This window comes from Sporosarcina sp. P18a, assembly GCF_002743135.1.
GTDB lineage: Bacteria > Bacillota > Bacilli > Bacillales_A > Planococcaceae > Sporosarcina.
Genome location: NZ_PDYQ01000002.1, coordinates 115344 through 173014 on the forward strand (window position 1 = coordinate 115344; position 57671 = coordinate 173014).

General features: G+C 41.2%; 43 protein-coding genes (2 of these 43 cut by a window edge). 8 read left to right on the forward strand and 35 right to left on the reverse strand.

Features of this window, described 5'->3' with window-relative positions; translation table 11 throughout:
• Positions 1-628, forward strand: the 3' portion of a protein-coding gene (locus CSV75_RS08165) for a LysR family transcriptional regulator (RefSeq protein ID WP_099675667.1). It extends 287 nt beyond the left edge of the window; the window shows 628 of its 915 coding nt (coding positions 288-915); the start codon falls outside the window, past its left edge; it ends in the stop codon at positions 626-628.
• A gap of 174 nt (positions 629-802) precedes the next feature.
• Here CSV75_RS08165 and CSV75_RS08170 read toward each other — a convergent pair whose 3' ends face one another.
• The 6 genes from CSV75_RS08170 to CSV75_RS16645 all read right to left on the reverse strand — a co-directional run bounded on the left by CSV75_RS08170 (position 803) and on the right by CSV75_RS16645 (position 9100).
• Positions 803-2905 (reverse strand): methyl-accepting chemotaxis protein, encoded by a 2103-nt coding sequence (locus CSV75_RS08170; RefSeq protein WP_099675439.1) that lies wholly within the window; start codon positions 2903-2905, stop codon positions 803-805.
• A 160-nt stretch (positions 2906-3065) separates the two neighbouring features.
• On the reverse strand, positions 3066-4187 hold the full coding sequence (locus tag CSV75_RS08175) for a virulence factor (RefSeq protein ID WP_099675440.1): 1122 nt from the start codon (positions 4185-4187) through the stop codon (positions 3066-3068).
• 21 nt (positions 4188-4208) lie between these two features.
• Entirely contained in the window at positions 4209-6089 is a 1881-nt protein-coding gene (locus CSV75_RS08180; protein ID WP_099675441.1) for an ABC-F family ATP-binding cassette domain-containing protein, read from the reverse strand.
• Between the two features lie 414 nt (positions 6090-6503).
• The gene (locus CSV75_RS08185) at positions 6504-8126 is read right to left on the reverse strand and encodes a M20/M25/M40 family metallo-hydrolase (protein WP_099675442.1); all 1623 of its coding nucleotides are present in this window, start codon (positions 8124-8126) and stop codon (positions 6504-6506) included.
• 95 nt (positions 8127-8221) lie between these two features.
• Positions 8222-8746, reverse strand: a complete 525-nt coding sequence (locus CSV75_RS08190) for a DinB family protein (RefSeq protein ID WP_099632217.1) — start codon at positions 8744-8746, stop codon at positions 8222-8224.
• 219 nt (positions 8747-8965) lie between these two features.
• The gene (locus tag CSV75_RS16645; RefSeq protein ID WP_255406636.1) at positions 8966-9100 is read right to left on the reverse strand and encodes a hypothetical protein; all 135 of its coding nucleotides are present in this window, start codon (positions 9098-9100) and stop codon (positions 8966-8968) included.
• A gap of 189 nt (positions 9101-9289) precedes the next feature.
• Between CSV75_RS16645 and CSV75_RS08195 the strand changes: the two genes are divergently transcribed.
• Positions 9290-10642 carry a YjiH family protein gene (locus CSV75_RS08195; protein WP_099675443.1) on the forward strand — a complete coding sequence of 451 codons (1353 nt, stop codon included), beginning with the start codon at positions 9290-9292 and terminating at the stop codon, positions 10640-10642.
• Positions 10643-11672: 1030 nt separating this feature from the next.
• Here the strand turns inward: CSV75_RS08195 and CSV75_RS08200 are convergent.
• The 4 genes from CSV75_RS08200 to CSV75_RS08215 form a co-directional block, all read right to left on the reverse strand.
• Positions 11673-12437, reverse strand: coding sequence for an ABC transporter permease (locus CSV75_RS08200; protein WP_099675444.1), 765 nt, complete (start codon positions 12435-12437; stop codon positions 11673-11675).
• Positions 12434-13180: an ABC transporter ATP-binding protein gene (locus tag CSV75_RS08205; protein ID WP_099675445.1), complete on the reverse strand. Its 747-nt coding sequence runs from the start codon at positions 13178-13180 to the stop codon at positions 12434-12436. The genes CSV75_RS08200 and CSV75_RS08205 overlap by 4 nt, the downstream gene beginning before the upstream one ends.
• A 23-nt stretch (positions 13181-13203) precedes the next feature.
• Positions 13204-13908, reverse strand: coding sequence for a CBS domain-containing protein (locus tag CSV75_RS08210; RefSeq protein WP_099675446.1), 705 nt, complete (start codon positions 13906-13908; stop codon positions 13204-13206).
• Between the two features lie 136 nt (positions 13909-14044).
• Positions 14045-15433 (reverse strand): trypsin-like peptidase domain-containing protein, encoded by a 1389-nt coding sequence (locus CSV75_RS08215; RefSeq protein ID WP_099675447.1) that lies wholly within the window; start codon positions 15431-15433, stop codon positions 14045-14047.
• Positions 15434-15693: 260 nt separating this feature from the next.
• On the opposite strand from CSV75_RS08215, the gene CSV75_RS08220 reads away from it, so the two are divergent.
• Complete coding sequence (locus tag CSV75_RS08220; RefSeq protein WP_099675448.1) at positions 15694-15978, forward strand: hypothetical protein; 285 nt, start codon at positions 15694-15696, stop codon at positions 15976-15978.
• A gap of 172 nt (positions 15979-16150) precedes the next feature.
• On the opposite strand, the gene CSV75_RS08225 is transcribed toward CSV75_RS08220, so the two are convergent.
• The 4 genes from CSV75_RS08225 to CSV75_RS08240 form a co-directional block, all read right to left on the reverse strand.
• Positions 16151-17086 (reverse strand): carbohydrate kinase family protein, encoded by a 936-nt coding sequence (locus CSV75_RS08225; RefSeq protein ID WP_099675449.1) that lies wholly within the window; start codon positions 17084-17086, stop codon positions 16151-16153.
• Between the two features lie 96 nt (positions 17087-17182).
• Positions 17183-18589 carry a putative Ig domain-containing protein gene (locus CSV75_RS08230; RefSeq protein WP_158231629.1) on the reverse strand — a complete coding sequence of 469 codons (1407 nt, stop codon included), beginning with the start codon at positions 18587-18589 and terminating at the stop codon, positions 17183-17185.
• A 22-nt stretch (positions 18590-18611) separates the two neighbouring features.
• Complete coding sequence (locus CSV75_RS08235) at positions 18612-19406, reverse strand: cohesin domain-containing protein (protein WP_144034773.1); 795 nt, start codon at positions 19404-19406, stop codon at positions 18612-18614.
• 17 nt (positions 19407-19423) lie between these two features.
• On the reverse strand, positions 19424-22294 hold the full coding sequence (locus CSV75_RS08240; protein WP_158231630.1) for a VWA domain-containing protein: 2871 nt from the start codon (positions 22292-22294) through the stop codon (positions 19424-19426).
• 94 nt (positions 22295-22388) lie between these two features.
• On the opposite strand from CSV75_RS08240, the gene CSV75_RS08245 reads away from it, so the two are divergent.
• Positions 22389-22994 (forward strand): Ig-like domain-containing domain, encoded by a 606-nt coding sequence (locus CSV75_RS08245; RefSeq protein ID WP_099675453.1) that lies wholly within the window; start codon positions 22389-22391, stop codon positions 22992-22994.
• A 16-nt stretch (positions 22995-23010) separates the two neighbouring features.
• On the forward strand, positions 23011-26910 hold the full coding sequence (locus tag CSV75_RS08250) for a DUF5011 domain-containing protein (RefSeq protein ID WP_158231631.1): 3900 nt from the start codon (positions 23011-23013) through the stop codon (positions 26908-26910).
• Between the two features lie 51 nt (positions 26911-26961).
• Here CSV75_RS08250 and CSV75_RS08255 read toward each other — a convergent pair whose 3' ends face one another.
• The gene (locus tag CSV75_RS08255; protein WP_158231632.1) at positions 26962-29355 is read right to left on the reverse strand and encodes an RCC1 domain-containing protein; all 2394 of its coding nucleotides are present in this window, start codon (positions 29353-29355) and stop codon (positions 26962-26964) included.
• A 45-nt stretch (positions 29356-29400) separates the two neighbouring features.
• A complete protein-coding gene (locus tag CSV75_RS08260) occupies positions 29401-31404 on the reverse strand; it encodes a hypothetical protein (protein WP_144034774.1) in 2004 nt (667 codons plus the stop codon).
• 368 nt (positions 31405-31772) lie between these two features.
• Between CSV75_RS08260 and CSV75_RS08265 the strand changes: the two genes are divergently transcribed.
• Positions 31773-32684, forward strand: a complete 912-nt coding sequence (locus CSV75_RS08265; RefSeq protein WP_233191624.1) for an NAD(P)/FAD-dependent oxidoreductase — start codon at positions 31773-31775, stop codon at positions 32682-32684.
• Positions 32685-32728: 44 nt separating this feature from the next.
• Here the strand turns inward: CSV75_RS08265 and CSV75_RS08270 are convergent, their stop codons facing one another.
• The 4 genes from CSV75_RS08270 to CSV75_RS08285 form a co-directional block, all read right to left on the reverse strand.
• Positions 32729-34402, reverse strand: coding sequence for a glucosaminidase domain-containing protein (locus CSV75_RS08270; RefSeq protein ID WP_233191637.1), 1674 nt, complete (start codon positions 34400-34402; stop codon positions 32729-32731).
• 197 nt (positions 34403-34599) lie between these two features.
• A complete protein-coding gene (gene ald, locus CSV75_RS08275) occupies positions 34600-35739 on the reverse strand; it encodes an alanine dehydrogenase (protein WP_099675459.1) in 1140 nt (379 codons plus the stop codon).
• 179 nt (positions 35740-35918) lie between these two features.
• Entirely contained in the window at positions 35919-37292 is a 1374-nt protein-coding gene (locus tag CSV75_RS08280; RefSeq protein ID WP_099675460.1) for an aspartate aminotransferase family protein, read from the reverse strand.
• A 19-nt stretch (positions 37293-37311) separates the two neighbouring features.
• Positions 37312-38781 (reverse strand): CoA-acylating methylmalonate-semialdehyde dehydrogenase, encoded by a 1470-nt coding sequence (locus tag CSV75_RS08285; RefSeq protein ID WP_099675461.1) that lies wholly within the window; start codon positions 38779-38781, stop codon positions 37312-37314.
• Positions 38782-38930: 149 nt separating this feature from the next.
• Here CSV75_RS08285 and CSV75_RS08290 point away from each other — a divergent pair, with 149 nt between their 5' ends.
• A complete protein-coding gene (locus CSV75_RS08290; RefSeq protein WP_099675462.1) occupies positions 38931-40547 on the forward strand; it encodes a PucR family transcriptional regulator in 1617 nt (538 codons plus the stop codon).
• 94 nt (positions 40548-40641) lie between these two features.
• Here CSV75_RS08290 and CSV75_RS08295 read toward each other — a convergent pair whose 3' ends face one another.
• From CSV75_RS08295 to CSV75_RS08350, 13 genes are all read right to left on the reverse strand, one after another.
• The gene (locus tag CSV75_RS08295; protein WP_099675463.1) at positions 40642-41127 is read right to left on the reverse strand and encodes a hypothetical protein; all 486 of its coding nucleotides are present in this window, start codon (positions 41125-41127) and stop codon (positions 40642-40644) included.
• A gap of 19 nt (positions 41128-41146) precedes the next feature.
• Positions 41147-42697, reverse strand: a complete 1551-nt coding sequence (locus CSV75_RS08300; protein ID WP_099675464.1) for a sodium/proline symporter — start codon at positions 42695-42697, stop codon at positions 41147-41149.
• Between the two features lie 20 nt (positions 42698-42717).
• Positions 42718-42864, reverse strand: coding sequence for a hypothetical protein (locus tag CSV75_RS16430; RefSeq protein WP_199171330.1), 147 nt, complete (start codon positions 42862-42864; stop codon positions 42718-42720).
• A 276-nt stretch (positions 42865-43140) separates the two neighbouring features.
• The gene (locus CSV75_RS08305; protein ID WP_099675465.1) at positions 43141-44766 is read right to left on the reverse strand and encodes an amidohydrolase; all 1626 of its coding nucleotides are present in this window, start codon (positions 44764-44766) and stop codon (positions 43141-43143) included.
• A 39-nt stretch (positions 44767-44805) separates the two neighbouring features.
• Positions 44806-46269 (reverse strand): sodium:solute symporter family protein, encoded by a 1464-nt coding sequence (locus tag CSV75_RS08310; RefSeq protein ID WP_099675668.1) that lies wholly within the window; start codon positions 46267-46269, stop codon positions 44806-44808.
• The gene (locus CSV75_RS08315; protein ID WP_099675466.1) at positions 46269-46493 is read right to left on the reverse strand and encodes a hypothetical protein; all 225 of its coding nucleotides are present in this window, start codon (positions 46491-46493) and stop codon (positions 46269-46271) included. The genes CSV75_RS08310 and CSV75_RS08315 overlap by 1 nt, the downstream gene beginning before the upstream one ends.
• A 35-nt stretch (positions 46494-46528) precedes the next feature.
• Entirely contained in the window at positions 46529-47782 is a 1254-nt protein-coding gene (locus tag CSV75_RS08320; RefSeq protein ID WP_099675467.1) for a M20 family metallo-hydrolase, read from the reverse strand.
• Between the two features lie 438 nt (positions 47783-48220).
• Complete coding sequence (gene rbsB / locus CSV75_RS08325; protein ID WP_099675468.1) at positions 48221-49156, reverse strand: ribose ABC transporter substrate-binding protein RbsB; 936 nt, start codon at positions 49154-49156, stop codon at positions 48221-48223.
• Between the two features lie 15 nt (positions 49157-49171).
• Positions 49172-50113, reverse strand: coding sequence for a ribose ABC transporter permease (gene rbsC, locus CSV75_RS08330; RefSeq protein WP_099632244.1), 942 nt, complete (start codon positions 50111-50113; stop codon positions 49172-49174).
• On the reverse strand, positions 50100-51596 hold the full coding sequence (locus CSV75_RS08335) for a sugar ABC transporter ATP-binding protein (RefSeq protein ID WP_099675469.1): 1497 nt from the start codon (positions 51594-51596) through the stop codon (positions 50100-50102). Before CSV75_RS08335 ends, rbsC begins: the two co-directional genes overlap by 14 nt.
• A 16-nt stretch (positions 51597-51612) precedes the next feature.
• Positions 51613-52002 (reverse strand): D-ribose pyranase, encoded by a 390-nt coding sequence (gene rbsD, locus CSV75_RS08340; protein WP_099675470.1) that lies wholly within the window; start codon positions 52000-52002, stop codon positions 51613-51615.
• Positions 51999-52877 carry a ribokinase gene (rbsK, locus tag CSV75_RS08345; RefSeq protein WP_099675471.1) on the reverse strand — a complete coding sequence of 293 codons (879 nt, stop codon included), beginning with the start codon at positions 52875-52877 and terminating at the stop codon, positions 51999-52001. The genes rbsD and rbsK overlap by 4 nt, the downstream gene beginning before the upstream one ends.
• Positions 52877-53854 (reverse strand): LacI family DNA-binding transcriptional regulator, encoded by a 978-nt coding sequence (locus tag CSV75_RS08350; RefSeq protein ID WP_099675472.1) that lies wholly within the window; start codon positions 53852-53854, stop codon positions 52877-52879. Before CSV75_RS08350 ends, rbsK begins: the two co-directional genes overlap by 1 nt.
• 289 nt (positions 53855-54143) lie before the next feature.
• Between CSV75_RS08350 and CSV75_RS08355 the strand changes: the two genes are divergently transcribed.
• On the forward strand, positions 54144-54464 hold the full coding sequence (locus tag CSV75_RS08355) for a GRAM domain-containing protein (RefSeq protein ID WP_099675473.1): 321 nt from the start codon (positions 54144-54146) through the stop codon (positions 54462-54464).
• A gap of 131 nt (positions 54465-54595) precedes the next feature.
• Here the strand turns inward: CSV75_RS08355 and CSV75_RS08360 are convergent, their stop codons facing one another.
• Positions 54596-55579: a nuclease-related domain-containing protein gene (locus CSV75_RS08360; RefSeq protein WP_099675474.1), complete on the reverse strand. Its 984-nt coding sequence runs from the start codon at positions 55577-55579 to the stop codon at positions 54596-54598.
• A 792-nt stretch (positions 55580-56371) separates the two neighbouring features.
• Positions 56372-57671: the 3' end of a YhgE/Pip domain-containing protein gene (locus CSV75_RS08370; protein WP_099675476.1), read on the reverse strand. 1757 nt of this gene lie beyond the right edge of the window; only the last 1300 of its 3057 coding nucleotides appear in the window; the start codon falls outside the window, past its right edge — the gene reads right to left on this strand; the stop codon is at positions 56372-56374.

A 57671-nucleotide genomic window follows, 5' to 3' on the forward strand; every position in this document is an offset into this window, starting at 1 on the left:
CAGCTATACTTTCGGTGAATACGTCTTGCCTCATATTCTGTCTAAACTTGTCGCAGACTATCCGGCGATTGAACCACAAGTCACAATTGGAAATACAGCAGACATCGCGGAGTTAGTCATTACTCACCAACTCGACATCGGTTTGATCGAAGGACATTTTAAGGAAGCCACACCGCTTCAAAATGAAGACTTTGCAGAAGATGAAATGTACATCGTCACGCCTAGTAATCATCCACTAACTCAGAAGAAAGGTAGGCAGTCGATTACGGCACTAGAAGATGAGATCTGGCTATTACGCGAAGAAGGTTCAGGTACACGGGAGGCGGCAGAATTATTCTTTTCCCAGTCTGGATTTTATCCAAAGCGTATTATGCAATTCAGCAGTACGCAACCGATTAAGGAATCTGTCGAAGCGGGGCTTGGCGTTAGTTTGCTGTCACAGTGGGCGATACAAAAGGAATTACGTTATGGTGATTTGACGACGCTATCGGTGAAAGGAACGCCATTCAAGCGGCACTTCTCTATCGTGACGAACTCGCCGTTTCAAACGAAGGCGTTGCAGGTGTTTATTGAGTTGTTAAAGAATAGTGAGGAGTTGACGGTTTTGAATATCGGGACCACATCGTGACATTCTTTTCCGAGTGAAGGGCTGGTGGATGTTTTACGTAAGTCGCTGCATATACTCACATGTTTTCATAGAAAAAAAACTGCAGACCCTTTTACATCATAAACTGTACTGTGTAAAACAGACCCCCAAAAAGCAGAAGTGGCCTACGCCACTTCTGCTGATTACACGATTGAATTACGATAATTTGAATCGATCGACTACACTTCGCAATTCCCCAGCGATCTCATTCACTTGATTTGTAGAATCTGCTACTTGTTCCAATTCACTCTGTTGTGCGGCAGCCGATGCACTCACTTGTTCAGAAGAGGCAGCCGTCTGCTCCGAAATGGCAGAAACGTTTTGGATGGCTAGAATGGCTTCATCTTTATATTCCATCATTTCGGCAAGCTTCTCGGATAGTTCCGTGATGGATTGGCGAATTTGATCAATGATGTCCGCGTTCTGTACGAATGATTCTTCCGTGTCTGTAACGGACTGATTTTGACCGTCCATGGATTTCATGTTCAATTCAATGACATCAACTGTCTGCTGTGATTCTGACAAGATTTCTTTCACGGTTTCTTGAATTACTTCAGTTTCTCTGCGGGACTGTTCCGCTAGCTGACGTACTTCATTCGCAACAACCGCAAATCCTTTACCACTTTCACCCGCTCGAGCCGCTTCAATGCTTGCATTAAGCGCTAGAAGATTCGTGCTTGCAGTAATACCATGCAATGTTTCAATGACTTGATTAATAGATGATATTTTAGTAGTCAATGTTTGTATTTGAAGCTGTACTTTTTTATTCATTTCATTTGCTGTCGTGTTATGAACACGTAACTTTTTCACTTCTGACATTCCACTTTCAGCAGAATGAGAAGCGTCTGTAGACAACTGATTCATTGTCATGAACATCGTGTGGATATGATCCATACGGTCCGCTAAATCAGAAATTCGTAGGCTTGTTACTTCTGTATCTTCGGATTGTTTAGAAGCGCCTTGTGCAATTTCATCCGTCGCTACTGATACTTCTTGATTCGCGGCAACTAGCTCTTCGAAGGCATGCGTAACTTGCGAGGATGAATCACTCAACTGACTCGAAGACAATTGCACGGTTTGTAAGGCCGCATTCGTCTGACGCAACATATCGTTATAAGCAAGTGCTACTAATCCTATCTCATCGTGACGAATTTTCTGTTCATCTACCATCATTGTCAAGTCACCTGCAGCAGCGGTTTGCATGGATTGCTGTAAGGTTTTCAACGGTTTCAACAGTCGATAAATGAAGATCGTGGATGCGCTTGACATCAGCAACACAATCACGATTGCAGATACAATTGTAATCCACAAAATAGCGGTGAATGTTTCCAAAATCTCAGATTTCGGTGTAACAGTTTGTACTGACCATCTCTCATCGATTCCTTTTAAGTTGATTGGAGAGAAGGCATTAAATGCTTGTTCACCTAGACTCTGAGAATCTACATACATACTTGCCAATTCACCTTGATCAATATTTACTTTAGCAGCATTCCAATCGATTGCATCTGCCATATTGCTATTGTTTAGTTCAGGCTTTAGACTGTTCGCCGTAATATATCCAGCGTCTGTAATAATAGAAGCATAGCCGCCTTTTGGTTGAATCGTCTTCACCATATCAGTCAAGAAATCTATTGATATATCTGTGGTTAACAAACCAAAATAATTTCCTGATGCATCGACCATCGGAACGGAAATAGTAGTCATGAGAATCGTTTTACCATTTGTTTCGTACGGGTAAGGTTCTGTTAATATCGCACGTGCTTCATTTTTTGGAACGGTATACCAACTATTCGCTGTAGAATCATCCATTCCACTTAATGGTTCTACATCGGTAGTATTGTCTTGCTTAAAGACATATGGAATGAATTGCTGATTTTCATCTAGCAAGTTCTTTGGTAGGACTTCTCCTTCAGCGAATGCCGACTGATTAATGACTGCCGCCATTCCGGTAGCATCCTCATTTTTCTTCAAATTGTTTTTGATGATCCGAATAATTTCCTCCGGTTTCATATCACCTGTCGCTTGTAATGTTTCCAATATGTGACTAGTTGTGCGTAACATATCATTTGTTTCATTGAATTTCGCACTAAGAACAAGTGAATTTTTATTTGCACTTTCCAATGCAAATTCCTCAGCATCTTTAATGCTTTGCTTATGTAACATGAAACTGGTAACAACTGAGTATACCAAAAATAGTGATAAAAATAATGCGATAATTAGTCCTGAGAGTTTCATCGCAATACTTGCAGACTTCTTCACTTCATGAGCCCTCCTAGTAAATTATGATCAGACTAACATTATACCTTTAGTCCTTACTAATTGTATACCTTTTTAGCTGAAAGTCATATAAAAAAACCTTGTCTGGTAGACAAGGTCAAGGATTTGAGATGTTTAACGTCTCTCTATGGGCTTTCATGAATTAGTTAGTTCTTTCGGTCATTTGACGCCAAATGGAGCCTTTTGCCTCTTCGCCTTCTTCAATTCTAGCGATCGCCATACGGACTTGCAGTTTCACTTCAAATTCATTATCGTTTTCTGCTTCGTGCAGTGCGGGTAATGCTCGTTCTGTTCCGGATTCATAGAGGAACATTGCGGCACGCCAACGAACCAACTTGTTTTTATCTTGTAATAAACGGATCGCAGCGGATTCGAAACCAACATAGCCAAGGTCACTCATACAGTCTGCGGCTGTACGACGAACCGCCCAACTTTTATCTTCGAGTGCTTTTTCGATAAACGGGATGACTGTTTCATCTTCAATCATACCGAGGTAAACTGTAGCCAATCTGCGGATGGACATCTTCTCATCTTCAAGTGCCAGTGTAAGTACTGGATAATCCGAAACGTCGGGATCTGGCATTTGATCCAATAAGCGAAAGCGCGTTTCCCATTCTGGAACAGTAAATTCCGCCAATGTCACTTTCTCTCCACGAACTTTTGCTTCTCCGTCTGCCTTTTCCGCTTTTTCCACAAGCTCATGCAAGCGTGCTTCAGGATACGCGGCTTCAAGTTCTTGTACAACTTGCTCGCCCACTTCCTGCAATTCTCCGTAACGAATTCCGTAATCTACCCATTTTCGCAGTAAGATATAGTTTTCAACTTCAGAATGGTGAACGGTTTCCATCGCTTGGATGAAACGTTCACTTAATCCAAACCGAGATTCCTCATCACTGTTGAACACTTTCACTTGCAGCGGGATCTCTTTATACGTCTGTACATGAACGTAGACTTCACCGAAATGCTCGTCTATCTTCTGTTCTTCAGCTTGTTCAAGCGATTCGCCGTCTTCATTTAAAACGGAACGTACTTCGGCCAGGATGGATTCCCACGCAACATTTCCAATTCTCTCTACTGCCATAAAATCTAATACGTGATAGATTCCTTTAATTCCTTGTATAGCCAAAAGAGAACGAACCGGCTCAGGTGCCTGTGCCTCATCTTTCTTCTTATAGTTATGGCTTACTCCATCGGGCAAAGGGGTATCTAAAATAATTTTCATGGAATTTGGACTCGGTGTCGGTTCAATCGATTTGATTTTCAAGAATAATCTCCTCCAATATAATTAATCGGCTAATTCCTGTAAATAAGACCAGCGCTCGACCAGTTCTTCGTATTGTTGATTCAGCGTTACGAGTTCTTCATCCAGTTGACGAAGCTGATCATAGTCTGAGCCCGTAATCGTCATTTTTTGTTGTACCGCGGCTATTTTTTCCTCTATTCCTTCTATATCCGTTTCAATGGTTTCCCACTGACGTTTTTCCGCGTATGTCATTTTCTTTTTAGGTTCTTTAACTTCTGGAGCCGGGGCAACAACCGCAACTTTAGCTTGGGGCTTCACGTCTTTTGTACTCTTTTCTTCAAGATAATCTGAATACAAACCAAGACGTACATCGATTTCTCCCGAACCATCTAGTATCCATAGCTTACGTGAGATTCGATCCAAGAAGAAACGGTCGTGGGAAATCGTCACGACTACTCCAGCGAACGTATCAATGAACGACTCCAAAACGGATAACGTTTCAAGATCCAAGTCATTCGTCGGCTCATCCAGTAGCAAAACATTCGGCTGTTCCATTAATAACTTCAATAGATATAGACGTTTACGTTCCCCACCTGATAATTTACCGATTGGCGTTCCGTGTGCAGAGGAAGGGAATAAGAATCTCTCCAACATTTGTGTCGCGGACAATCGCTCACCATCTCCTGATTCAATGTCATTGGATGTCTCACGAATATACTCAATAATCCGCTGGTTTTCATTCATTGGTGGCAAATGTTGATGGAAATGAGCAATCTTTACGGTAGAGCCTATATCGACTTCACCGGTGTCCGGCATCGTCGTCCCATCCAGCATTTGAAGAAGTGTCGTCTTCCCTACACCATTCGGTCCGATAATCGCAATACGTTCTTTCGCTTGTAGAATAGCAGAAAAACCATTCAATATCACTTTATCGTCAAATCTTTTTGTAATATTGTTGATTTCCAACACTTTTTTACCAAGACGTGTCGTTTGTAAATCCATTTCAAAGTCCAATGACTCATCAGTCTGCTTCACTTTCGATTGAAGTTCATCAAAGCGGTCAATTCGCGCTTTCTGTTTCGTCGACCGCGCTTTAGCACCGCGGCGAATCCATTTCAATTCACTACGGTAGCGATTACGGTCTTTTTGATCCGAAGCAGCTGACATCTCTTCACGCAGTGCTTTTGACTCCAAATAATCTGCGTAATTTCCGGTATGCGAATAAAGTGTTTTATCCGCTAACTCGTAAATATGTGTAGCAACTTGATCCAAGAAGTACCGATCGTGTGTAACAAATAATACTGCTCCTTGAACATTTTGTAAGAAGTCTTGCAACCACTGAATCGATGCGACATCCAGATGGTTCGTCGGCTCGTCCAACAACAATAGATCTGCCGGTTCAATTAATACTTTAGCGAGAGCCACACGCTTCAGTTGACCGCCGGATAATTCGCCCATCTTCTTATCGAATGTCTCGATACCTAGCTTCATTAATATAGTACGTGCTAATGCATTCAAATCCCAGCCGCCCGTTGAATCCATTTCATTTTGATAGAATGAGTACCGTTCCTGATACTCCTCATTTAAAGGATCTTCGGTTAGTAGTTGCAATGCATGCTCGTAATGTAGATTTGTACGAATAACAGGTGCATCACTTTCGAATACTGCTTCCATCACGGTTAAGTCCGGATTGACAATCGGTTCTTGAGGCAAGTATGCCACACGGAACTTATTTGGATGATCCATTGTCACCGTATCCGCACTTCCCTGCCCCGAAATTATGGAGAGTAACGTAGATTTTCCCGTGCCGTTAATCCCGATCAAACCGATCTTATCTCCACTTTTTAAATTAAATGCTACATCTTTAAAAAGTGTTTTTTCTCCAACTGTTTTAGTTAATTTTTCTACCACTAAATGACTCATCCTGGCACATCCTATTCTTAAATTGCTTCTAATCTTAGTATAGCTGAAATTCAAGCAAGTTGAAAACATGCACGTTTGCGTACTATGTATGGTGGTGTTTGATGGTGAATGAAAGTGAGTGGGGTGTGAAATGGGGAGGTTGTTTTGCGAGCCATTGTAAGTGGAGAATCCATTGGCCTAACTTTGGCTCAGGTAGATGACTTTCGCAAGAAGCTACAGACAGGATGTTAGCCTGTCTATGCCCATTGCTTTGCATAAAATTCGTTATCAGTACTATCAATACGTTGATTTTCATTCAGTTAGAGCCACGCACCAATGCAGGTCAAGAGTGCGACACTTTCAAATTCTAGTATCCAAACTACGTCGAACGCCGGTCCAACACTTCTACCCATTAGACCCAAATTGTTTGAAACCTCATCTAGACTTCGGCTGATTCATGCCCGCCAGCTTCTTCACCAACTGCTCCAACAACACCGGCATCTCTCTGAACGCACTATCGATATGCAGCCGCTCCGTCTTTTGATGCGCATCCTTACCAAACGGACCCACATTCAACACCGGTGCAGTTAGCTTGCGCATATCTTCAAACGGGATCGAATACGTCGCACCATAGACTGGCGTATTCTTTGCGAACGCCTTCCAATGATCCTCTTCATCCTTATAATGCACATAACTCAAATCGCAAATTCCATTGAAATAATGTACTTGTTCAATTGTTAAATCAAATACTTGCGCACGCTCTTGCACAAACGCAATTGATTCCTTCACAAGGGGATCGTCAGACGAGTTAACAGCCGGGTAATAAGGTGGCGCATAGAATAGGACGGTCGCTGGACCTAATTCCTGGCACGCCATCATGAGCGTATCGACAATACGTATGCATTGCTCACGGTCATCCCATTCTTCTTGCAACAGCACTTCCTGTTTCAATCTGTTTACTTCATTTTTTCCTAACTGATGTTCAGCGTATGTTAATAACTCTTCAAAACGCAGTACACGAATATCTCCTAGAGGCACTGCCGACTCACGTGCACATACCGCTTTATAATGTTCAGTACACTGTGCCATCGCTTCATTCGCCACTTGTTCAAATATATTCATGATTTCAGCAGCTGTCCGCTTGAATAGGAAGACATTATATAACGCAGCTGCTCGCTGTGGTGTTTGTGTAGAGTACTGAATTTTCAAATCTTTCTGGTGCAATGTGACAGGAAGAGGTGTTGATTCGTTCTGCTCTATTTCAAGGAATAGAGGATTCCATTCCATCTTTTGTGTCAAAAAAGACGCCATATAATCTGCAGTAATCCCTTTTAAAGGTTCACCCACATGCGTTTCTTTTCCATAAAATAATGCGGCTGGCATAATCTTTCCGATTGTCCCGGAGTAAATATATTCTTTCGTATCCGCAGGTCCTTGTGAAAATGAAGGCTCTCCGTTCAAGAATAACTTAAAGCGATGCCCTTCTTGTTCTTGCAGGCGTACAAGTTCCTTTACGGCAGCACGCATCCCCGCTGAGTTCACTTCTTCGTCCGGTACTGTACACAATAATAAATTAATAGGCCAATTCTCCATACTTGCTCGTTCGATCAACTGTATATGTAAAGCCAACCCCATCTTCATATCCATCGTACCTCGGCCGAATAGATATTTTCCTGATTCTAAGTCAAGGCGCGCAGCTTCAGGCAACATATCTTTATTTTCTAGCAACTTCTTAGTCAGCTCTTCCGGATGAAATGCAAGTGGTTCAAGTGCTCCGTATTCATCCGTTTGTACAGTATCAAAATGACTGATCAACACAATCGTATCTGTGGCATCAGGATGTTCATAAAGGGCATGCACGACTTGCCGCCCGAGACCCGCATCATGAAGTGTAATATTATCAGCATTCTCAGTGAAGTATTCCAGTTCGCTCAACTTATTTTGTAGCTTCCAGGAAAAGAAACGCTCTCCTTCCGTTAACGTACGACTATCCCAACTTACTAGTTCACAAAGCAATGCACGCAGCTTTTCAGGGGTATCAAAACGGTATCGATTCATTCCATCTCCTCCTTCACGGTTAAGTAAAGTATAGCTGATTCAAAGTAAAATGAGAAAAGAACTTGTGCCCTAGGAGGCAACAAGTTCTCTTTTTATTATTTAGACGTTGAAACTAGCGGTACCCGAGCCGACTTCACTTGCTCTACTGTACGTTTCAGCTGTCGTAGATGACGTTTTTCGTGGAATCCTACGAAACGGAACCATTGAATTAACGGCACATTTCCAAAAATCGGATGCTTTAGTGATTTACAGCGAAGTTCTGTAATAGTGGCAGATTCATAGATATCCAGTAAATAATTTCTGGATGCATGCAACTTCTCTTTAATCTCTGGAATGGAAAGATGCATATCTGTTGGTTGTGTATATTCCATGAAATATGCCTTTACTAAAGGACTCGCCGATACACTGATCGGTTTTTTGAAGACACGTAAACTCTCAGGATTTTTCAATTCTTGGGCGATGTTTGTAGCAACTCGACATTCCATTAATGCTAAATGTTCTACAATTTGTTTGGGTGACCAGCCGCCATGCGATGGTGTTCCGTTAAATTCCTCATCTGTTAAGCCATCAATCAACTGCAAGATGCGTTTACGGACCTTGATATTCTCTCCAAAAACCATCAACATCTACCTCCATTTTTCCTTGTAATCCATTCTATTGCCATAGCATACGCCTTTTGTTCAAAAATTTAAAGGGAGAACGGTTAGATTTTTAGTAATGCCTGTCAATGGTGACAGATGAGTGCCAATCAGGCCTGATACAAAAGGATTTCTACCCGTTTCTATTTGTAAGATTTTCTACCTTTTTTACTAGTTCTGAAGCAGTCGGCCAGCGAGCGCTCAGTTAAATTTATCTCCTGCGCCTGTCGTATCCATAACCTGTACAGGCACTTGGAGTATTTGATCCTTATCGTGATAACAAAAATCATCCTCGCCTTGTAAAGGAAACTTGTCCGCTTGTGCAATCAAATCCATTTTTGCGCTGCCGATTACTGTAATCCTACATAGATTTTATCGACCTTATGCCGTTACATATGCCATTTCCATATAGACTGCTTGCTGACTGAAAAGTTACACTTTGTGCTAAAGTATTTACATCGACTCGTTAAACAGTATAATGAATAAATATACATCAACAAGATTATGTGCAAGGAGAGAAATACCTTGAAAAAATATACAGCTAGCACTTGGCTAGTATTCTTAATCCCGTCTATACTCGGCGTTATATTGTTCATGATTCCACTACCTTTTACAGCGGGTTGGAAAGTACCGATAGCCAAATTGGCGGATTTATTGTCAGGTTCATTGGAACCGATTATTCCACAACTTATGATGTGTTTGATCATTGTGTCTGCACTCGGATCCATACTCTATCTATTTGTTAAAAAAGATCCAAACAGACCTTCATTCTTTACAAACTTATTCAAAGTTACACCGTTTTGGACAATTACTCGAATTATAGGGGCCATCTTCGCCATCATGGTCGTCTATAAATTAGGTCCTGAAGCGATTTGGAGTGAGAATACAGGCGGGCTACTACTTGCAGGTGATGGACTCGTTTCCTTCTTGTTCAGTATCTTCTTCTTCGCAGGTCTTCTGCTTCCTTTATTACTGAACTTCGGATTGCTCGAATTCTTCGGTACGTTAATGGTGAAGGTTATGCGACCTTTATTTAAATTACCTGGACGTTCTTCCATTGATGCACTGGCTTCATGGATTGGAGACGGAACAATTGGTGTCTTACTTACAAGTAAACAATACGAGGATGGTCACTATACACAGCGTGAAGCAGCGATTATTTCGACTACATTCTCTGTTGTGTCGATTACATTTACTCTCGTCATTATTGACAAAGTTGGTCTTGGAAACTACTTCTTACCATTTTATGCGACGGTTTTGTTCACAGGAGTGATTCTTGCCTTAATTATGCCAAGAATTTATCCATTGCGTTCTATTAAGAATACGTATATTGACGATCGTGAATATTCCGAAGAGGACGAAAAACTGCCTGCCGGAACAAGCGTCTTCAAACTAGGACTCACTAGCGCACTTGATACAGCTTCAAAACAACGCTCTGTTGTGAAGACAGTTCGCGCAGGAATGCAGAACGTGCTTGACATGTGGTTCGGCGTGGCGCCAGTCGTTATGGCTTTCGGGACGGTTGCTTTAGTAATGGCTGAGTATACGAGTATATTCCGTATTCTAGGTAAGCCGTTCGAATACATCTTGAATTTCTTGCAGATACCCGAGGCTGCAGAAGCCGCACAGACGATGGTCGTCGGATTCGCAGACATGTTCTTGCCTGTTATTTTAGCGGAAGGCGTCATTACATCGCCTATTACACTATTTACGATTGCAGCTGTTTCCGTAATCCAACTAATTTACATGTCCGAAGTCGGTGGCTTGATCTTAGGTACTAAAATTCCATTGAATATTTTCGACTTACTCATCATTTTCTTGTTGCGTACAATCATTGCCTTACCAATCATTGCCGGTATTGCGCATTTGTTGTTCTAAGTAGAGTGAGAACCCGTTACTTCTTTGTGAAGTGGCGGGTTTTTTTGTTTGGGATAGAGCGGATTGCATGATGGATAGAGCGCTTCCCGATTGGCATTGAGCGGATCACTCGATTGATTGAGCACTAACCCAACAACACAGTCTGTCTTCATCACATTTCAACACAAAAAAACTGCCCTCGTTAAAGAAAGCAGCCAAATGAAACAACCTGAAAGCAACCCTGCTGGAATGTCGTGAATGTCCGCAAGTAAAGGGAGGGTTGCGTTTGGGAATTAGCGTGGCAAAGCAATGGTGGGCTTTTGTACGCTAATTTCCAATAAATAGACGTGTACAGTTTGCTTTCAAGTATTTACGCGATATACTGTGTGTGCTAACGGGTTACCGAAAGCCATCTATACAGTGGAGACCTATTCCACTGCATAGATCACAATCGGAATGCCAGCGACAAGTTTGTGCTTACCACCGTGATGAATTACCTTGTACTAACACACCAGTGATTACGAGACTAACCCCGACTAGCACACGTGGAAAGCGAAGATCTCATCTCAAATTTCCTGTATGGAGAGCGACACCGGGCCAATCATCAGGCTTAAGACAGCTGCAACTATGGGTAAACTACCACTCGTAACGAGGAAGATCATGTTTCTCGCCTGCTAACTTCTTTATCCCGTTTCATTTTTCTTGTATACAATGAGAATGTCTCTCATTAAGTAATATCATAGTCGATAATGATAATCATTGTCAAATAGATTTATGAGAATGAATACTTTGTACTAGTGGCAGGATATTTAAAACAGATGAGGGTTACGTCTACGTATAATGAGTTACTCACCGCTGAAACCTCTAAATTTCTTGAACGGCAAAAAAGCCTCGCTCCTTTGTTGGGTAGGCTTTCGTGCAACGATATCGAGTTTCGAATAGCTACGCTTGGCTAATACCTTAGATAGTTCCGTGGATTCGCCATAGTATTGTTGTTACGAGTCGTAAGCAATATCGGCTTGTATCACTTTAAAAGGCACTCGAAAAGGAGTTACTTCGAGTGCTCTGTTCGTTGTAGCATTTGCATGCGTTCATTGAACAATGTTGGATAGGAGAGTAAACCTAAGCAAACACTTGTTAATGCAGCAGTTGTTAATAATAAAAATATGACTAAGATTTGAAATTGAACAGCCTCTAAAGGATCGGCCCCAGCGATAATTTGACCGCTCATCATACCGGGCAATTGCACCAGTCCGATCGTCTTTTGGCTTTCAATTGTCGGAATCATACTTGCCTGAATCGAGCGGATCAATTGCTTATGTATCGCTTGTTTTGGTGTGCCGCCAAGTGACAAGATTAGTTCACTTTCTGGTCGATGCGCTTCTACTTCCGCCACGAAACGATTGAGGAATAAAATCGCAAGTACCATCGAGTTTCCGATCACCATACCGGTCAATGATATAATATATTGTGCAGTAGCTGGGACAATCTTGAATCCAAGTAAGATGCTTTGCGTCAACACTTCTAGCAACACAAAAGTCACAATCAGCTTCCATGTGATTCCTTTAATACCTTCTCCTTTTTTACGCGCATTTTGCACGGCCGCGCCGATCATCAAGACTACCATCAAAAAGATGAACAAATAACTTTCTGAATCAAAGACAAACTTTAATACGAAGCCGACCGCCACTAATTGCACAGTTGAACGAATCGTTGCGATAATAGTATCTTTCTCCAACTGCAATCCAAGCGTTTTGGACAGTACTAACGGTATCAACACAAATATCAGTGTTAGGAATAAGGCAGTGGCACTCATGAAAAGTCCCCTTTCAAAAAGCGATTGACCGAAGGGATATCTGAATCATCAAGTACGGATATTTCGCCGGCATCCACTAACTTCCCGTCCACCATAATCCATGCATATTGCCCCATTCTTCTCGCCTGTTCCAAATTATGCGTGATCCAGATGACAGTGATGGCATGCTTTTCATGCAGTGTACGAATCAAATCTTCCACTTCATTCAATGAAGACGGATCTAGCGCGGATGTAATTTCATCCATCAATAAAATCTTCGACTGATTCAATAATGTTCTTGCAATCGATACTTTCTGCTGCTGACCACCCGACAAGTACTGGCTGTCACGTTCGAGATACTCACCTTCAAGACCAACTTGATCTAAAATATCTAACGCTTTTTCTTTACTCAACTTCTTGCCTTGTAAACGTAGTGGCAGTGCCAAATTATCATAGACACTTCCGGCGATCATTGGTGAATTTTGTAACACCATACCCGCTTTTCGACGTAGATCGATTGGTGACATTTCATGAATTGCCTGCCCTTGTACTGTAATCTCTCCAGTAGTAGAACTCAGCAGACCGTTACACATTTTCAATAATGTCGTTTTCCCAGCACCAGAAGGACCGACCAATACCGTGATTTGATTTGTAGGGAATGATCCGGTTATCGCATCGAGAATCTTCGTGTCCCTTACTTCAAACGACACATTGTGAAAATGAATCGCAGGCTCATACAATAATTTATTCTGTTCACTATCCATCCATTTCACCTTTTCTAAACTCTTCATTCATCTATTTTCAGTAAATCCAATGGCGTAATGATGCCAAGTAGTTTCTCATCTTTACCACCTTGTTCGGTGATGAGCAGTGCTTCGAGCCGTTTCCCTGAAGCAATGGACTTTCTAAAAAACCCTTCTGCTTCATACACCGACATGGAACTTTTGACGAAACGATAGGTTTTTCTTCTTTTCTCGTGATCATATACGTCTAATAATGTCGGTATTTCCCGGGAAATGCAATCTGTTTCCTGATCAGCCAGCCAATTCATAATGCCATCTGCGGTAATTAATCCGATGAATCGACCTTTTTTGTAAATAGGCAATTGATTAATCTTCCATTCTCTTACTAAACGCAGGCCGGTGGCGAGTGATTCATCTGCTTGCACAATATGTACTTTGCCGGAGAATAAATCTTTGACTGTTAACGGATTGGCTAATTTTTCATCTATACTCTCAATCAGTTTTACAATTTCATCATGAGGCTCTGCTATAGCATAATCAAACCCCGTCCGATTATGCACAATCGCATTACGTAAACTGCCAAACTCCCGTAGATCCTCTTCATAATGAGCAACCAAAGCATGTTGTGTTTTTGCTCTATCAATCTTCTTTGAGAATGAAAAATGGTTCGGCAAATCTGTAATCTTCATCAACGATTTATCGATTCGGTTAAATGCAATGAGAAAACGCTCTGAATTTTTATGCTCCATGAATGATCGCCTCCTACTCTAGGCAAATTATAGCATATTCCACTACCATTCAAGCCTTAGAATTCCTGATATATCTTACTTCTTATGATACAAAAAAGCCGTTGCAGTACCAGACCTCGGACACTGCAACAACTTTTTATTGATTGGAAATCTGTTGAATTTGATAATCACCATACTCATCATTCACCACTGTATACAACTTTTTCTTTTCCAAAAACTGCACCGTTCCGTCTTCCTTTGTGAAATTCACTGTTTCATACGTATACACTTCAATCGATTGATTAGTATAGATCACATCAGTCACGGACGTATCAATGAATTCATAAAACTCATTTTTCACGGATAGGTCATTTAAGAAATCTAGTAGCTCACTCTCAGCTGAACTTCCAGTTGCAATATAGGGTGCAATATAATCGTAATCGTTATGGTCGATGGCCGCTTCATATTGACTTCTGAAATCATGAATGAAATACTCTACCTCTTCATCCGCCACTTCCGTATCTTGCCCATACTCTTCTGTTTCTGGCTCTTCTTCGTAAACAGATTCATCTTCTTCTGTGTCGTCATAGCCACCATAGTCCTCATAGTCAAACGAAGTATCATCCGAATCTTGATACGACTCCGGCACATAATCATCATAGACGTTGAATAACGCAGCCACCGCTTTATTGCTCATTGGCTCGTCAATCCAGTCGTCAACCTGTTTTTGCATACTATGCATCGGAATAGAAAACCCGAATACGGTATTGTCTTTATAGAGTAAGGAATTAATGCCAATCACTTTACCCGTAGTGGCATCTAGCAACGGACCGCCGCTACTGCCGTGATCAATTTGTGCATCAATCTGATAGATTTTTTCATAAATGAAATCCATTTCCATGTCACGATTCAAACCGGTCAAATACCCAATAGACGCGGTGTTCTCAAGACCTTTTGGACTCCCTAACGCAATAACCTCCGTACCGATAGGAGTCTCTTTCATCTCGGTCACAAATGGTTTCACATGTTTATTCGCTTCTGATTTGATCAGCGCGATATCATAACGATCAGAAATTCCAATGACAGTACCGTTAAAATCTTCACCCACAGAATTCTTCACCGTCACGTCGGTATAGCCTGCGACTACATGTGCATTCGTCACGATATAGCCACCAGCCTTATACAGGAAACCTGAACCTGAACCGTCTCCTGTACTAATGGTAAAAACACTCGGCAACGATTCTTTAATGAGTTCTGTTTTATCTTTCACTTGCTTCTTCGTTTCATTGACAACAGTAGGCGCCTTTTTAATCTTCAATTCGGCTTCATCTTTACTAACAAATTTTGTTTTAACGGATGCTATCGTTTCTGTCGGCCAGCGAAAACTCCAATCTGTCGCATAGCCATAGCTAATCCCACCGATCCATAATACCAAGATCATTACGAAAATAGGTTTAGTATTGCGCACCGCCCGTATCGCCTTACCACAGCCCCCACAAAAGTTCGCATCTTTTGTATTTTTATGACCACATTTCGGACAGTACATACGGTTCCCCCTCTTCCATTCCCCAATGGATTCGAATGACTTTTCTCTCTCAATTATATCATACGAACTAATACAAAAGACATACTGCAATTCAATTTACTCTAGTTCAACTATCCCTACCGACGTTGCAAATATGACTTTTAGTATTTTTTCTTTCAATATATACACCAATTCATTCTTATTGCATATTTCCAATGAAGCGGCACAGTTCTCTAACCAATTTCTACATACGCTAAAGAGAGAAGGAGGTGCATAAAAACATGTCATCTAAAAGGTTTAGACCACATCATGATTATGACGTGCCCTATATTCCGAGAAGAAAAGCACGATGTTATGATGAAAAGAAAATTATTCATATACTTGTTGATTTGACAATGGGCTCACCCGTTGAAATTACACTGAAGGATTCAAAGGAAGTACAACATAACGGATACTACTTACAATTCGACAGAAAAATTCGTACCGTCCACTTTCAACCATTTGGTGATTCGGAAGTCCAGATGATTGATGTAGAAGATATTTGTACTATTAGATATGGTTCCTGAAAGAACAAAAAAATGTACACAGCGCACTGTGTACATTTTTTTGTTCTATTTGGCTGGGTTTCTTGTCTGATGCTTTTATTAATAGGTTTCTTATTTTCTGTATATAGCTTTCAGAGCGCTCGCAGACCAGGAATGATCACTAAGTCAAAATCTAAATCGCTACATCACTACATCACTCCAGTTCATCAGCATGCGGCATCGCGGAAAGCGCACCGACTTTCATTGCGCATAGCGCCCCCATTTGATTGCCGAACTCGATATGTGCAAGCATTTCTTCGTGTGATTCTGGCTTGCCATTTAGATGAAGACCGCGAAGTACACCCGCTAAGAAAGCATCTCCTGCTCCTGTTGTATCTACGGGATCGATGGGTTCAACCGCTACATGATGTTGTGCTCCTTCAATGACGGCAAGAGTCCCCGCTTCGCCCATCGTCAGCATGACAACAGGAATTTTATATGCGGACAGTCGCTCTAGTGCTTTTTCTATACTCGATTCTTGCATAAGAAACACGAGTTCTTCTTCGGTAAGTTTAAGTAAGTCTGTTTGATCTAAAAATGAAAGGATCGTATCTCGACATTTCTCCTCGCTCTCCCAACGTAACGGACGTATATTAGGATCTACTGAGAGATAAAGATTGTGTTCTTTTGCCAATTCGACAGCTCTCTTCGTTGTTGCCAAAGCGGTTGGCTGGAACATCGTACCGGAGCATATATGTAAAATTGAAGCATTTTGGAAAGCTTGTTCTTGTAAATCACTCGGTTGGACTTGAAGATCAGGTGTGTCGTCTATGTATTTTACAAATACTCGATCGCATTCTGGAGTCAAATGCACATAAACACGATTGACTTTCTTCTTTGGTGAACGGACAGCAAACGTTATATCGACTCCTTCTTGACGCAGCTGATTTTCTGCAAATACCGAGTCCTCGTCTTCTCCAATTACGGTGATTAATGAAGATTTTGCACCTAGGCGGGAGATACCCGCTGCTACATTGATTGTTGCTCCGCCGAGGAATGTAGAGAATTTGGTGTTCGTTTCATCTGTTGCGATATAGTCTACAAAAATGTCCCCGTATATTAGGACGTGTTTTTCTTGTGAATGAGTCATATGATGGATCTCCCTTGGGCGTTTCTTTCTATACTATCACAGAAAAAAGCCATCTTCTCTGATTATCTATCGATCAGAGAAGATGGCTATGTGTAGTTAATTAGGTTTTAAAATATGTTGCTTTGTTTCAAGGAGATTTCCATATTTATCATACATACGGAATGTGACCGTTGAATTCGCCGGGAAATTCGAACTGATTAAGCTGAATTTCTTATCTCCTTCAAAATGCATGTTATACGTATTGTTAACCGTTACTTTATAAACGTCTGTCGACACATCGACTTTAATCGTATGGAGATTCAAGAACTGCACAAAGGCAACTTTTACGTCGTTTAAGTAATTTGTCGAGACGACATTGACTTCAACACTTACCGTAAATCCGCTGTCCCCAATCTTCCCTTTCGCAATCACTATTCCGATTTTCGATGTATCTATTGGTCCCCAGCTGACTGCTTCTTTGCCTGTTGTTTTGTCTTTGTACGTGACATTCACTTTTGTTGGTAGTTCAGGAGTACCGTTCAATTTGACGTTGATTGGCAGTGGTTTTTCGACGGACAAGATATTAGAATCAATGACCTGCATACTGAATTTCCGTTTTTCTATATCACCGACTGCATCAGTTACTTGAATATCGAAAATGAACGTTCCTGCACGAGTTGGTAATCCGCTAATTTCACCCGTCTTTTCATTCAATATCAAGCCTGCAGGGAGAGTACCTAAGCGCTTGAATGAATAAGGTGCACGACCATTCATAGCCGTTACTTGCTCACTATATTCGCTTTTTAATACAGCGTTATCAAACTCTTTAGATTGAACTGCCAAGAATGTAGAGCGCGTGCCTGCGATATAGTCTAGGATGATTTGTGCATCTTCTTGAGTCAATACTCCATCTCCATTTACATCAGCAGACAAGAAAGCTTCACGATCTGTAATTGGATTAGTCAAATGCTGTAGGATTCGGATAGCCGCTGCGGAAGTCGGCTTATTATTCCCTACCACGTCACCGACTGGCATCTTACGCACAATTTTTCCGTTCATGGGTGTCACAATGACATCTTGAAATAAACGACCTTTCATGTTTAACGATGTAATGGAAAGATCGACAGAATCCCCAGCCTTAAATGAAGATGAGAGTTCGTACACTAAATAACCTACTATCATTTTATTTCCAGTCAAACGTTCTTCTTTTCCTGAAATTGGAACAAAGTTTAAATCCAATGTATTATTCGTGATAATTGATCTCGTCCGGAATTTTTGATCATCAAAAGCTGATGTTGGTCGGAAACTTTTCAACGTAACTCCTTTATCTGTAGGAGGCCCAGTGATCACAAAGTTTCCTGACGTTAAATACGAAGTGTCCCGAATGGTAATCGGTACTTCTACTGTTGTACCGAGTGAACGACTTTCGCCGACTTCCAGTATCTCTGCGTATGTTGACTCTGTCATAAAATCTGATACTCCGACTGCGACCATCACTAGTAGAAATAATAAAACTTTATTCATTATATTTTTCATATCCTTCACCTCAATTCACCTTAAACTTAAGCCGTACTGGCTGAGTTAATTTTGCACCATTAATTGACCGAAGCTGATCCGTAATTTCTAATGTATACGTAGAGCGTATATAGGATCCAATTGGCTTTACCCAGAACTGTGTGTCATTAGCTACTACTAATTCAATAGGAAAATCTGTGGTTCCACGCTTTAAGCTGACAGCGCTTGTGTTCAATGTCGCCGGATTGTATGGTTTGCTTAATGTAATAAGCCATGGCTTATCCACTTCAACTGAATTCGGATGCGTGGATTCCTTGCCCACGAATGGTTTGATTTGTCCATTTATTAATTGCGTTGTAATGCGCTTGCCTTGTTCATTATACAATTCCACGTTTTGTAGCGTTAGATTATGTACATTCCCATAACCTGCAGACAGTACGGTGGCTTTCACTTCCATTACAGTATCATCAATCACACTGCCATTGGATTTTGCAAACGACATAGAAATTTTCCCTGCCGCATCGCTCCCTCCGGCTACTAGATATTGAGACAGTGTATCCGTCATTTTGACATCCGAGGCATTGATTTTTAACTGATCCGGATTATAAAGTATATCGAATGAACCGCCTGCAATTTTTTCATCACTGCTAATAAATACAGATAATGTTGTAGAGCCGCTTCTTTCTATAAAGGCTGTTGATACACCGACCGCCGTTTTTTTCACAGTTGCTTTTGCCGATATAGTTGGGATAAATAGTAGTAGAATACTGAACATTAGTAGAATCTTAATTTTTTTCATCGCATATATTTGGGCGTACCTGTGCACACCCTGCCTCCTTTTCATCATCTGGCGCTAAACCGTAATTGTTTCGGTGAGTATTCATCTAAAATCTGGTTGAATAATGCTGGTTCTTCTAACAATCTCTTGATTGAGTAATAACCGGCTGACACACCGGCAGTTGATGTGAAGTTTACCGGATAAGTAGTTCCAATTCGTTCGAGTTCATTGGATGCAGCATCATATGCGATAACTTCTACATAGTCGGTGACTTTCATGGATGCGCGGTTGAATAGATAATTAGCATTCACCTTATTAGTACCCAATGTACTGCCGTTAACCCGAACTTCAACACGTATAACGCCACTGCCTGTTTCAATTGTTCCACCTGATAACATACCTGAATTTGTAAATGTTAATTTCTTGATATAATTTCCTGGTACAACAATTCCAATGTTGTTAATATCATACAGTCCACCCATAATATTATCGTAGCGTTCATTATCACTGACGAAATCGTCAAGAGTTTTAATACCCTGCAGTAAATCATTCTGACCCAATACTTTCACCACAGCTGAATCTATCAATCCCCCATCCGCTGTAGTTGCAACAATACTCGTTTCCCCCTTTGCACGGGGTGTTACAATTCCGCCCGGATTCACTTCTGCAACAGCCGGATTAGTCGATGTCCAGTTTACTTGCTGATTCGTTGCATTCGTCGGATAAACTGTATATCCAATTGCGATTTTCTCAGGCTTATACCCCCCAGAATCATTTTCCGTAAAGATGATTTCATGTCTATCTAATTTAATAGAAGTAACTTTCCCGCCAGATCCAGGACCGATCTTCACTTCTACTGTATAGACGCTTTTCGTTCCGTCAACAGCAGTCACCTGTATCTTTACTTCTCCTGTACCATCAGAAGCCAAGGTCCTGTCCAAAATATCGACGATTGCATTACGATCCTGCGGGCGCGCATCAACTTTTACTGTTTGAGCTCCGCCTGCTGGGTAATCATCTGCCGGTACTTCAAATCTGAAATAATTCTTTACAGCCGGTGTGAAGCCGGGAACTGCTTTGTCGTTAATCGAAAGACTGACCAAATTGGCATTGGCCGATTTTACGACTTCATTCAGCTGATTCCACCGAATATAGGAGTCCATCGGGTAATCTGCCAACCTGCCATGTAACTCCAGCAAATTAAATGTAAAACCTTTCGCCTGCGCACTGATCTTCCCTTTGTTCATCAACGCTACTTTATGTCTGCCTTCTGCATGGAAATTATAGCGACTGTAGTCTTTTTCGTACTGTAACATCCTATCTGAATAAATCGGATGTCCTTCTCCGTCACCCGTTTGAGTGAATGTACCTTCTATTTTTAGCACACCGTCCGTCAAATGCCCCTGGTCATTCATTGGCTTGCTGAGATGTATGTATGCTCGTGTGGCATGGTTCCGTTTACTCGCTGTCGAGAAATCGCCATGAACATGAACATAATCTCCGTCGCCTTCGCCATATTGAGGAGTAGCTGTATCCATTGAACCTTTGATCATGGTCAGCCAGCCGTCAACAATTGTATAATCTCCATAAATTTTAACCGTCCCGTGATTAACGAATAATTGTCCATCGACTTGCCTGACGTGACCTTTATTATTAGTCATCTCCATGGATTCTTTAGACCCTACTTGCAACAACCCACCGCCTACATCTAGGGATTTATTCTCCGTAAACGCATCGTCAAGTAAAGGTCCTCCATTGATTGTCAGATTACCGTCTACTTGTAGCTTGCCTCCCTGCACATTAAAGCGACCTTTTTGTTCCAAATCACTTTTCGCATGGAATGTTCCACCATTTAGATCTATATGACCTTCTTGCAAAATGGTTGATGTAATTAATGCTTCCTGGCCGTTTAGATTTACATAGCCGTGAGTTCTTTGTGTATAGGAGCCAAGCGTCAGTTCAGGCGCGGCTGAATTTTTATAGTTTCCATTCACTACAATTGAACCGTCTTGTTTTACATTTCCCGTCACATTCAGCTGGCTGTTATTCAGCCGGATGCTCGAACCTGATTTTTGATCTAGATTCTCCGCCTTGATGACAGCACCATTGACAGCACGGAGCTCTGTACATTTCAGCATGACTAAATCATTCTCCACAGTTAAGCTATAACCATTCAAATCGATTTTCACGTTTTCATGTACAAGCAACCCTTTTGGCTCCGTTACATTACTTGTCAACGTCCAGTCACTGCGAATTTCACGCCCCGGAAAGCTAACAATTTCTTGCTGTAAATTGGAAAGAACTTTTCTTAAGTACGCTGCATTCACTGCGGTATTGAAATTCCCGCCTGTTATCGTTGAGATTTTCCTTAATGTCGTTTCATCGATACTAGATGATGGCGTACTGCCAAAACTGATTGTATGAATTTGAATATCCTTCTCATACGCTTCATTAGCGAGCGACAGATTTTTCTCATTGTGTATAGACGTGCCAACAGTCATCAGTATAATAATTTTATCATTTATAGATTTTGTATCAGACAAGTCACGAATCGCTTTTTCCAAGCCCACACTTGCATTATTTGCATTTTTATCGGAGTATACCGCTAACTCTTTCAGTGCGGCTTTTGCCTGATATTTATTGGATGATAACGGGAATGGCTTTGTTACGGCTTCATTGAAACCAACTACACCGAAACGATCCAATGAACCCCCCTGATCCACTACATACAATGCTTCCGTAATTCTGTGCTGCTCCGGATCTTGTGCTTGCATTGCGGGAGTATCCTGAATGACAAAGACAATATCCTTACCCCTTTCTACTCCACAACTTTTAGCGGTATCATTTTCAGCCGCTTTGGTCTCCAAAGGCTGCGTCACTGAAAGCATAACCAGAAACAGTGACAGCATAGCAATGATTTTCCTATGTATCTTCATTTTCCAACTTCCTTCCCGATAATAAAGATAGAGCGTTATTTCCTCTTCATAGTATCCACATACTAGAAACCCACACATAAAAGGAGAATTTACTATGCGATTACGTATTGTTACTGCCGTCGCGTTACTGTGTTTCCTGCTGACAAGTCTATTCAGTAATCAAATCAGTTACGCAGCAGATATCGAGCCGGTTACCGATCCTGTAAAGCCATGGACTATCACATTTTCAAAAGAAGTATCTGATCAAAAAGCCAATCTGGAACTCATTACTATACAAACTCAAAATAACAATCTGTCTCTTTCTCTATCGGCAGATTTTGATAAAGTTATAGTAAAACCGAAAAATCCATACTTGTTTGGCGAACGCTATACATTGACGATTCCAGCTAGTTTTAAAGCTGCTTCAGGCAAAACTCTTAACAAACCAGTAACGAAGGAATTTGAAATGACAGGTACATACATATCAGATGTGTCCGCCACGATGAACCCTTTAGCAACTTCAGTTTCCGTTAAAGTAAAACCGGAAATAGCAGCAGTGTCCTATTCGATTAATAATGGGAACTCGATCAAGTTGCTACGGGATGGTGCCGATTCCTTCTCCAAAGGACAGATCGGTCTGGCGAAAGGTAATTTATTGACGATAATGGTATTAGATGAAGCGAACCACATGATGGAGACGCAGTATTATGAGGTTAAATAAGAAAGGAATGAAGAGGATGAAAAAGTTTTTCCCTGCGTTTTTGGCTTTTTTGTTGGTGTTTTCTACTGTTGGGCCGTTGCCTGGGGTGGCTGTTACAGAAGATACAGAAAAAGTTTTTCCAGGTAGTGTTAACGGTAGTGTTGTAAACGAGAATAATACTGGTACAGTTACTGTAAAAATGAATGGTGGAAATACCGATTGGACAATAACACTTAGAAAACTATATGGAAATAAGGACCAACAAGGCATGGTATTAGATAATAGTTCGGTCTTCACTAACGTTCCAGCAGGACTCTACATTGTCCGGGCAGAAAAAGATACTAATGTTATTAGAGAGTCTGCTCCTATTATGGTCAAACCCAAATCACTTACAGTTTCAAGTAACGGTAACGGTAATATTATCACTACTCTTCAAAATCCTTATAACGTTAAAATTGAAAACGCGTTTCCTTCAAGTACTATTAAGCTCTATATTAAAGATGCTGTGGATAATCCCTATCGTGAAACTACAGCCAGCGCCAATGGAAATGCGGTGTTTGGTGTATCAGACGCCATCGATGCACGTTCTAATTACTATCTCACACAAACAATTAATGGAGCTGTAAGTGACGATTCAGAACTATTCACTGTTTACCCTAGTAAATTGACAATTGAACGAATGAAAAACTCTGGTTCTTCGAATAATGAAGGCTCGATTTTAGTGAAAAATATAAAAGCAAAAAGCAAAATCGTTCTTCATAGCGGCGGACTTCCAGTAGGAGATGAAATAACACCTCCTACCAATCAATTCACATTCAAGGAACTCCCTGCAGGCAAATATACGGTTACACAAAAAGAGAATGGTGTCCAAAGTTCACCATCGAATGAGATTGAGATTTATAACGAACAACTTCCAATTATTAATTTAAATGGTGACGCAAATTTAGAAATACGCTATGGGATTAATTCGAATGATATCGTGTCTAGTGTTAAATATACTGAAGCTGGATATAAGGTGACTGATAAGAATAAGAAGGTTTATGAAGGCAAAGAAACAGCTTTTTTTTGTGAAAGCGGAAGTGCGGTAGTCTTACCATGCACACCTTTAAAAATGAAAGTAGAAGTTACGGGTGATCTTATAAACGAATCCAACAGAACAATTCCTGGTAAGTATACAGTGACCTATAAAGCAACAGATGGAGAGTTTGACAATTTAAGTAAAACTATTCAACGTAATGTAACAGTATATCCGAACAAAGTGAATATTTATAAAGAAGATACTGATTATCAAACGGAAATAGCCTTTAATCAACGTAAGACCGGTACCATAACTGTTAAAGGTGTATATGGTGGTGCAAATTTAAAGCTCTATCAACGAACTACAGATGGTAGTACATCTGAAATTCAATCTAAAATTGATAAAGTTAGTGACGGTGAATATAAATTTAGTAATGTTCAAGTTGGACAAGGCTATTACGTCGTTCAGACTGTAAATAATGTAGAAAGTCTTTCGTCAACTGAGATTGAAATTCGCGATAATACATCCCCAGTACTAACTCTTATTAACGATAAGGAAATAACTTTGGAAGTCGGAGACCAGTATATTGAATATGGTGTCACTGCTTTAGATAATATTGACACACCTGAAGAGCTTGCTGAGAAAATTGTTGTTACCGGCAAAGTAAATACCGAAAAGCCTGGAATCTACAAAATTACTTACAACGTAAGAGATAAAGCAGGAAATGAGGCAGTACTATTAGAAAGAACTATCATTATAAACCCTCGTCCTGTAATAGCAATCGGAAGCACTGCAATAACTGGTGAAGTCGGTGTGAAAAATATATACCCAGGAACATCCAACCCTAACTCGTCAACTACTCTTAAACTCTTTAAACTTAATGAAGATGGTCAGACCTCTACTATTAGTGGCGAAATAGAATTGAACGCAGAAGAAAAAACATACGTATTTAAAAATGTAGTGCCTGGTCGCTATTATGTAACACAAACGGTTAGTAAACAAGAAAGCCGCCAATCAAACGTTATAGAGATAGTCGATCTTGATAAGCCATACATCACATTAAACGGTCCTGAAAAGCTTTCGTACGTTATTAATCAATCAAAAGAACCTTACTATACAGAAGGCAGTCCTTTACGATTCGATGATCCCGGTATGGTCGCCAAGGATTATTTAGAGGTTGATTTAGAAAACTCTACTAAATTCATCACACCTGATGGAGTTGAGAGCGATTGTAGTATGAATTCTAAGTGTCTTACCTCATTTGGCCAGCCAGGTTTGTATAAAATTAGATACAGCTCAATTGCACGCAATAGAAAATCAAAAGCAGACGATAAGTTTCGATTTATCACAGTAGCACCAAAGCAAACGACAAAACCAGAAGTAGAAGTAGATATATCTAATAAAATTCATATACTTACTGCAACTGTAGACACATATACAACACCTACTATTGCAAAACTTTATAACTCATATAATCAATATATCGGAACTGGTACGATAACTGGTTCCACTGCCACATTCAAAGATGTTCCAGCAGGCATTGGCTACTACGTCACACAAACAGTAAATGGAATTGAAAGTGCCCCTTCTCTACCTGTGAATGTTAATGTCTTTGAAGATGCAAAACCGACTGCATTAATTACCTCTTTCAACTTTGAAAAAGTAGATGCAATTAGTGTCATTGACCATAAGGCTGGGGAAATTCGTGTAACAGTACCTAAAACAGCAATTTTAAAAAGCTTAACGCCTATCATTACAAGTATTGGAACTATCACACCGAATCCACAAGTGAAAACAGACTTTTCGGATGGCAAACCTAAATCTTACAGTGTAGTAAATTCAGCAGGCAACAAATCGACTACGAAGACCTACTCTGTTACAGTAAAACACGCGGCGAACAGTTCGGTCGGTAGCCTGCCGCTTGAAAAAGACGGAGTACTTACGCCACTATCCCCTTCCGTTTCACTTAGTCCTACTGAAATGGATATGGCAAAGGAACATGGTGTAACATTTATAACAAAAGATAAAAAAGTGGAAGCCCATGTCCCGTCAAGTAACGTAATAGAATCCGGACACTCTACTTTTACATTGAAACAATCTCTTGCCGGCGAATCGTATGAAGTAAGCTTTGGTAACTTATCCCGCTTCATGCAACCGATTGAGTTGAAGCTACCAAAATCGGGAACTAAAGTATTGGCGAAACTGGTTGATGGATACACAGTTGCCGTGCCAAGTGCAACTACTACCACATCAACTATAGGTCTTGTTAATGAACCGGGAACGTACGCCCTGGTTGACAGTGTGGGTGCACCACGTATTAATCGAGCGGCAACAGGTAGTGTGGCGTATACATTGCAGTTAGCTCTATTTGAAACAGCTGGCACAATTTATTACACAACAAGTAGTGAAGATATATCATTCACTACTAGTCCACATTCAACTAACGCTCAATTAAAAAATAAATATGTAGCTACAGCTTCACCTGCTGATATTCTGAAGTGGACGAAATATACGCCTAACGACAAGATTTCAACTCAAACAGGTGAGTTATATGCGGTCGTTGTAAAGGGAAATCAAATCAGCCAGATCACGGCCCTCGAAGCCGAACCGCCAGTTGACTGGAGCAAAAATATACCTTCTTACGATACGCATAAAGTTCTGAACATCAATTTCAATGCTCGAGTAGACCGCGAAGCGTTGTACTCCGGCCTGATCTATGTTATAGATAATGCAACTAATGAAAAAGTAGATACTACCTTGCAAATGAGTGGCGACGGTAAGACAATTTATGTCGTTCCACAAAAGGCTTACACTCGAGGTAAGCAGTATACCCTGCATATCGACCGTCAATTCAAAGGAAATACGAAGAATAAGGAATTCTTGAAAAAGTCTTTACTTCAAACATTTAAAATCAACTGATGGCAAAAAGGAGTTGCACCCATATGGGACAACTCCTTTTTTGCTGTGCAGTTACAATTTAATCTGAAATTTCATCTGCACTTTTTCTTTCAACTTAGCACCGTTCGATGACCTTACCGTATCCTCTATAAATAGATAGTAATTGGCACCTTTTTTATACTGATAACCATTTTGCAATCGAATTTCCATCGTTCGGTTATTATTCGATACTTGATAACCAAGTGGAATTCTTACACCCGATTCATTCAACACGTAGACCGAGTCTGGATTAAACGTCTTAATATCTAGCTCTTGATTCAGGTTGATCTTCCAGGCTTTTGTAGGCTCCACATTTTTACGGTCATCTTCTGTTTTATATCCTATGCGAGGGTAGGATACTGCGCCGTCTTGCTGTTTTACGACAACCGTGACACTGGCAATCTTCCCACCGTCCACAGAAGTGACTGCAATGGTCGTTTCTCCTGCAGAATGCGCTGTGATTTTACCGCCTTCCACACTCGCTACAGTTGGTTTGCTGGAATACCAGTTAACATTTTGATTCGTCGCATTCGATGGACTGATTCTAGCAGTCAATGTGGATTGCTCACCTACGATTAAGTCCATTTCAGGCCCTTTGCTGAGTGTGATCGATGCGACCGGAATCTTGGTTAATACATTTTCCGCTACGACAAATGTGTTACGGGAAATATTCGTCAATGAATCTGTCTGTAAGACTGGATTTAACGGGTCATTGCGCTTCACAGCGACTGCACCGCTTTCATTATCCCGCACAACAAATGAATAAAAATAATCTCTCGGCTTTAATGTTCTTGACACTTTCCATGTATTATTCGGCTGCTTGACCATCGGAATTTCGATCCAGTGGTAATCATCCCCGAAGTTACCCATGACAGAAACTGATTTCGATTGTGCCTCTAGTTCAAGCTGATTATTATAATCGTAGCTGCTGTATGTGAACGTTACTTCTTTGTGATCGATAATCGGACCCACTGTTGTGTACGGAGCAACTTTCAGCACACTGAATGTCCGTCCAAAGTCGTCAATGGTTTTATCGCGGTTGAGCGGATCTACTGTCCAGTCACCGTTGACGCGAAAACCGTATTCATACTGCCCGGGCTGCAGTTCTACTTGCAGTTCCCAGACGTTTCCGGGTTTGCGTTCCATTTGCAAGTCGACATTGTCGTTGAAGCTTCCGTTTAGTTTAACGTCTTCAGTCAGATTGTTTCCGATGTATTTAAACTTTACTTGTCCGCCTTGGATGAAGGGGAACTCATCTAACTTCATAATTCCGTCAATCCCAGAAACTTTCTTAAAGATTGGCAATTTAGTTGTTGAATCTGAAGAAGCTTTATCCCATTGCCAGACCGTGCCATCTGACTTTACTGCCAGTGTGAAGCTGTCCAGATAACCTCCGCCGCCAATAGCTACTGCATCAGACATCCCTGTTATTTGAATAGGTGCGGTCTGCGAAGTTTGAATACCTGATGTATTGCGGCCCCATTGCCAGACTGTGCCATCATCCTTCACTACAATGGTATGGTTATCTCCTGCTGCCACAGAGCGAATATTATTTACGCCTTTTACCAAGAAAGGTGTCAACTTATTTTCATAACCACCGTCACCTAGTTGACCGGATATATTACGGCCCCATGCTAATAATGATGTACGATCTTGTCTTAGAGCTAATGTGTGGTTGTCGCCGGCTGCAATTTCAATGATTTCGCTTAATCCTAATACTTGTTTTGGACTAACATTGTAATCCGCTGTTTCCCCATTTCCAAGCTGACCATATGTGTTGCGTCCCCACGCCCAAACTGTACCATCTTTTTTCAATACAACTGAATGATCTTTCCCTGCAACCACCGCTGCTACATTAGTTAACCCAGCAACTTTTTCCGGTATAGCTGTATAGGAAGATACTGTTCTTCTACCAAGCTGACCAAATGGATTATGTCCCCACGTCCAAACGTTTCCCATTTCATCAACCGCTAAGACATGACTTTCACCTGCTGAAATGTCTACCATTGTAGGTATACTAACCTCAAGCGGACTTGCATCCTTATTTCCAATTGTAGATCTTCCTAACTGACCGTAGGCATTCAATCCCCAACTCCATACAACCCCATCAGCATCGAGGGCAACTGTATAGTAGCCGCCTGCTGTGATTGCGGTAATTTTCGAAAGTCTATCTCCACCCGTCAATTGAATAGGCAAGGGGGCATTCGAGGAACTGATAATACCTGCACCCAATTGACCGTAAGTGTGATCACCCCAACTCCATACACTTCCATCCTCTTTTAAAACTACTAGATGGCTCTTCCCTACATCCACTATATTTTCATGATTAGCAATTCCATAAGCATCTGCAGGATCCGCAAAAGTTATCAGGAAGCAAGTTAGCAGTGAGCAGAACACCTGGTATTTCCTAGCAAATTGAGTAAACAAACTCAACTCAACTCCTTTGTTTTACTAGACTTGGGTTTATTAAATCTAGCTAGTAATTTTAATCTGAATAGGCAAATGATAGACTGTGTCCCCATCAGATGTTTCCAATGTAATGAATCCATCTCCGGAAACTTGGGAAACATTAAAACCATCTGTTATCTTTATTATATTCCATCCTTCTGTTTGATCTACTACTGTCCACTCTTCTAATGTTTTATCTTTGAGAATAGTTCCTGAATATAATTCACTTATCTCAAAGTTTTCAAGAGAAAACTCTCCATTTTCGTTTAAGACCTCTATAAACTTGCCATTAGTATCTATCTTTTTTATGCCTGGCGTTTCATCTACTTCTACTACTACTTCATTAAGGCTAAAGTGCGTATTATTTGTTAACTCAGAGGATACTGTCACATCGTTTTTATCATTAGCGAATACAGTGAACTTATTACTTTCCGCTAACATCTTATCTTCGCCTAAAGTAAGGTCTACTTTTCCACTCACTACTTCCAACTGAACAGGTGCTTGTGCTTTATAATCGAATATTAAAGTATCTTCAAGAGTATTCGTTGTTACAATTCGGAGTTGCTTTGTATTCGATACTTCTATTCCATTCCTAGATTTGAAATCATTCAAATGAATAGAGTTTGATCCTCCACTCACTATTCTTGTGTGCGGATTTGATGTATTGCCTGTAACAGTCACTTTATCTAGCACAGCAGTGCCGTTAGCGCCTACATCAACTATCAGGTTTCCATTAATCTTTGTACCTTCCAGACGTATGATTCGATCTTTCCCTTTACCTAATTGAATGTCTCCAGTAATAATTCCACCTGCAATCGTCACATCACGATCAATCACAAATGGAGCGGCAGGTGTATTAGCTAAGTTAAAATTCCCTGATAAACTAATTTTCTTAAGTTTGTCATTTATTAATGCTAATTCTAATTGTTCACGAGTTGTAACGGTCGCTACAGGCGCTACAGAATAACTAACGCCTAAATCATTCAATGCCCTTACATCAATTTCTTTCATAATGTTATCTAGTAAAATAGGCGATAGCATCAACTCATAAAGCGATACCGGTCTGCCGAAGAATTTAGTATCTGCTTTTACATAATCATTTATTTTAAAATCTTTTTCCTTGTCACTGACTCGTATTTTAAAGTTTTTCGTTTCAAGCTTGCGGCCATCTTTACTGAAAGCAGTTAATTCAAAATCGTCATTTAGAGAGTACTCTTTACAACCATCTTTTGGTGGTGTATCTGGCACACAAGTGAGATTATCAATACCTGCTTGTCCCATTGAAAAACCGTTGACGCCTGCTGTAGAGCGATCTAAATCTCTTTCATATTGCGTATTGTTTGTTCCTAACTTTACTTTCAAACGCTTCGCTTCTTCGTGTGCAATGACATCGATATTTGATAAGTTCGGTGCGCTCTTATCCGGATCAACAATTCCTTTGTAGCGATGGATTGTTTCAATCTTTGTAATATAAATTGGTGGTACTTGAATCATAATATTACGCGGCTCATTGTGCTTGAAAATTTTCTCGTTAATAAGCGTTGCGTTGTTTGTATTGACAAACACGGACTCAAATCCAGGTGTTAGATCATAAAATTTGAATGGGAATTCATAGTTAGTCAACTGATCAAAATAAAGTTTTCCTTGTTTTACCACCAACTGAAAATCCTCTTTCCCTTTATAGTCAACAAGCTCTAGATTTTTAAATGTAACAGTAAGTTTATTTCCATTGGCTAAAGGCTTTAATACGATGGGTACTTTTATGTTTTTACCTTTTACTATCTGCTCGACATAAACGTCGCTGAATGCAATTGTTTGATTAATACTCTTATCAAACGTAATAACCATTTCCTTAGCACCCGTAAATCCATTATACGTTGCATCGGTTACATTAAACTCATACTCATAAGGCTTCTTCTCAACAGGTTCCGGAGTTCCCGGCTTTACCGCTGCATCTGCCTTCAACCCCGCACCCAATACACTGACCAACAACATCAGTGCAAATGCCGCTTTCCAAAATTGTTTCATCCACTTATTCTCCCCCGCTTGATAAATTTGGCGTTGCAATAAATAGCCAATAACGTCTTTTATACTAAATTTCTGACCTACACACATGGCTATATAAAAATAAAGTCTCCTTCTTCATTTATCGGCATTAATAGCCATTTATTAAGAATCTAGAACCGGTCCTTTTAGCCTAATTGTGCAGTGTGAAATATACATGATAAACCGTAAAGCACCGAACATATCTCTGTTACCTGAAAACATGATATGTTCTCGCATTTTTCCAACACTTCTGTTGCTATTTTCCTCAAACTACACACACTACAGTTTACTTCAGACGTTTCATGGGAAGTCCTATAACCAAAATGGAATGAAAAGGGATGAAAATAGCAATGATTTATGAATGTGCCATCATTGGTGGCGGACCCGCTGGATTAAGTGCAGCTTTAGTACTCGGACGGGCAAGGCGAAATATTATTGTATTCGATGACGATCATGCAAGAAATCGCGTCTCCCGTGCATCACATGGATTTTTAACGCGTGACGGTGTGCCACCTTCAGAATTACGGAAGATTGGGCGAGAGGAACTGACGCAGTATCCGTCTGTGACATTTCATCCTCAAAAAATTATTGCAGTCGAACGATTGGATGAATCACATTATGAGTTGATGACAGCAGACGGCAGGACGGTCCGCACACAGAAAGTACTTTTTGCTGTCGGTTTGCGTGATGAACAGCCTAACGTGCCTGGTATTGAGCGCTTTTATGGCACATCCATCTTCAGTTGTCCGTATTGCGACGGCTGGGAATTGCGCGATCGTTCTTTGGCTGTATTTGCGGATAAAAATGTGTTTAAATTAGCAACGGAAGTTTATACATGGAGCCGGGATCTGATTGTTTTTACCGGTGGAGAAGGTCAGCTGACGACGGAAGAACAAATGAAGTTGAGTGCAAAAGGAATACAAATTGTCGATGATATCATTTCAGGTCTTGAAGGAGAAGACGGGCAACTGCACAGTGTGCGGCTTGAAGACGGTACATTGATAGATCGCGCAGGTGGATTTGCCTCTCCACGCTGGAGTCATCCCAATCATTTTGCACAAGACTTAGGATGTGAGCGCAATAAATACGGTGGGATTTTAACCGATGACTACGGACGGACAACAGTTTGGAATGTCTATGCAGCGGGAGACGTTTCTCATATCGTCCCTTCGCAGCTACTAGTCGCAGCGGGGACTGGGAGCGCTGCTGCTATAGGAATTAACGGTGACTTGACGAAAGAGTTTTTCACGCGGATGGACTAAAAATACCCCTTACCGATAATTTAGGTAAGGGGTTGTTTCCGTGTTCATTGCCATTCTAACGGATCTACTAAATCCCCATGCACGTATACTGTGTCATATGGAGCCTTATCTGAACGGATTTTAATCCATGGCGCTTCAGGTGTTTGATCATCCAAAATAATGAGTGGCATGCCCATCTTTTGATATTTATATATGATCGGCGTGCCTAGGGCTGATGAAGGTATAGGACGTACATTTAAACTGGACGGATTCGTCAATCCAATCTTCAGCTGGTTAGCTATTTCCTTTCCGCCCATCGAACGGTCCATTCGGTACAAATGCCCTGCAATTTTTGATCCCCAGTAAGGATCGGAAGCATATTTAACGTTCATGCCGATTGCTTTATTTCCGAAATTCGTTCCATTCGCATATTTGGCTTGAGGCGGTAAGTAATTTCTATTCAAAAAGGCATCGACCAGTTCCTGAATATTTGCGCTTACCGAATCAAAATTTTTATTCAACGGATTATCATCTGTTACGTACATACCGAATAAATTATTGGATTCCAGCGCGTGCTTACTGAGTCCATACTGGCTTTCATGCTGTGCAAGCGCCAGTATATGCATCGCATTGACATGACTCTCTCTTTCAATTCGCTTCAAATCTGAGCCCAACCCGATTAATTTACTTCTTGTTGCCGCATTTTTATAAATGGAAGAGTTCGGATAAGACTGCTCCAGGCTCCTTAACTGCTTCATAATATATGCATCCAACTCTTCAGCTGTATAGCGTGTCATACTACGCATCGGTAAGTACTGGAAGTATTGATGAGCCGTGCCAATCAAAGCCCCTGCTTCATTATGGAAATAACTGCCGTCCGTGCTGTAATACTTTACCCCTTCTTGCATGAAGTTTGGGGCAGCACCCATTTCATACGAAGCGAACGTCTTTGTCCTATGTGAGTAAATGAAATGATAGAGTGAACGATTCGACACTTTATAATAGGTGCGATCCGTTACGGTCTGACTCGGTAGCATCATTGCATTTTGTGGTTTGATATAGAAGTTTCTTCCCGCCAGCTCGACTTTTACAGAAGTGGCTGTCGAGTCAACATACACAAGTTCCGTGTCTGCTGGGACATATGTTTCTTGAGTTTTCAAGTCTTGATCGGCATACAAAATTGTCAATGTGCTACCACCGTATGCCACGGTTGAAATAAGCCCTTTCGGCATGTGGATGATGTTGTTTTGGAACAGCACGACTTGATTGCTATTCATACGGCTGGCCGCTGCTTCAAAGCTTGGAAACCTTTCCACTATGGTAGTCGTGCCATTGGCTTGTACATTCGCCAAGTCATATGTGATTCCTGTTTTAATGGAAAACGTTTTAGTAACCGGTACTTTTAAGGGTTTCCCATCTGTATTATGCACAGCTTGCGTGATATGTAATGTGTAAGTTTCTCCACTACGATAATTTCCTGTTGGCGGCGCGATATGTACTTTCTTGTCGGAGTCTGAGTATGTTATTGCAATGTCCTGCTTTTCTTTCTTGGAATCCATGATATAAATCGAATTTTCAGTGACTGAAGTCGTTTTTACTGGATTACTGAACGTAATAGTCCATTGCTTGTCCGGATTTTGATCAGGTGAATGGTCAGGCCAAGTAGCCGCTTCGGTTGACAGCGTCATCACGAGGGTAAGCAGAACGGTGAACAGAGTAGTTGTGATACATTTCATCATGAATTTCAAATCTAGCAACCTCCTTTTGTTGACGATTATACAGGATTTTACCAGATTTGCTATATAGAATGAAAGATTTGTTCAATAGTATAAAGAGAAAAAGTCCCTCTACCGCATTATATTTTTTTCAAAATATAGTGTGGTAGAGGGACTCATTTCATTTGTACATAATGATAAGTGAATATATAACTATGCTTTTAAGTATTTGTTACTAAACCATCGTTTTCTAATATAGAGATTGAAGATGTGTAATGTAAGCCCTGTGCTTCTGCAACGGCTTTGTATGTTACATGACCATTCATAGTATTTAAACCTTTTCGAAGTGCTTCATTGTCTAGTAGCGCTTGTCTGCATCCTTTATTGGCAATTTGAAGCGCGTAGGGTACAGTGACATTGGTTAATGCTACTGTTGACGTCTGCGGTACTGCACCTGGCATATTTGCGACCGCATAATGGACTACACCATGTTTTGTATAGATCGGGGCATCGTGTGTCGTTACACGATCTGATGTTTCAAAGATTCCCCCTTGATCGATTGCGATATCCACAAGAACCGATCCAGGTTTCATAGATTGAACCATTTCTTCAGAGACAAGCTTTGGTGCTTTGGCTCCCGGTATGAGCACTGCACCAATCACCAGATCGGCTTCTTTGACTGATTCTGCGATAGTATGTGGATTTGAAACCAGTGTCTGAATGTTATTGCCAAAAATATCATCCAATTGCCGTAAACGATCTACTGACAAATCCAATACGGTTACGTGAGCACCCATACCGATCGCAATACGTGCAGCATTTGTTCCTGCCTGCCCACCGCCAATGACTACGACATTCCCTCGAGAAACACCCGGTACCCCAGCTAGTAGAATGCCTTTTCCACCATTCGTTTTTTCAAGATATTGAGCACCGATTTGTGTTGCCATTCTTCCAGCTACTTCGCTCATCGGCGCGAGCAAAGGCAATGATTGATTAGGCAACTGAACGGTTTCATAAGCAAGCCCCGTCACTCCACTTTCTAAAAGAGCTTGAGTCAACTCCGTCTCAGATGCTAAATGTAAGTATGTGAATAGGAGTAACCCTTTACGAAAATAACGATATTCAGAGGCAATGGGTTCCTTTACTTTCATAACCAGTTCAGCGCTCCATGCTTCTTCCGCTGTCAGAACGATCTTTGCGCCCGCACCCATATAGTCTTCGTCTGTAAAACTTGATCCTAAACCAGCTTCCGTTTCAATAAGCACTTCATGGCCGCACGAGCGAAGTGTGTACACTCCTGCAGGGGTCATCGCAACACGGTTCTCGTTATTTTTAATCTCCTTTGTTACACCAATCAACATACCCATTCCCCCTCGGATAAAATGTATACTATTGTATAGTTATCAGTTCGCTGAGATTTAGTGGTATAAGCCATGCATAGTACACGTCGCTACTTGATGTAAAGACGAAGTACCTCTGACTACTCATTGCGACACGAGTCGTCTAGAGGCACCTTTCATATCATTACTAGGTAGACAACTTATTGTTCATTCTCTTTAAATACTTTTTTAACAACGGATACGATGAAGTCGACATCTTCATCAGTACAAGAAAGTGGCGGGCAAAGTGCAAGGACATTATTAAATCCTTCTACCGTCTCACCGTTGCGACCAACAATCAGTCCATTCGCTTTACACTCTCCAATAATTTTTGTCATGCGTGCATTCGTTGCAGGTTCTTTTGTCTTCTTATCTTCGACGAGTTCAATTCCCATCAAGAAACCAATACTTCGAATATCTCCTACGTTCGGGTGATCTTGTAGGAAAGCGAGTTCATCTGATAGCCGCCCTCCAAGTTCTGTAGCACGATTGATAAGATCTTCGCGTTCTAGAATCTCTAGGTTCTTTAACGCAACTGCACACGCAGCTGGATTACCACCAAACGTATTGACATGACGGAAATGACTGTAGTCTTCGCTAGTATCAAACTTTTCATAGATATCTTTTCGGATTGCTGTCGCCGATAATGGAAGGTATGCACTAGTCAAACCTTTCGCCATCGTCACAATATCTGGTTTCACATTGTAATGTTGATGTCCAAATGCTTTTCCAGTACGTCCAAATCCACAAATCACCTCATCCATGATCAAGAGGACACCGTGACGGGTACAGATTTCTTGGACTTTCTCTAAGTACACCGGATGTGGGATTAAGATCCCTCCCCCTGTAATGAGTGGCTCCATAATAATCCCTGCGATCGTATCTTTTTGTTCCCAAATAATTTTTTCTTCGAGCTCTAAAGCACGCTGAATATTATAATCTTCGACTGATATCCCTTCAGGCTTTCGATAGTTATCTGGAGGTGCTACATGTAAGAATCCTGGCACTAGCGGCTCATACTTGTATTTTCGCAAAGCTTGACCTGTAGCAGATAGCGCCCCCATTGAGCTTCCATGATATGCACGATAACGAGAGAGGAATTTATATCTGGAAGGTTCCCCGTTTTGCTGATGATACTGACGAATAAGCTTGAAGGCTACTTCATTCGCATCAGAACCACTATTTGAATAAAAGATCTTATAGTCATCGCCTAGCATTTCATTTATTTTGGTGGCCAGTTCAATTGCCGGTCCATGGCTTTGTGTCATGGGTACATATGAAAGCTTTTTCATTTGCTCATATGCTACTTTTGCTATCTCTTCTCTTCCATAGCCTACATTGACACACCATAGTCCTGACATACCATCTAAATACCGATTACCTTCATGATCTGTTATCCAAGCATTTTCCCCACTTTCGATAATCATCGGGGGACTTTTTTCATTATAGGCTGAAATATGTTGCCAAACTTTATCTCGATTTTGTTCTATTAATGACTTTTTTTCATTCTGGCCTTGTTCATGTACAGTTTTCAATATCTTTCCTCCCTTTTTATCAATATTCGTGACGTGCAGTTAACATTTTCTTACGTGTGTAGAATTCGATACCATCACGACCGTTTGCATGTAAATCCCCATAAAATGACTTCTTATAGCCCGAGAATGGGAAGAATGCCATAGGCGCTGGTACGCCCAGATTGATACCAAGCATCCCTGCATCAATTTCTTCTCGGAATTGACGAATCGCCTTCGAGCTATCTGTATACAAACATGCACCATTTGCAAAGTCTGATTGATTTGTAAGTTCAATCGCATCATCCAATGTTTCTACTCTGATTACTGAAAGTACCGGTGCAAATATTTCTTCTTTCCAAATACGCATTTCGGTTGTAACCCCTTCAAAAATCGTAGGCCCTACGAAATATCCCCCTTCAGAAGTGGATGGATCGTCACGGCCGTCGCGTACAAGAGTTGCCCCTTCTTCAATCCCCGCTTCGATATAAGAAAGTGTTTTATCTTTATGGGAATCACGAATGACAGGTCCAAGGAATACTCCTTCTTCTAATCCGTTTCCAATCGTTATTTTATTTGCTTCTTCAACTAAACGTTTCACAAGCTGGTCAGCAATATCTCCAACTGCAACTACCACTGCAGCAGCCATACATCTTTCGCCAGCAGAACCAAATGCCGCATTGGTAATATTAGTAACTGCTAAATCCAAGTCCGCATCCGGCATAACAATCGAATGATTCTTGGCGCCTGCTAGTGCTTGAACACGTTTACCATTGGCAGTTCCTGTTTTATATACATGCTCTGCTACCGGCTGTGACCCAACAAATGAAACGGCAGGAATATCTGGATGACTTAAGATCCCGTTAACAATATCCTTTGCGCCATGAACGATATTGAACACTCCATTCGGTAATCCTGCTTCTGTTAATAGCTCTGCTAATCTATTTGCCAAGAGTGGTGTACGCTCTGAAGGCTTTAAGATAAATGTATTTCCTGCTGCAATGGCAAGCGGGAACATCCAACAAGGAACCATCATCGGGAAGTTAAAAGGCGTGATCCCTCCAACCACTCCTAAAGGATAGCGATACATACCCGATTCGATGTTTGTGGCAATATCAGGAAGTTGATAGCCCATCATCAACGTAGGTGCTCCTGAAGCAAATTCCACACACTCGATTCCGCGCTGAACTTCACCATAAGCCTCCGTGTAGTTTTTTCCGTTCTCTATAGTAATCAGTTGTGCCAGCTCATCCCAATGGGCAATCAAAAGTTGCTGGTATTTAAATAGAATACGAGCTCTTTGTGGTATAGCCGTTTTCTTCCACGAAGAAAACGCTTTTTTCGCTGCATCTACTGCAACTTGTAGATCTTCATTAGTCGAAATAGGTACATTTGCAATTATTTCGCCTGTCGCTGGATTTGGCACTTCTTCATATTTATCAGTGAGTGATTTTACCCATTGTCCATTAATAAAATTTGAAAGCGTTTTCTTTTCTATTACTATTGAATTCATTTTTATTCCTCCCATTCATCTAATCTTGCTTTACAACAAGACTTGAGCTAAACTACTTTCTATAGTTTAACAATTATTCAAAATACTTTCATTTTACATTGTGTAACATCGTACGGATAATATTTTGACGTTACGGAGGTCTTATTTTCATGAATGAACTTTCTTTGACCGTTCGAGATGTCTTAGCCCGCGAAACTTTCAAGCATGCCAAAGTCATTGCTGGAAGTAACGGTTTGGATCGTCAAGTTAAATGGTCGCACGTATTAGAAGTTAGTGAGTTTAGTTCACTAGTCAATGGCGGTGAAATTATCTTAACAGCGGGCCTTCATCTACAACTGGATAACGCAACACAGCTACAGTATATAAAACAGCTAATTAAACTAGAGGTTGCCTGTCTGTGTGTTGAAATAGGGCCGTACGTCAGTGAAATCCAACAAGATATTATTACTCTTGCAGATGCACAAAAGTTTCCAATTATAGTGTTCGAAAAAGTCGTTAAATTTGTTGATATCACACAAGATTTACATACAGTGATCATTAATCGCCATTATGAAATGCTGTCGAAGTTAGATACATTATCGAGAAGGTTCAATGAGTTAAGTTTAATGCCAAACGGAATCTTAAAGATTCTTCACGAGTTACACTCGCTGTTCAATCAGACGGTGTTGTTTATATCCGATGAAGCGAAATCTTATTACTACCCTGTTGAATCGACTTCGTGGAAAAATAGCATAAAAGAATTTCTTAGTGAGAAGACTACGCAAAAGCTAGAACAGGACATCTATACCATCGATGATCAGCCATTTGCCTTGTTCCCCATCAATGGTTTAGGCCAATCTCTAGGATATTTATGCCTTCACCTTCCACAGGCAATAAAAGATGAATTTGTCTTTTTAATCTTGGATAGGGCCTCCCTCGCAATTGCTCAAATATTACTTCGGAATCGCACTATTCAAGAGAGAAATCAATACAATGAGGAAGAGTTTGTGCGTAACTTACTGCATGGCCGTCCTGTAGATGCAGAAGATATCCAATCCTTTTTACCAACGAAAAGTCCGAATACTCATTACAGAATCTTCGTCATTCAGTTGGATACGAATGAAACCACTATAGATGAAAACAGTTGGGAAGAAATCCGCTTACAACAATCTATGATGATTCGTTCTGTCTTTAAACGACATAGTTTCTTTCCAACTATCTCTGTAACTAAAAATGAAATTACAATTATTGCATCGTTTATCGCTTCGGGTACACATGTAAAAGACATGAATCGTTTCACGCAAGTAACCGAACAGTTAACAGCCATGGACAATGACCATTTCTTTAACGAACGGGAATATAAATTTGGTATCAGTTTAGTTCACCATAACCATTCACACATCAAAGAAGGATATAAAGAAGCAAAAAGAGTGGCTGAACTCAAACAAAAGTTTGCATTCGAGAGTAATTTTTATGAAGATTTAGGGGTCTATAGACTACTACTTCTTCTCAACGAACAAGGAAACCTTGATAACTATGTAGAAGATTATCTACAAGACCTTATTGATTACGATCAAGAGAACGACAGTAACTTATTCGAAACGCTCCGTATTTATCTTGAATGTGGCGGTTCAAAAAAAGAAACCGCAGATCGTCTATTTATCGTCAGACAAACACTGTATCATCGACTCGAAAAGATTGAATCTATAATGGGGGAGAATTTTATGTCCCCATTAAATCGGATTGCACTTGAAGTAGCTATAATGGCCAAACAAGTTTTACTGTAAATATCATCCCCACCTGTATACAGTCACTGCTCGCTTGCATTGTGCGAAGAGTGGCTGTATACGACTTCATTTTTAACTTTGACCGTCGATCCTGTCATAACGGATGATAGCTTCCGCTAATCGCATCCACTATGAGTTGCCCTGACTTTGTATTGTCCAACTTGAAATCTGTTATCCAAAATGGTCGATAAAAGAGATTCCTTTGAACTTCTGTGATTTTAGGCATCGTAACAAATTTGGCTTTTGAAGAAGCATTGTCAAAAATAAATCTTTCAGCCATAGTAATCGCTTCTACCTCTCCAATCACCAGCTCAGGGAACCGACCCACTTCCACTTTCTTTCTAGAAAAGCTTGGCCGAACATCCACCATCGCCCCTCTTCCACCAAGCCCGTCGATTGTACAAGCGGCCTTCCCCTTAAACTTCAGCAAGCTTTTAGCACTCACTTGATATTCAAAAAAGTAATAAGGGTAGTAAATAATATCTTGGATTTGAAAATGCGTTTCTTTTTCGTATTGTTGCAATCCTAGTAATACCTCTTCTTTAGTAAACTCGATTTCTTGTAGCAATATAGCGTCCATAAGTACCTACTCCTGTAAGTTATTTATTATCTGCCAAAAACTTAGATACATTGTTAGCTTCGGGTGCCAAGTCACGTGTAATGTTGCGGTCAAATTCTTTTGAGAATACACGTTTTTTTCTGGACTGTTCGAACGCTGTCAGTATTTCATCTGATGGTTTACGACCAAATCGACTTCCGATGAGCATGCCTAACAGAGATACTAGTAAACCTGCCAAGAACGGATGAAGTCCTGTAGAAGTTTCTAACCCCATGGAAGTCCAAATGATATTTGTTGTAGCACCGCCAATCATTGCACATAGGCAACCGATATAATTCGCTTTTCTCGAGTAAACCGAAGCAACATACGGAACTAAAAAAGCATTCCCCAATGTACCAAAAGCGAACAAAACCAAGGCAAATACGGATGGTGGCTCATAAATGGCTACTACAACTCCTACTACTCCTCCCAATAGAATGCATAGTCTTGATACAAGAATCATCGTTTTGGGGCTAGCATCTTTGTTGATGAAACGTTGATAGACATCACGTGAAAGAATAGAGCCTGCTTGCATCAAGATAGAGTCTGCAGTGGACATTACTGCCGACATAATAGCTGAGAGCAATAATGCCGCAAAAATTCCAGGGAATAACGTATACGCTAGCTCCGTAATAATCATTTCTGGATCAGCGATAGTGGGGAGTAAAATAATCCCGATCATTCCTAGAATATATGGTACAAAGATGAAGAATTGATTCCATAGAGCACTGATAATTACTGCACCTTTTACTGTTTTCGTACTCTTCATCGACATATGACGAACTACCACATGTGGAAGTCCCATATATCCAATTGAGTAAATGAGTATGGCGCCGAGCACCATCCCCCACTGACCATAGTACGCAAGATCTTTACCCCAAATACTCAAATACGTAGGGTCTACAGCTTTCAAAGCAACGTTCAAACCCGTCAGTCCGCCTATATGAAAATAAGCGAGAATACCAATCCCAACGACACCGAGAACCATGATCAAGCCTTGTACAAAAGAAGTGTAAGCGACAGCTAAATACCCGCCTGCCACAGTATAGATGATAATGACGCTAATCCCGATAAGCAGAGACAGTTCATACGTAAAACCTGTTAGTGCAGACATTGCCTTACCCGCCGCAATAAACTGAGCGCAAACGTATCCAAATAGAAAGACAATGGAAATGATAGAACCGACCACTCGAACACTCGGGCTTTCAAAACGTTTTTCCAAATATTCAATTGGTGAAAGCGCTCCCAATAATTCAGACATTCTTCTCATTCGCTTACCTAAAACAGATAGGTTAATAATCGATCCACCTGCATCTCCAATCGCGTACCAAATGGCATACCAGCCATATTTAAAGGCCATCGCTGGAGCTCCCATAAACATAAATCCACTCATAGCTGTCGTTTGCATGGTCATAGCAGTGACGGCCGGTCCAAGAGATCGACCACCGAGTAAGTACTGTTCTGTAGAGGCTGACGATCTGCGTGAAAACCACAAGCCAATTGTTAATAGAATCCCTAAGTATATAATGAAAATTATCCCATCCATGCTCATTGAATGCCCTCCCCTCGCGACTACAGATTTTGATTCTGGTCTTTTTCCATCTTCTCTTCCAACTCATCGTCTTTTTTCATTTTAAAGTAGATAATAGTTGCTAACCCTACCCATATGAAAGGCCATGGAACAAACCACCAAAATGTTTCTACAGGAAAACCAAGCATGTATTCACCTCCCGTTTCAATGTACTCTCTAATTTTTAGGCTTGATATAGTATAGTAATAACTAGGTAATCATACATTGGACATACTGTTATTTCGTGATAAAAATATTTAGTCACTATGTCTTGCATATCCTATACAAGAAACTGATCTACGATAAATAATTACTTTAAAATCCAATGCGAGTATTACGTTGTATCCCGCTATATTTCTCCATAATAAAAGCCATTCAAAAATCTCGAATGGCTGGTAATCCTATAAACTAGTACTTAAAATATCTTATTTCCTATCACTATACTGCTTTTCATACGCTATTTCCCCATCGATCATCGTCAATTCCACAGTCAGATCTTTAATACTTTCTCTTTCGACTGATAGAATACTTTGATCCAACACAACCAAATCTGCTAATTTCCCTACTTCGATACTGCCTTTTTGATTTTCATCGAAACTTGCATAAGCACCCATATAGGTATAGGCTTTGATGGCCTCAAGCACACTCACCCTCTGATAAATTCCGGCATCTTGTCCTGAAATAGTTTTTCTATTGACTGCCGCATGAATACCAAGTAAAGGATTATGGTCTACTACAGGCGTATCAGAGGCAAATGCAAAAGGTATTCCCTTTTCCAAATAATCATTTGCTGGATACATCACATGCACACGATCACCGTAAAATTCAAGATAGCTATCACCATTCACGTACATAAAAGCGGGGTTCGGAATAACGACAACTCCTAACTCCTTCATCCGTTCCTGTAGATCCTTACTAGCTATTCCGGCATGTTCAATGCGATGACGATGATCTGTCCGGGGGTGTTTCTCAAGCGCCCCTTCAATACAATTCAACACCATTTCAATCGCCCGATCACCTTGTGCATGCGCAGTAATTTGGTATCCCTTGCTGTGTGCTTCTCCTAGGACTTCATTCATTCTTTCTTGGTCGTAATAGAGTATGCCTGTATCTGTCGGATCACTATCATACGGTTCCCTTGTGGATAAGGTAGGTCCTGTACTGCTGCCATCTGTAAAGAGTTTAGCAGGTCCAATTTTAAACCATTCATCGCCATCTCCCGTAACTACACCTTCATCAATCATATGTCGGATGAAAGATTCTGAATCCGTCAATGATCCAATGAGGGCATATACTCGGTTTTTTACATCGCCTGAATCTATACTTGTTTTCATTAGCTTTAAAATATCTGGTCCCCAGCCATAACTACCCGCATCATGTAAACTGGTTATGCCGGACTCCACAAATATCTGTGACGCTAATTTCAGTCCTTTTTTAATTTCATCTGCACTATAATCAGCTACATTAAATAGTTGCATATGTGCATTCTCAATCATTTTACCTGTTAATTCTCCATGTACATCACGCTCTATCTCACCGCCTGCAGGATTTTCAGACTTCGATGTGATACCTGCAAGTTCCAATGCCATGCTATTTGCAATAGACGTATGATTACAAACTCGAATAATTACGATCGGATGTTCAGCAGATATAGCGTCAAGCTCTTGAATGGTAGGGAAACGTTTTTCCTTGATAGCATTTTCATTGAAGCCTGTAACTCGGATCCACTCGCCTTTAGCTGTATGTTCCGCTCTTTTTTTCATTTCCTTATACAAGAATCCCAACGAGTTGGTTTCAAGACTTGCACAGTTAATACCGAGCAAGTTCGTTCCGTAAATAGTTAAATGTAAGTGCGGATCTATGAAACCTGGAAGAAGGGATTTCCCTTCCAGGTCGATAACTTTCGTGTCTTTTCCAATAAACCTTCCAACTTCTTTCATCTTACCGACGCCGATAATTGTATGATCTTTTATTGCTACCGCTTCCATGATGGAGCAATCCTTATCGACTGTGATCACTTCTCCATTAGTAAATACTATATCTGCATGCACTATAGATCACCTCTCTGTACTTGACTACACATGTATGGATTAGCTACGAATATACGTGTCTTCTTCCTCGCTTCTATCTGATTTTGTAAGTAGGCTTACTACAATCATAATGACGACATTAGCAATCAATCCAATAATTCCAGCGTGGATGCCTAATGGTGTAGTGTCTGCAACTAGTTGGAAATAGAAATTCAACATTGCCCCCACAACTAATCCACTGATCACTCCTTTAGCCGTTGCGCCACGCCAATACAATGCACTGTAAACTCCTGGTGCAAACTGTACAATAGCGCCATAAGCCCCTAAGAGTAAGACAATTAATCCCTGACCTCCGAAAACGGTGATAATATAAGCCAATCCTCCGATGCCGAATACACCTATACGCATAATCTTTAAAACGGTCTTATCGGATAAATCTTTGAAAATCGTACGAATCACACCGTCCGTCGTTTCCAAGGTGGCGTTGTGTGTAATCGCATCAGCGGACGACATGGCAGCTGCTAGTGCACCAGCGCCAACTAGTCCATACACCCATCCCGGTAGATTCATGACAGTGGTGATCAAAAATGGGAGTACCTGATCCGCACTTTCAATCAAGTTCGCATCTACAATGCCTTTAGCTGCAAATCCAACCAGCAATAAAGGGACTAGGAATAGCGCGAAGATTGGATAAACCAAAACTGTTTTCTTAATCACTTTGGGGCTGGATGCATAGGACTTCGTGAATAGATGTGGCCACATCAAGAATCCAATTACAGATACTAAAATTGTCGTTGTAAAGGGTATTGTCCCCATAGCAGATCCTTCTTTTCCTATCTGTAAGAATCCAGGGTTTTCAGTTGCAATATTCGTAAACATAACTCCCATCGAGTCGTGTAACTGATTCACAATCGCTATTCCTACAACCCATGAAATAATAATCATGAGTAACCCTTGGAATACGTCAGACCAAGCTGCGGCCCGTAGCCCTCCTGTCGCCACATAAATAACAACAATTCCGTATGCGAGAAGAGCGCCGAGCCAAAATGGAATTCTTCCTTCTGTCATGATATTAAAGATGTGTGCCATTCCTGTTAACTGGGTAGCCAAATATTGAATGGAAGCTAATAATGCAAGTAAACCAACTATTATGCCGAGAGTCTTACTTCTATAACGAACTCTGAAAAATGAAGATAATGTATACAGATTAAATTTCTTTCCGATTCTAGAGATTTTAGGTCCTATAATATACCAGGGGAGTATCGCAAATGCTGTATAAATAATAATATAATATGCAGGAGCCCCTTTTTCATAAGCCCAACCAGGTGCGCCCAAAAATGAGAAAGCGCTAAATACAGCTCCGCCCATCAAGAACCACATGACGATTAATCCCAACTTACCTCCTGCAACAGCAAATTCATCGAGTGAACTGGAATCTTGACCTTTACCTGCCCACACTCCAACAACCAATGCGATGACTAAATAGCTAATCATAATAATTAACGCAATTTGCCAATGCTCCATCATTCATCACCTTCTTCAAATTGATGTTCTGGATCAAATTTATACAAAATCAAAACCCCCGAAAACGTGATGAGGATTACTAGAATGATATAGAAAAATGAGAAAGGTAGTCCCATAATGATAGGAGTTGCTCGGTTTGCTATCTCAAATAAAGGAAATATTAATAATAAAAAAGGAATAGTAACGATCACTATATAAATAGTATTGAACTTCTTTTTACTCATCCAATCCCTCCATTCGCTATATTCTTTATGAATGATTATTTTTGACAAGCCATTCTATAAACAGTCTTATAAAGTAACTCCACTCCTAATGCAATATCCTCTGGTGAACTATATTCTTTCGGGTTATGACTAATACCATCTTTTGAACGAACAAAAATCATGCCGTAATCACATACATAGGACATTTCAAGCGAGTCGTGAAAAGGACCACTCATTAATTCTGGTGGTGTTAAGTTCATGTCAGCACTTTCTTCTCTCATAATCTGCATAATACTTTCATCACAAAACCTAGGTTCACTTCGTGTATCTTCGTTGATTTTATAAGACAAGCTATGTTCAACTGCAATGTTCTCTAGTTCCTGAAGGAAAACTTGTTCGATTTGATCCCGTCTACTTTCATCAATATCCCGCAAATCCACTGTAAACGTGACTTTTTCAGGAATGATATTGCGAGAGTCAGGAAACACTTGCAAACTTCCGATTGTACTCACTGTGGGGGCTCCTGGAACTTCTTGAGCTAATTCATTTAATTTTACAATGACTTTAGCTGCACCCACTAAAGCATCTTGTCGCATAGACATGGGCACAGATCCCGCATGACCCGCCATACCTTCCATTTCAACCGTCAACCACAAAGGTCCTGAAATACCGGTAACAATTCCAACGGGTTCATTCTTCGCTTCCAAAACCGGTCCCTGTTCAATATGAAGCTCTAAAAATGCTGCAAATGTAGTAGTGTCAATCAGTGATTCTTGAAACTTTGACGGATCACAACCAAATTCAATGAGCGCCTGTCGCCTAGTCATTCCATTCTTATCCCTTCGTTCGAGCTCTCCCTCCTCTACTTTACCTAACATGCCTCTTACACCAAACAAGCCTTTATTGAATCGTGAACCTTCCTCATCAGCAAAAGCAAATATCACAATGGGGATTTCAGGCTGTATTCCCTTATCATGCAGCGTTTCCAACACTTCAATCGCCCCGATTACTCCAAGCGCCCCATCAAATCTTCCACCATAAGGTTGTGAATCAATATGTGAGCCCATTACTAAGGCTGGAGCATCATTCGCTACGCCATCCATTCTCCCGATTAAATTACCAAATTGATCAATTTCCGTCTGTAAACCGATTTCATCCATGTATTTTTTCACATGGAGCACCGCTTCTTTATCTTCAGGTGAGTGTGCAAGTCTGGAGACACCAGTGGAACCAATTTTCCCTATTCTCCCTAACACTTGTAGATTATTATTTACTCTTCCTGCTTGAATTGAAAATGTGGTTGCTTCCATCTAAACACTCCCCTTTGAATGAATCCCTCTTTTATTCAATGTATATTGCATAATGGCGAGACTCATTTTACTAAATGTAAAGTCATTGCATAGAAACCCAAATAGATTGTCCAATTAATGTATATAGTTCATATAAAATGTTGGGGGTTTACATTACATGCATATGATAACAACACTCCTTTTATACACTATTGAATGGTATACGACGTAACTTGGATACGATAGTATGCGAGTCAACCACTCACTCTTACGGAATATTTGTTGTATTGTGGGGTGTGGGTGCTCTATCATATGGGGATTCGCTCTATAGCAGGACGCGAGCGCTCTATATCACGGGATATCCGCTCTATCCCCACCCATCCCCCAAAAAAACCACAAAAAAACTCCCCAGCCAAAAAACTTGGCCAGAGAGCTCCTCCTCAAACTAAAAACTCACATTTACTCTTTAATTAATTCCAAATCAACAGGAATATCTGCGTCTACCTCTTCACCGTTAAGTATGGCTACCGCTGCATCCATAGCCTTCGTCCCAATTTCCTCGGGCTTCTGTGCAATCGTGGCGGACAACTTACCGTCTTTGACAGATTTGACTGCGTCGTCTGTTGCGTCGAATCCAATGATCGCGATATCCTTACCAGTGGACTGAATAGCTTCTAATGCACCCAACGCCATCTCATCATTATGTGCGAATACGCCTTGAATATCTGGATTTGATTGTAAAATATTTTCCATTACCGTCAAACCTTCTGCACGGTTAAAGTTTGCTGTTTGTTTCGTCACGATATTTACTTTGCCGTCCACCGCTTCGTTAAAGCCCGCTCCTCGATCACGTGCCGCGGATGAACCTGAGATTCCTTCAAGCTCTGCCACTTTCGGGTGATCTTCGCCAAGTAACTCCATCATGTATTCTCCAGCTAACACACCGCCCGCTTTATTATCTGAGGCGATGTGGGAAACGACTTCGCCACCTTCTGCTCTACGGTCTACCGTGATAACCGGAACGTTGGAACTGTTTGCCGATTGCACTGCAGAGACCACTGCTTCAGAATCTGTAGGATTGATAATGAGCAAATCTACACCTTGTTGAATTAAATCTTCTACGTCACTTGCTTGTTTAGACGCATCATCTTGTGCATCGACAACGATTACTTCTGATCCAGATTCCTTCGCCTGTTCCTTCACACCTTCACTCAATGTCACGAAGAATGGATTGTTTAGTGTCGATATGGAAAAACCGATTTTATACGCCTTGTCGCTTTCTTTTCCAGCCTTGCCTTTTTCATCTGATGAAGATTTCGAGCCGGGTTGATCCAATGAACAAGCAGCCAATACGAGCACGATTGCCATAAGTAGTAACCATTTGATAGTTTTCATTACATTCACATCTCCTTATGCTGTTTTTTTGCGATCTAATAGTACTGCGATTAATATTACTGCACCCTTTACAACCTGTTGGAAGAAAGAGGAAACGCCGATCAAATTCAACCCATTATTTAAAACCCCTATAATCAAAGCACCTATCAATGTGCCAACAATCCAACCGCGACCACCAGTCAGGCTAGTCCCACCTAGTACAACGGCCGCAATCGCATCGAGTTCAAACATATTACCCGCTGTAGGCTGTGCCGAGTTTAAGCGCGATGTCAAAATTAATGCCGCAATGGCTGTCAGACCGCCTGCCAGTGAATAGACATAAATCTTCACTCGATCCACATTAATCCCCGAAAGACGTGACGCTTCTTCGTTACCACCGACCGCATACACACGGCGTCCGAATGTTGTTTTCTTCAATATAAAGTACAGCACTGCAAAGGAGATTGCCATCGTGATGACCGGAACTGGAATACCAAAAATATATCCTTTTCCGAGCATTTGGAATGTAAATGAATCGCCAAGTCCTGAAATCGGACGGCCTTCAGTATAAACTAAAGTCAATCCGCGGAAAATCGTCATCGTCGCGAGTGTCGCGATAAATGGTGCGACCTTTCCTTTCGCAATAATCAAACCGTTAATTGCACCGAGTAGCACACCTAGTAATACGCCAAGTAACATGGCAAGGATTGGATCCATGCCGCCTGACATCATACCTGCGGTCACGGCACCGGTTAACGCGAGAATCGATCCAACTGATAAATCAATTCCACCGGTCAAAATAACAAACGTCATCCCGAACGCAATCAATGCGTTAATGGAAACTTGACGCAATACGTTGAACAAGTTGTTCATCGTTAAAAAACTTGGACTCATAATTGAAATGATGACCACGATCAATAATAAGCCGATAACCGGTCCTAATTTCTGTAATGACGATTTCATATTAGTCTTGGACAACCTTGTCACCTCCTGTTGCAAAATGCATAATTCGTTCTTGCGTCATTTCTTCTTTCGGTATATCTGCCATCAACTGACCTTCGTGCATGACGAGCACACGGTCTGCCATACCAATAACTTCCGGTAGTTCGGACGAAATCATCACAATTGCGACTCCACGCTCAGCCAATTCATTGATGATGCTGTAAATTTCTTTCTTCGCCCCAACGTCAACACCTCTTGTCGGTTCATCCAAAAATAGAATATCTGGCTCAATTCCAAGCCATTTTGCGATGACTACCTTTTGTTGGTTACCGCCACTCAACGACTTGACAATTTGTTCAGGTCCAGACGTACGGACGCCTAAACGTTTAGACATCGTGTCATACAACTGCTTTTCTTTCGTTCGTTGAATGACTCCTGAATTTGAAATTCGACTGAAGTTGGTCAAGCACATATTTTCCCGAACCGAAAAATCAAGAATCAACCCTTCCGATTTCCGATCCTCCGTGACATATCCGATGCCGAGCTTTTTCGCTTGCAACGGATTCGAAATAACCACTTGCTTGCCATCAATGAAAATCTTACCCGCAGTCGGTTTCTTAAAGCCGAAAATCGATTGAATCACTTCCGTACGACCGGCACCCATCAATCCAGCAATACCGACAATTTCACCTTTTCGCACTTCAAACGTTATGTCTTCAAAATGGTCACCACGCGCGAGACCTTCTACTTTCAGCTTCACATCACCGATTTCACATGCACGCGCTGGGAATCGTTCGCCCAGCTCACGTCCGACCATCATCTGTACAATTTCTTCAAACGTCGTGTCTTTTATATTCCGCACACCGACGTATTGACCGTCTCGTAAAATCGTAATGCGGTCGCACATCGCGAAGATCTCTTCCATTCGGTGTGAAATATAAACGAATGAAACACCTTCTGCTTGCAATGATCGAACGGTTTTAAATAACGTTTCAATTTCACGGTCCGTCAATGCTGCAGTCGGCTCATCCATAATAATCAATTCAGCATTAGAAGAAACCGCCTTCGCTATCTCAATAATCTGCTGTTTACCAACAGATAATTCACGAGTGATTGTGCGCGCATCGACATCCAGACCTAGCTTCGACAAAATTTCTTCCGCTTGACGATTCATTTCTTTCGTCTTCAAAATCCCGCTTTTGCCGAACGTCTTTTCTTTACCTAAGTAAAAGTTCTCAGCAACTGTCAAGTCGGGTAAAATATTAAGCTCTTGATGAATGACCGTAATTCCCGCTGCTTCAGCTTCCTTGGCGTTCTTAAACTCTACTTTTTTCCCATTGACCGTGATCTCTCCTGAGTCACGCGTATAAATCCCTGTCAAAATCTTCATCATCGTCGATTTCCCTGCACCGTTCTCTCCCATGAGCGCATGGATTTCTCCTTTGACTACATTAAACTCCACATTGTCGAGTACTTTATTTCCATTGAAACTTTTCGATATCCCACTCATCGCAATCATCTCTGCACACCCACTTTCAGAATATGACGCCTGACTGTACGATAATATTGGCATAAGGTGTCGCCTCTCCTGTACGAATAATAACTTTCGATTGTCTTGATTGTTCTTTAAATTGATCATGTGTCAGCTCATCTATCGGGCATTCTAATCGTTTTATTTCACTATACACTGCAGGGTTCTCCACTTTTATTTCACTTGCAATATATACTTTTTCCGCTTGAAAGTCTTTCATAAGTTCCAATAAAATCTCGGTGAAGCCTGGTTTTCCTAGAGTGTAGGAAAGATCGATGCACGGAACACCTTCAGGTATCGGCAGACCGCAATCCGCAATCGTCAATTGATCAGTGTGACCCATTTTAGCAAGCACTGCCGCAATATCGCGATTGATCATGCCGTGCTTTTTCATCGTCTCTCCTCCAAACGCGCTTCCACTTCTTCAAATGAAGGCATGCCACCTTGTGCGCCGAACTTCTCTACGGAAAGTGAAGCAGCCGCATTCGCGAAACGAACTGCTCGTTCCAAATTCATTCCGGCTACAATCCCATGTGCAAGAGCTCCGTTAAACGTATCACCCGCGCCTGTCGTATCCACGGCATTCGTCTTAAAGCTTTCTACGATGACGTGCTTTTCTCCATCGAAGAATCGTGCGCCGTTACTACCCAGCGTGATAATTAAACGGTTCGGATACTTTTCTAATGCACTGACCATATCCATGCCGAAGATCTGTTCACATTCTGTTTCATTCGGCGTCAAATAGGTAATGGAAGGCATCATGTCAAGTTCGAACCCGCCCGCCGGTGCAGGATTCAACAAAACGGGAATTCCTAGCGCTTGGCACTTTGCTAATGTATAGATGACAGTTGGTATCGGTATTTCAAGTTGAAGCATGACCAATTTACTGCGCTTGATCAAGTCTTCTATCGCATCAATTTGAGTTGGCTCCAACATAGAATTGGCACCCGGAACGACAATAATCCGATTATCTCCTTCTGACAGCAATATATTCGCAATGCCCGAAGCTCCGTCCACAGTACGTACACCGGTGACGCCGACTTTATTCTCCTGAAGATTATTCACAATGCTCGTTCCAAATAAATCATTTCCCACGCAAGCCACCATATGTGTTTCACTGCCAAGTCGCGCCGCAGCAATTGCCTGATTCGCGCCTTTCCCACCTGGCACGGTATCGAACACATTTCCAAGAACCGTCTCCCCCTGATCTGGGAAATTCTGTGTGCCCACTACCAAATCCATGTTGGCACTACCAATTACCGTTATCATCATGCTCCACTCCTCGTTGTTTGGCGAATGAGCAACTCTGCCGGAATCAATACTTCACGCTCCGTCAACTCTTGCCCTTCAATTAATTTAATCAACATCCTCGCTGCCATCGCACCAATTCGGTATAGATCCTGCGCTACCGTCGTCAAGCCTGGCGTTAATTGGCTCGCAAGCATCGTTCCGTCATATCCAACGATTTGAAGCTGACCCGGCACCTGAATACCTGCTGAATATGCAGCTTTCATTGCGCCTGCTGCCGTCACATCACTGCTCGCAAAAATTCCGTCAATCGATACTTCTGCCAATACCTTTTTCACCATGGTCTCCGCTACATCAAACTGGAATGGACATTCAATAATATGTGTATGTATTTTCTTCCCCTTCACGGCATCATTGAACCCAGCAAATCGATCATCTGCAGGACCTAATCCGGAAGGTCCCCGCATACAAAGAATGTTTGTACAGCCGCTATCCAATAAATGCGCTGTTCCTATCCGAGCACCTTCGCGGTTATCCGTCGCAATATACGGTATCGATGAATGAATTCTCCGGTCAATTGCGACAATGGGGATATCCAACCCTATATAATGTTCCGCTTCCGCATGACTCGTCGCAACAATGAAACCCGCCACATATTTCTGTTGCAACGTCTTCACATAATTAATTTCCTTCTCCAAATCTTCATCCGAGTTACACAAAATCACCGTGTATCCGTACGCCAACGCAACATCTTCAATTGCACGCGCCAGTTCCGGAAAAAACGGATTGACGATATCCGGAACAATTAAGCCAATAAACGTAGATTGTTTTGTACTCAGCGAACGCGCAATCATACTCGGCTGATAGTTCAACTCTTCAACCGCCTGTGCAATCACGCGTTTCGCCTCATCACTTATGTATCCTTTATTATTTAAATAGCGTGAAACAGTCGCCACTGAAACTCCAGCGGCTTTAGCCACATCCCGTATATTTGCCAACTATTTCACCTACATTCTGTTCTATGTGGTACCGGTTACACATAATGATAACAGACGAAGTTTTTTAGTGTCAATAGAGAAGTGATTTTGGTTTCGGGCGTGGTTTATTGAGTGAATATTGGGTTAGATAGGGCGGGTGTTGGGGTGGATTGAGCACATACTGGACAACCATGATCACCTTCCTTTTTATAGAAAGGATGTAAGCAAATCAAGATGTCTTGTCTATACATATCTATAGAGGTAAAATGAAAATAGAGTCACAGATAAAATCCATAGAGGAGAGATCTGCATGATAAATTCTCGAGAAAACGAAAAAGTTCAATACGAATTACCTGTGGACTTGCGCAAAAGTATAGATTACGTCAGTGGCAATTTATTTATTACCAATCAGCGTTTCATTTTCCAACCACGCAATATGCATTTTCAAAGAGAAATTTTAGAATTCAATATTGCTGACATCAATAATATTGACTCATCGTACGTACTAGGTATTGTGCCGAACGGAATTACCGTCGAGTTAAAAGATGGTGCTCTGCAGACATTTGTTTTAGAGAGTTCACTTTTCGTGAAATGCGATGAGATTATCAAGACCGTTTGGGATTTGATGTAAATAGAATGAAGATTGAAAGAGCGGTTCGAATTGGTGAACTGCTCTTTTTGTTGAGCTGATTATGCGTAATAGCGCGGTTAAATACATTTCCAAGATTAATTACATAAGAGAAAAGAAACTAACATTTAATTTTAGGTATGTAGGGATTCATTCATGAGGAGGATTTTCGATGAAATATGATAAATCGCCGCGCGGCCGCTCCCAGTAACATTAGTATTCGGTGTAGTGAGAAGGCGACGGGCTGTGTGCCGACTACTTATGGATAGGAATTGGCGTAGTTGGTTATTTGTTATGTGGGGTCCAAAAACACAATACCAATCTTGTAGTGCAGGAAAGTGGGCTTTGAGATCACGATGGCCACAATGAAGGCATCTCCACGTTTTTGATAGCCAAGTCATTTGGGAGTGCTGACAAGACGTACAAAAAACACCAGACTGTATATCAGACAAACTCACTTCATACTTCTTATGGAGGGGATATGGATGAAAAGCTCGATGATGGGTTTTGAGTTGATGAGCTAGTTGACGAATTTCATCGTTAGATAAAATAGTTTGTTGATTTTCCAACCTCCTCAATCTATTGGGCACCTCATAAGCAAACACTACTTTGTCGGTTGCCAAATTCTCGATAACAAGTTCATTTTGATAAGCGAGAACTACAAAATCCAGAAGCGGTAACTCGATTTCATGATCTTTCAACCACCGTGTCAAAAAATACTTTTTTCTTTCCAACTCTTCTATCGGACTTTTCAAAACCAAACGATTGCCACTCAACTCTTCTTTAATAAACTGAGTAGGATTCTGTGTAATGAAAAGTTTACCGGCCATGTTTTTCACTTCAAAAACTATAATGGCACTCGGTGTTATTAATAACGAATCGATTTGAAAATATACTTGATCCTGCTGAAGATATAGATCATGAAGAATGGCATACGGATAATCTGGTTTAAACTCCCGCATTTGATAGTCGAAATCTCTTTCCCCACCAAACCCAGCTTGGCTATTGTAACAGTCTTTCTGTAACTTCAAGAAGTTCGGATGGTTGGGACGTAGCCTCTTTAGCAACAATTGCTGACCAACTAGAATTTCAGGAACTTTTCTTTGCTTATAAATCAATACAAATTACCCCCTTTTTTGTTCCTATAAGTATAGCAAGGAGGTAACCATTTGAGAACATCCGTGTGTTTTTTGAATTTCAGTGTTAAATTGAGGGGCACTTTTCAATTCTACTAGCATTTTGGGTAATGAAATTGAAAAGTTAGGTTGAAATGTATTCATGTAACGCCATATTTGACGAAAATAAATATGTTGACCTGACTAAATAGTGAACTATCCTCACTTTTGCTGGACATATATGACGTGAAACTTGTTTAGACATCAAAACAAGTAGAACTTTACAATGATGGGCAGCCGAATAGCGCGATGATGGATGACTTTGGCGCGGTTCTTAGGGGCAATAGCGCGGTGTTGGACGACTTTAGCGCGGTCTAGGCCACTAATAGCGCGGTACTCCTCAAGTTTAGCGCGATTTACGCTACGAATAGCGCGGTCCCGTCCCCGTCCACCCACTCCCACTGCCTGCCCCTCCCCAAACCACAAAAAAGACTGCAGCTAGAAGCAGTCACAACGAGTACTAAATCTACAATCATAAGAGCAGTCCATAGCGCGATGTTGGACGGCTTTGGCGCGGTTCATAGCGTATATAGCGCGATGTCATTCGACTTTAGCGCGGTCTAGGCTTCTAATAGCGCGGTACTCCTCAAGTTTAGCGCGGTTCACGCTCCGAATAGCGCGGTCCCGTCCCCTTCCCCCACTCCCGCCACCTCTCCAAACCACATAAAAAGACTGCACCAAGAAGCCATTACAACTAGCATGACCTCCAGCGCAGTCTTTCTATCTACCTATCCATCACATCACAATATTACTTTCCTTCGCCTTCTCCATAAACTTATCACTCGATTTATTGAAAAACTTCTTCAATCCAAGCCCAACACCTAGCGCCAATGCGAAATAAATGAGCAAATAAAGGATTTGTTTTAACGCGACTCCCCAGATTATCCCACCAATAGATTCACGCAATAAAGTGATCGCATGTGTGAATGGCATAAAGGCAGAAATCTGTTGGAAGAATTCTGGTGCCATTTGAATCGGGAATGTACCCCCTGATGCGCCGAGTTGCATGACCATTAAAATGATTGCGATGACTTTCCCGGTGTTTCCGAATACGGACACGAGTGTGTAGACGATAGTAACGAATACGACGCTGATCAGTACACCGAATAATACAAATGGAAGCTTGTTGACGACGTAGACATTCATAATGAATAACTCACCGAGTGTGACGATTAATGATTGAATTGTGCCAATCCCAGCGAATATTATTAATCGTCCAAGATATGTTTGATAGTTTTTGAATCGTGTTTTCTCTCGAATGTCCACTTTCAATGTGGATACCATCAACAACGCACCGACCCACAATGAAAGTGTCGTGTAGAACGGGCTCATGGCTGAACCGTAGTTTGGAATCGGATATAACGCATGTTCATTCAAGACAACGGGTTCAGCAAGAAACTTACTGACACCTTTAGGATCTGTTGAAAGAACATCCAATAACCTATCCAAGTCTCCGTCTTCTTCTAATTTGCGGATCTTTTCTGCTATCTTTTCAATTGTGTCACGTGCTTCCGGGAATTGTTGTTGCACTTTCGCCAAATCTTTTTTGCCTAGTGCCACGCCTTCTTCTGCTTTTTCAAGTGCAGTGCGCAGACGTGGAACCCGCCCATTTACTTCATCCAGTACATCGGACACATCATACAATGCATTCGTTGCATCACGGATCGCGGATTTATACTTTCTTGTCAAATCACTATTGACGAAATCGATAGCCTCTCCAACTGAACGATCCAATTCTCCAGATACACGATCGACTTCAGCCAAATGCTTTTTGCCGTTCGCTTTCGATTCATTGATTCGACCCACCAAACCGTCCACGGATGAATGGGCAGATGACAGGCTGTCTTGAACCGTTTTGATTCGTTCGATTTCATTGGACAGTGTATCCGAATTAATGAATTTCTCAAGATCCGTTAATCCATTTTGGATGGAGCCAATTGCCGTAAGTCCGTTATCGATTCGGCCGACCATCGTTTGAAGTACACCAATTGTCACCTTGGGATCTTCCGCTGTTTCTAGCAATCCAGCAAGTTTC

Bases quoted from the DNA above. Each gene is read 5' to 3' on its own strand.
- CSV75_RS08180 (WP_099675441.1), bottom strand. From the start codon at position 6,089: ATGAGTCATTTAGTGGTAGAAAAATTAACTAAAACAGTTGGAGAAAAA.
- CSV75_RS08185 (WP_099675442.1), bottom strand. From the start codon at position 8,126: ATGAATCGATACCGTTTTGATACCCCTGAAAAGCTGCGTGCATTGCTT.
- CSV75_RS08190 (WP_099632217.1), bottom strand. From the start codon at position 8,746: ATGGTTTTTGGAGAGAATATCAAGGTCCGTAAACGCATCTTGCAGTTG.
- CSV75_RS16645 (WP_255406636.1), bottom strand. From the start codon at position 9,100: ATGGATTTGATTGCACAAGCGGACAAGTTTCCTTTACAAGGCGAGGAT.
- CSV75_RS08200 (WP_099675444.1), bottom strand. From the start codon at position 12,437: ATGAGTGCCACTGCCTTATTCCTAACACTGATATTTGTGTTGATACCG.
- CSV75_RS08205 (WP_099675445.1), bottom strand. From the start codon at position 13,180: ATGGATAGTGAACAGAATAAATTATTGTATGAGCCTGCGATTCATTTT.
- CSV75_RS08210 (WP_099675446.1), bottom strand. From the start codon at position 13,908: ATGGAGCATAAAAATTCAGAGCGTTTTCTCATTGCATTTAACCGAATC.
- CSV75_RS08215 (WP_099675447.1), bottom strand. From the start codon at position 15,433: ATGTACTGTCCGAAATGTGGTCATAAAAATACAAAAGATGCGAACTTT.
- CSV75_RS08220 (WP_099675448.1), top strand. From the start codon at position 15,694: ATGTCATCTAAAAGGTTTAGACCACATCATGATTATGACGTGCCCTAT.
- CSV75_RS08225 (WP_099675449.1), bottom strand. From the start codon at position 17,086: ATGACTCATTCACAAGAAAAACACGTCCTAATATACGGGGACATTTTT.
- CSV75_RS08230 (WP_158231629.1), bottom strand. From the start codon at position 18,589: ATGAATAAAGTTTTATTATTTCTACTAGTGATGGTCGCAGTCGGAGTA.
- CSV75_RS08240 (WP_158231630.1), bottom strand. From the start codon at position 22,294: ATGAAGATACATAGGAAAATCATTGCTATGCTGTCACTGTTTCTGGTT.
- CSV75_RS08245 (WP_099675453.1), top strand. From the start codon at position 22,389: ATGCGATTACGTATTGTTACTGCCGTCGCGTTACTGTGTTTCCTGCTG.
- CSV75_RS08250 (WP_158231631.1), top strand. From the start codon at position 23,011: ATGAAAAAGTTTTTCCCTGCGTTTTTGGCTTTTTTGTTGGTGTTTTCT.
- CSV75_RS08260 (WP_144034774.1), bottom strand. From the start codon at position 31,404: ATGAAACAATTTTGGAAAGCGGCATTTGCACTGATGTTGTTGGTCAGT.
- CSV75_RS08265 (WP_233191624.1), top strand. From the start codon at position 31,773: ATGATTTATGAATGTGCCATCATTGGTGGCGGACCCGCTGGATTAAGT.
- CSV75_RS08270 (WP_233191637.1), bottom strand. From the start codon at position 34,402: ATGATGAAATGTATCACAACTACTCTGTTCACCGTTCTGCTTACCCTC.
- ald (WP_099675459.1), bottom strand. From the start codon at position 35,739: ATGTTGATTGGTGTAACAAAGGAGATTAAAAATAACGAGAACCGTGTT.
- CSV75_RS08285 (WP_099675461.1), bottom strand. From the start codon at position 38,781: ATGAATTCAATAGTAATAGAAAAGAAAACGCTTTCAAATTTTATTAAT.
- CSV75_RS08290 (WP_099675462.1), top strand. From the start codon at position 38,931: ATGAATGAACTTTCTTTGACCGTTCGAGATGTCTTAGCCCGCGAAACT.
- CSV75_RS08295 (WP_099675463.1), bottom strand. From the start codon at position 41,127: ATGGACGCTATATTGCTACAAGAAATCGAGTTTACTAAAGAAGAGGTA.
- CSV75_RS08300 (WP_099675464.1), bottom strand. From the start codon at position 42,697: ATGAGCATGGATGGGATAATTTTCATTATATACTTAGGGATTCTATTA.
- CSV75_RS16430 (WP_199171330.1), bottom strand. From the start codon at position 42,864: ATGCTTGGTTTTCCTGTAGAAACATTTTGGTGGTTTGTTCCATGGCCT.
- CSV75_RS08310 (WP_099675668.1), bottom strand. From the start codon at position 46,269: ATGGAGCATTGGCAAATTGCGTTAATTATTATGATTAGCTATTTAGTC.
- CSV75_RS08315 (WP_099675466.1), bottom strand. From the start codon at position 46,493: ATGAGTAAAAAGAAGTTCAATACTATTTATATAGTGATCGTTACTATT.
- CSV75_RS08320 (WP_099675467.1), bottom strand. From the start codon at position 47,782: ATGGAAGCAACCACATTTTCAATTCAAGCAGGAAGAGTAAATAATAAT.
- rbsB (WP_099675468.1), bottom strand. From the start codon at position 49,156: ATGAAAACTATCAAATGGTTACTACTTATGGCAATCGTGCTCGTATTG.
- CSV75_RS08335 (WP_099675469.1), bottom strand. From the start codon at position 51,596: ATGATTGCGATGAGTGGGATATCGAAAAGTTTCAATGGAAATAAAGTA.
- rbsD (WP_099675470.1), bottom strand. From the start codon at position 52,002: ATGAAAAAGCACGGCATGATCAATCGCGATATTGCGGCAGTGCTTGCT.
- rbsK (WP_099675471.1), bottom strand. From the start codon at position 52,877: ATGATAACGGTAATTGGTAGTGCCAACATGGATTTGGTAGTGGGCACA.
- CSV75_RS08355 (WP_099675473.1), top strand. From the start codon at position 54,144: ATGATAAATTCTCGAGAAAACGAAAAAGTTCAATACGAATTACCTGTG.